This window comes from Klebsiella sp. K-Nf6, from assembly GCF_002806655.1.
GTDB lineage: Bacteria > Pseudomonadota > Gammaproteobacteria > Enterobacterales > Enterobacteriaceae > Klebsiella > Klebsiella variicola.
In genome coordinates, this window is the sequence record NZ_PIBN01000018.1 from 56342 (window position 1) to 111627 (window position 55286).

Annotated in this window: 56 protein-coding genes and 2 pseudogenes (2 of these 58 running past the window's edge); 40 read left to right on the forward strand and 18 right to left on the reverse strand. The window is 57.7% G+C overall.

Annotation, left to right across the window (positions count from 1 at the left end):
• A protein-coding gene (locus tag CWM61_RS23525) for a rhodanese-related sulfurtransferase (protein WP_074386345.1) crosses the window boundary here: on the forward strand, window positions 1-384 show its 3' end. It extends 681 nt beyond the left edge of the window; 384 of the gene's 1065 nt are visible here — the last part of the coding sequence; its start codon lies beyond the left edge, outside the window; its stop codon occupies window positions 382-384.
• Here CWM61_RS23525 and CWM61_RS23530 read toward each other — a convergent pair.
• The 7 genes from CWM61_RS23530 to mdtH all read right to left on the reverse strand — a co-directional run bounded on the left by CWM61_RS23530 (window position 370) and on the right by mdtH (window position 5739).
• The gene (locus CWM61_RS23530; protein ID WP_002898988.1) at window positions 370-483 is read right to left on the reverse strand and encodes a DUF2770 family protein; all 114 of its coding nucleotides are present in this window, start codon (window positions 481-483) and stop codon (window positions 370-372) included. The genes CWM61_RS23525 and CWM61_RS23530 overlap by 15 nt on opposite strands.
• A gap of 71 nt (window positions 484-554) precedes the next feature.
• Complete coding sequence (gene solA, locus CWM61_RS23535) at window positions 555-1673, reverse strand: N-methyl-L-tryptophan oxidase (RefSeq protein ID WP_100632018.1); 1119 nt, start codon at window positions 1671-1673, stop codon at window positions 555-557.
• 126 nt (window positions 1674-1799) lie between these two features.
• A complete protein-coding gene (gene bssS, locus CWM61_RS23540) occupies window positions 1800-2054 on the reverse strand; it encodes a biofilm formation regulator BssS (protein ID WP_008805969.1) in 255 nt (84 codons plus the stop codon).
• 304 nt (window positions 2055-2358) lie between these two features.
• The gene (gene dinI, locus CWM61_RS23550) at window positions 2359-2610 is read right to left on the reverse strand and encodes a DNA damage-inducible protein I (RefSeq protein WP_002898994.1); all 252 of its coding nucleotides are present in this window, start codon (window positions 2608-2610) and stop codon (window positions 2359-2361) included.
• Between the two features lie 73 nt (window positions 2611-2683).
• Window positions 2684-3730 (reverse strand): dihydroorotase, encoded by a 1047-nt coding sequence (gene pyrC, locus CWM61_RS23555; protein WP_100632019.1) that lies wholly within the window; start codon window positions 3728-3730, stop codon window positions 2684-2686.
• A 125-nt stretch (window positions 3731-3855) separates the two neighbouring features.
• Complete coding sequence (locus CWM61_RS23560; RefSeq protein WP_061155089.1) at window positions 3856-4416, reverse strand: lipoprotein; 561 nt, start codon at window positions 4414-4416, stop codon at window positions 3856-3858.
• A 114-nt stretch (window positions 4417-4530) separates the two neighbouring features.
• Window positions 4531-5739, reverse strand: a complete 1209-nt coding sequence (gene mdtH / locus CWM61_RS23565) for a multidrug efflux MFS transporter MdtH (protein ID WP_074386341.1) — start codon at window positions 5737-5739, stop codon at window positions 4531-4533.
• Between the two features lie 228 nt (window positions 5740-5967).
• Between mdtH and rimJ the strand changes: the two genes are divergently transcribed.
• The 4 genes from rimJ to murJ all read left to right on the forward strand — a co-directional run bounded on the left by rimJ (window position 5968) and on the right by murJ (window position 9788).
• Window positions 5968-6552 (forward strand): ribosomal protein S5-alanine N-acetyltransferase, encoded by a 585-nt coding sequence (rimJ, locus tag CWM61_RS23570; protein WP_008805973.1) that lies wholly within the window; start codon window positions 5968-5970, stop codon window positions 6550-6552.
• Window positions 6553-6561: 9 nt separating this feature from the next.
• Window positions 6562-7215: a YceH family protein gene (locus CWM61_RS23575; RefSeq protein ID WP_074386340.1), complete on the forward strand. Its 654-nt coding sequence runs from the start codon at window positions 6562-6564 to the stop codon at window positions 7213-7215.
• A 14-nt stretch (window positions 7216-7229) separates the two neighbouring features.
• The gene (locus CWM61_RS23580) at window positions 7230-8141 is read left to right on the forward strand and encodes a Gfo/Idh/MocA family protein (RefSeq protein ID WP_165785302.1); all 912 of its coding nucleotides are present in this window, start codon (window positions 7230-7232) and stop codon (window positions 8139-8141) included.
• Window positions 8142-8252: 111 nt separating this feature from the next.
• Complete coding sequence (gene murJ, locus CWM61_RS23585) at window positions 8253-9788, forward strand: murein biosynthesis integral membrane protein MurJ (RefSeq protein WP_061155086.1); 1536 nt, start codon at window positions 8253-8255, stop codon at window positions 9786-9788.
• A gap of 53 nt (window positions 9789-9841) precedes the next feature.
• On the opposite strand, the gene CWM61_RS23590 is transcribed toward murJ, so the two are convergent.
• Window positions 9842-11056, reverse strand: a complete 1215-nt coding sequence (locus tag CWM61_RS23590) for an MFS transporter (protein ID WP_074386337.1) — start codon at window positions 11054-11056, stop codon at window positions 9842-9844.
• A gap of 16 nt (window positions 11057-11072) precedes the next feature.
• Between CWM61_RS23590 and CWM61_RS23595 the strand changes: the two genes are divergently transcribed.
• Complete coding sequence (locus CWM61_RS23595; RefSeq protein ID WP_165785016.1) at window positions 11073-12101, forward strand: LysR family transcriptional regulator; 1029 nt, start codon at window positions 11073-11075, stop codon at window positions 12099-12101.
• 38 nt (window positions 12102-12139) lie between these two features.
• Here the strand turns inward: CWM61_RS23595 and CWM61_RS29980 are convergent, their stop codons facing one another.
• Window positions 12140-12298 (reverse strand): hypothetical protein, encoded by a 159-nt coding sequence (locus CWM61_RS29980; RefSeq protein WP_207779821.1) that lies wholly within the window; start codon window positions 12296-12298, stop codon window positions 12140-12142.
• Between the two features lie 143 nt (window positions 12299-12441).
• Window positions 12442-15436, reverse strand: a pseudogene (rne, locus tag CWM61_RS23600) (ribonuclease E).
• Window positions 15437-16135: 699 nt separating this feature from the next.
• On the opposite strand from rne, the gene rluC reads away from it, so the two are divergent.
• Window positions 16136-17089 (forward strand): 23S rRNA pseudouridine(955/2504/2580) synthase RluC, encoded by a 954-nt coding sequence (gene rluC, locus CWM61_RS23610; protein ID WP_074386607.1) that lies wholly within the window; start codon window positions 16136-16138, stop codon window positions 17087-17089.
• A gap of 36 nt (window positions 17090-17125) precedes the next feature.
• Here rluC and CWM61_RS23615 read toward each other — a convergent pair whose 3' ends face one another.
• Window positions 17126-17710: a Maf family protein gene (locus tag CWM61_RS23615; RefSeq protein ID WP_074386334.1), complete on the reverse strand. Its 585-nt coding sequence runs from the start codon at window positions 17708-17710 to the stop codon at window positions 17126-17128.
• A 141-nt stretch (window positions 17711-17851) separates the two neighbouring features.
• Between CWM61_RS23615 and yceD the strand changes: the two genes are divergently transcribed.
• The 22 genes from yceD to CWM61_RS23730 all read left to right on the forward strand — a co-directional run bounded on the left by yceD (window position 17852) and on the right by CWM61_RS23730 (window position 36829).
• Window positions 17852-18373 carry a 23S rRNA accumulation protein YceD gene (gene yceD / locus CWM61_RS23620; RefSeq protein ID WP_008805983.1) on the forward strand — a complete coding sequence of 174 codons (522 nt, stop codon included), beginning with the start codon at window positions 17852-17854 and terminating at the stop codon, window positions 18371-18373.
• Between the two features lie 16 nt (window positions 18374-18389).
• Window positions 18390-18563: a 50S ribosomal protein L32 gene (gene rpmF, locus CWM61_RS23625; protein WP_000290724.1), complete on the forward strand. Its 174-nt coding sequence runs from the start codon at window positions 18390-18392 to the stop codon at window positions 18561-18563.
• Window positions 18564-18766: 203 nt separating this feature from the next.
• Window positions 18767-19864 carry a phosphate acyltransferase PlsX gene (plsX, locus tag CWM61_RS23630; RefSeq protein WP_206052723.1) on the forward strand — a complete coding sequence of 366 codons (1098 nt, stop codon included), beginning with the start codon at window positions 18767-18769 and terminating at the stop codon, window positions 19862-19864.
• A gap of 54 nt (window positions 19865-19918) precedes the next feature.
• Complete coding sequence (locus CWM61_RS23635; protein WP_002899288.1) at window positions 19919-20872, forward strand: beta-ketoacyl-ACP synthase III; 954 nt, start codon at window positions 19919-19921, stop codon at window positions 20870-20872.
• Window positions 20873-20887: 15 nt separating this feature from the next.
• On the forward strand, window positions 20888-21817 hold the full coding sequence (gene fabD, locus CWM61_RS23640) for an ACP S-malonyltransferase (protein ID WP_061155079.1): 930 nt from the start codon (window positions 20888-20890) through the stop codon (window positions 21815-21817).
• A gap of 12 nt (window positions 21818-21829) precedes the next feature.
• A complete protein-coding gene (gene fabG / locus CWM61_RS23645; RefSeq protein WP_002899294.1) occupies window positions 21830-22564 on the forward strand; it encodes a 3-oxoacyl-ACP reductase FabG in 735 nt (244 codons plus the stop codon).
• 210 nt (window positions 22565-22774) lie between these two features.
• Complete coding sequence (gene acpP, locus CWM61_RS23650; protein WP_000103754.1) at window positions 22775-23011, forward strand: acyl carrier protein; 237 nt, start codon at window positions 22775-22777, stop codon at window positions 23009-23011.
• An 89-nt stretch (window positions 23012-23100) separates the two neighbouring features.
• On the forward strand, window positions 23101-24342 hold the full coding sequence (fabF, locus tag CWM61_RS23655; protein WP_100632022.1) for a beta-ketoacyl-ACP synthase II: 1242 nt from the start codon (window positions 23101-23103) through the stop codon (window positions 24340-24342).
• 126 nt (window positions 24343-24468) lie between these two features.
• Window positions 24469-25278, forward strand: a complete 810-nt coding sequence (pabC, locus tag CWM61_RS23660) for an aminodeoxychorismate lyase (protein WP_100632023.1) — start codon at window positions 24469-24471, stop codon at window positions 25276-25278.
• A gap of 1 nt (window position 25279) precedes the next feature.
• Window positions 25280-26302, forward strand: a complete 1023-nt coding sequence (gene yceG, locus CWM61_RS23665; protein ID WP_100632024.1) for a cell division protein YceG — start codon at window positions 25280-25282, stop codon at window positions 26300-26302.
• Window positions 26292-26933, forward strand: coding sequence for a dTMP kinase (gene tmk / locus CWM61_RS23670; protein WP_008805990.1), 642 nt, complete (start codon window positions 26292-26294; stop codon window positions 26931-26933). Before yceG ends, tmk begins: the two co-directional genes overlap by 11 nt.
• Window positions 26930-27934, forward strand: a complete 1005-nt coding sequence (gene holB / locus CWM61_RS23675) for a DNA polymerase III subunit delta' (RefSeq protein WP_074386330.1) — start codon at window positions 26930-26932, stop codon at window positions 27932-27934. The genes tmk and holB overlap by 4 nt, the downstream gene beginning before the upstream one ends.
• A 10-nt stretch (window positions 27935-27944) precedes the next feature.
• A complete protein-coding gene (locus CWM61_RS23680; protein WP_074386329.1) occupies window positions 27945-28739 on the forward strand; it encodes a metal-dependent hydrolase in 795 nt (264 codons plus the stop codon).
• A 296-nt stretch (window positions 28740-29035) separates the two neighbouring features.
• The gene (gene ptsG / locus CWM61_RS23685; RefSeq protein ID WP_008805993.1) at window positions 29036-30469 is read left to right on the forward strand and encodes a PTS glucose transporter subunit IIBC; all 1434 of its coding nucleotides are present in this window, start codon (window positions 29036-29038) and stop codon (window positions 30467-30469) included.
• Between the two features lie 261 nt (window positions 30470-30730).
• Window positions 30731-31087 carry a purine nucleoside phosphoramidase gene (gene hinT, locus CWM61_RS23695; RefSeq protein WP_004204571.1) on the forward strand — a complete coding sequence of 119 codons (357 nt, stop codon included), beginning with the start codon at window positions 30731-30733 and terminating at the stop codon, window positions 31085-31087.
• Between the two features lie 4 nt (window positions 31088-31091).
• Window positions 31092-31466 (forward strand): YcfL family protein, encoded by a 375-nt coding sequence (locus CWM61_RS23700; protein WP_002900683.1) that lies wholly within the window; start codon window positions 31092-31094, stop codon window positions 31464-31466.
• A 21-nt stretch (window positions 31467-31487) separates the two neighbouring features.
• Window positions 31488-32126, forward strand: coding sequence for a penicillin-binding protein activator LpoB (gene lpoB / locus CWM61_RS23705; protein ID WP_162678317.1), 639 nt, complete (start codon window positions 31488-31490; stop codon window positions 32124-32126).
• The gene (gene thiK / locus CWM61_RS23710; protein WP_074386328.1) at window positions 32107-32934 is read left to right on the forward strand and encodes a thiamine kinase; all 828 of its coding nucleotides are present in this window, start codon (window positions 32107-32109) and stop codon (window positions 32932-32934) included. The genes lpoB and thiK overlap by 20 nt, the downstream gene beginning before the upstream one ends.
• Window positions 32935-32957: 23 nt before the next feature.
• The gene (nagZ, locus tag CWM61_RS23715) at window positions 32958-33968 is read left to right on the forward strand and encodes a beta-N-acetylhexosaminidase (RefSeq protein WP_162494430.1); all 1011 of its coding nucleotides are present in this window, start codon (window positions 32958-32960) and stop codon (window positions 33966-33968) included.
• Window positions 33969-34003: 35 nt separating this feature from the next.
• Window positions 34004-34546 carry an alpha/beta hydrolase YcfP gene (gene ycfP, locus CWM61_RS23720; protein WP_002900775.1) on the forward strand — a complete coding sequence of 181 codons (543 nt, stop codon included), beginning with the start codon at window positions 34004-34006 and terminating at the stop codon, window positions 34544-34546.
• A gap of 245 nt (window positions 34547-34791) precedes the next feature.
• Window positions 34792-36096 carry an NAD(P)/FAD-dependent oxidoreductase gene (locus tag CWM61_RS23725; RefSeq protein ID WP_008805997.1) on the forward strand — a complete coding sequence of 435 codons (1305 nt, stop codon included), beginning with the start codon at window positions 34792-34794 and terminating at the stop codon, window positions 36094-36096.
• Between the two features lie 193 nt (window positions 36097-36289).
• The gene (locus CWM61_RS23730) at window positions 36290-36829 is read left to right on the forward strand and encodes a glycine zipper 2TM domain-containing protein (protein WP_008805999.1); all 540 of its coding nucleotides are present in this window, start codon (window positions 36290-36292) and stop codon (window positions 36827-36829) included.
• 57 nt (window positions 36830-36886) lie between these two features.
• Here CWM61_RS23730 and CWM61_RS23735 read toward each other — a convergent pair whose 3' ends face one another.
• Entirely contained in the window at window positions 36887-39076 is a 2190-nt protein-coding gene (locus CWM61_RS23735) for a TonB-dependent siderophore receptor (RefSeq protein WP_061155070.1), read from the reverse strand.
• Window positions 39077-39145: 69 nt separating this feature from the next.
• Here CWM61_RS23735 and CWM61_RS29485 point away from each other — a divergent pair, with 69 nt between their 5' ends.
• The gene (locus CWM61_RS29485; protein WP_162677766.1) at window positions 39146-39268 is read left to right on the forward strand and encodes a hypothetical protein; all 123 of its coding nucleotides are present in this window, start codon (window positions 39146-39148) and stop codon (window positions 39266-39268) included.
• Between the two features lie 51 nt (window positions 39269-39319).
• Here the strand turns inward: CWM61_RS29485 and CWM61_RS23740 are convergent, their stop codons facing one another.
• Window positions 39320-39955 (reverse strand): TetR/AcrR family transcriptional regulator, encoded by a 636-nt coding sequence (locus CWM61_RS23740; RefSeq protein WP_074386326.1) that lies wholly within the window; start codon window positions 39953-39955, stop codon window positions 39320-39322.
• Window positions 39952-40071, reverse strand: coding sequence for a hypothetical protein (locus CWM61_RS29490; RefSeq protein WP_165451836.1), 120 nt, complete (start codon window positions 40069-40071; stop codon window positions 39952-39954). The genes CWM61_RS23740 and CWM61_RS29490 overlap by 4 nt, the downstream gene beginning before the upstream one ends.
• A 133-nt stretch (window positions 40072-40204) precedes the next feature.
• Between CWM61_RS29490 and bhsA the strand changes: the two genes are divergently transcribed.
• Window positions 40205-40462, forward strand: coding sequence for a multiple stress resistance protein BhsA (bhsA, locus tag CWM61_RS23745; RefSeq protein ID WP_022065354.1), 258 nt, complete (start codon window positions 40205-40207; stop codon window positions 40460-40462).
• A gap of 128 nt (window positions 40463-40590) precedes the next feature.
• Here bhsA and ldtC read toward each other — a convergent pair whose 3' ends face one another.
• The gene (gene ldtC, locus CWM61_RS23750; protein ID WP_074386325.1) at window positions 40591-41550 is read right to left on the reverse strand and encodes a L,D-transpeptidase LdtC; all 960 of its coding nucleotides are present in this window, start codon (window positions 41548-41550) and stop codon (window positions 40591-40593) included.
• 163 nt (window positions 41551-41713) lie between these two features.
• Window positions 41714-45160, reverse strand: a complete 3447-nt coding sequence (gene mfd, locus CWM61_RS23755) for a transcription-repair coupling factor (RefSeq protein ID WP_100632025.1) — start codon at window positions 45158-45160, stop codon at window positions 41714-41716.
• A 39-nt stretch (window positions 45161-45199) separates the two neighbouring features.
• Between mfd and CWM61_RS29495 the strand changes: the two are divergent.
• From CWM61_RS29495 to CWM61_RS23790, 7 genes and pseudogenes are all read left to right on the forward strand, one after another.
• A pseudogene (locus tag CWM61_RS29495) lies at window positions 45200-45322 on the forward strand (hypothetical protein); the annotation flags it as partial.
• A gap of 142 nt (window positions 45323-45464) precedes the next feature.
• Window positions 45465-46664: a lipoprotein-releasing ABC transporter permease subunit LolC gene (gene lolC, locus CWM61_RS23765; protein ID WP_012542228.1), complete on the forward strand. Its 1200-nt coding sequence runs from the start codon at window positions 45465-45467 to the stop codon at window positions 46662-46664.
• A complete protein-coding gene (gene lolD, locus CWM61_RS23770) occupies window positions 46657-47358 on the forward strand; it encodes a lipoprotein-releasing ABC transporter ATP-binding protein LolD (protein ID WP_002900798.1) in 702 nt (233 codons plus the stop codon). The genes lolC and lolD overlap by 8 nt, the downstream gene beginning before the upstream one ends.
• The gene (gene lolE, locus CWM61_RS23775; protein WP_012542227.1) at window positions 47358-48602 is read left to right on the forward strand and encodes a lipoprotein-releasing ABC transporter permease subunit LolE; all 1245 of its coding nucleotides are present in this window, start codon (window positions 47358-47360) and stop codon (window positions 48600-48602) included. The genes lolD and lolE overlap by 1 nt, the downstream gene beginning before the upstream one ends.
• A gap of 48 nt (window positions 48603-48650) precedes the next feature.
• On the forward strand, window positions 48651-49562 hold the full coding sequence (gene nagK / locus CWM61_RS23780) for an N-acetylglucosamine kinase (protein WP_038422335.1): 912 nt from the start codon (window positions 48651-48653) through the stop codon (window positions 49560-49562).
• 14 nt (window positions 49563-49576) lie between these two features.
• Entirely contained in the window at window positions 49577-50407 is an 831-nt protein-coding gene (cobB, locus tag CWM61_RS23785) for a Sir2 family NAD+-dependent deacetylase (RefSeq protein WP_008806007.1), read from the forward strand.
• Between the two features lie 90 nt (window positions 50408-50497).
• On the forward strand, window positions 50498-50842 hold the full coding sequence (locus CWM61_RS23790) for a hypothetical protein (RefSeq protein ID WP_074386321.1): 345 nt from the start codon (window positions 50498-50500) through the stop codon (window positions 50840-50842).
• 24 nt (window positions 50843-50866) lie between these two features.
• Here CWM61_RS23790 and CWM61_RS23795 read toward each other — a convergent pair whose 3' ends face one another.
• On the reverse strand, window positions 50867-51829 hold the full coding sequence (locus CWM61_RS23795; RefSeq protein ID WP_004140612.1) for a sugar-binding transcriptional regulator: 963 nt from the start codon (window positions 51827-51829) through the stop codon (window positions 50867-50869).
• Window positions 51830-51864: 35 nt separating this feature from the next.
• Window positions 51865-52659 carry a triose-phosphate isomerase gene (locus tag CWM61_RS23800; protein ID WP_074386320.1) on the reverse strand — a complete coding sequence of 265 codons (795 nt, stop codon included), beginning with the start codon at window positions 52657-52659 and terminating at the stop codon, window positions 51865-51867.
• Window positions 52660-52901: 242 nt separating this feature from the next.
• Between CWM61_RS23800 and pdxA the strand changes: the two genes are divergently transcribed.
• The gene (gene pdxA, locus CWM61_RS23805) at window positions 52902-53909 is read left to right on the forward strand and encodes a 4-hydroxythreonine-4-phosphate dehydrogenase PdxA (protein WP_008806010.1); all 1008 of its coding nucleotides are present in this window, start codon (window positions 52902-52904) and stop codon (window positions 53907-53909) included.
• A gap of 35 nt (window positions 53910-53944) precedes the next feature.
• Window positions 53945-55286 carry the 5' portion of a four-carbon acid sugar kinase family protein gene (locus CWM61_RS23810; RefSeq protein ID WP_100632026.1) on the forward strand. The gene runs 377 nt beyond the window's last position, so the window shows 1342 of its 1719 coding nt (coding positions 1-1342); it begins with the start codon at window positions 53945-53947; its stop codon lies beyond the right edge, outside the window.

Sequence of the window (55286 nt, forward strand, 5' to 3'; positions counted from 1 at the left end):
ATTATTGAGTACGCCCGCCGCGCCCGTGAGCAGGGGCTGCCGGTCCGTTTTATTGGCAAAAACTTTGTCTTTGATGAGCGGATGGGCGAGCGGATCTCCGATGACGTCATCGCGCACTGTCACCAGTGTGGCGTGCCGTGCGACACCCATACCAATTGTCTGAATGATGGCTGCCATCTGCTGTTTATTCAGTGCCCGAGCTGCGCTGAGAAGTTTGCCGGTTGCTGTAGCGAAGCCTGCATGGAAGAGCATAAGCTTCCGGAAGAAGAGCAGCGCCAGCTGCGCGCCGGACGCGAAAACGGCAATAAAATCTTTAACAAATCGCGTGGCCGACTGAATACCAAACTCGGGATCCCCGAGCCTGAGTCGTCAGAAAAACCATAACCAGACGAGATCGATGATCGCCAGCAGCAGCCAGAGCGCAAGGTAGATCATAAAGTGCTCGCGCACGTTGTTGACCAGCATATTAAACAGGCGACGCATAACCATTCTCAATGACTAACGGCCTCGACAGAGGCCGTTTTTTTCCCCGGCGGCAAGCGTGCCGCATTCCATTATGAGCTAAAGCGCGCCAGTGAGAAGGGCGTCAGGTTAAAGGTCGACGTCTGTCCCTGAGCAAACTGACTGGCAATTTCTCCCAGCACCGGCGCAAACTTAAAGCCGTGGCCGCTCAAACCGGTGATCAGCAATGTGTCAGGTCTGCCTGGGAGCGTATCGATGATAAAATCCTCATCGACCGTGTTGTCATAGGTGCAGGAGGCGCCGTGCAGACAGCCGCCGATCCCGGGCAGGACGTTACGTAAAAACGGAAAGGATTCGGAACCATCGCTGCCGACGGTGCCAAACGCCGATCGCTCCTGCGGCGTGGCGATAGGCTGGCCGCCGTTATGCTTGCCGATCTTCAGCTCATTATCTTCCGCCGGAAAACCGTAGTATTGATCGCCGTTGGGCAACTCGCCGGTGAACGCCGGAAAATGATTCTTGCTGCTGTAACGGCCATCGGCCTGGAACCAGGCGAAGACCTTGCGTACCGGCTGAACAGGAAGCTCCGGAAGCAGGCGGGTGACCCAGGTGCCGGCGCTGATCAGCAATTTCTTTCCGTGATATTCACCGTCAAGGGTATCAATGGTGACTCCGTCTGCATGGTGATGAATGGCCGAGACCGGGCAGTTGAATAGCTGCGCGCAGCCTGCTTCCCGTGCCAGACGGATCCAGGTCTCGACAGCCAGCTCACTGCGCAGTACGCCGGAAGCCGGTTCGAAAATCGCCCGATAGTCGTCGGGAAGGCGTATCTCCGGCCAGCGCTGCATGACGGCCTGAGCATCTAACTCTTCAACCTCAAGTTTGAACGCCCTGGCGCTGGCGGCGACGTTGGCCAGGAAAGGAGAGCTGGCGGGGCCGAGGTTAATGACGCCGGTGCGTTCAAAAACCGCTTCGCCACTGATTTCAGCCAGTTCATCCCACAGCTGCTGGGCGCGCAGCACTAGCGGAACATATTTTTCACCTTCGCCATAAGCGTGACGGATAAGACGGCTACTGCCATGATGGCTGCCCTCCTGATGGGGAGGCTGGTGGGCATCGGTCATCAGAACATTGAGTCCGGCACGACGCGCATAATAGCCAGCGGCGGCGCCGACCGATCCGCTGCCGATAATGATAAGATCGTATTGCATGGTGAGTTCCGGGTAATTGCCTTATTAGCAGGGTAATTAACTCCCTTCGCTTATACAAGCCCGAAAATAATTCAGGCACCCGCAGGTGCCTGTTAAGACTATTGTTAAGTCATTCCATGTATCGCGTTAATGTCTGCGGTACTCGTTTTCCTGGTATTCGCCAGATTCAATCTTCGCAATGCCTGCTTCCAGGATTGAAATAAATTGACGTGCGACGTCCGTCGTTAGCCATAGCGTCTGGCCAATTTCAGCATCATGACTGTTTTCTTGAGTGGGGTTCTGGTAGTGCAGGCGCAACATCAGCGCATCGTAGCTATCAACGGTGCTGATGTCCCATCCAACGAGGGGATGGGTCTGAATGACTTCATTATTTTTTTCCATCATAACCCCTTATTCATATGTTAAAAGACAACAATTCTCGAGGTTTAATGCATGTTTTTTGAAGCAAGTTAATTATATCAGGGATCAAGAATAAACTCGAGAAATTAAATGAAAGGCAGCATGATTTTCTTGTTTTCGCCGCTTTTTTACGCAAGATAAGCGTGAGAAATGGCCATTTTAGTCGATATTAAGCAGAATAATCAGGAATATTCTGAACATGAGGCGGGGATAAAAAAGCCGGGGCGACCCGGCAAAGAAAAGCACAATGAGGGAGCAAACCAGAGTAACTGGATCCCGCCATGCTTCAGGAGAGATCGTGGACAAACCAGTCGTCCGCGCTTTCCCAGGTTTCCTGCAGGATTTCGCTTATCCGGTCTTTGTCTTCTTTCAGGGCGCCGAACACCGAGAGCTGGTTGCCGGTCGCGTAGCGCACGCTCACCTGACTGTCGATGGCCGGGAATTGCTCGGCGATACGCCGGGAGAGTTCGTTATTCAGCGCTTCCAGCGCGCCGTTGGGTAAGGCGGTCGTTTTGGCGATAGACACTTCGATGCGCATAATTGCCCCCTGTGTTTAATGCTGGTTATTTATACAGTATCTGGTGAGCATTGACAACAGGGGGCTACGTTTTTTATCGCTTCATCGTCCAGCGAACGGTTTCACCCGCCAGGAACGGGACCAGGCTGTCATTGGGCAGCGCAATGCTGTCAACGACCGTGGTCTCTTCACGCACCAGCTCAACATAGCTTTCATTGAGCGGCAGACCGTAGAAGCGCGGGCCGTTCAGCGAGCAGAAGGCTTCAAAGTGCTGCAGAGCGTTCATTTCTTCAAAAACGGTGGCGTAGCTGCCGAGGGCGGTCGGGGCGTTGAAGCAACCGGCACAGCCGCAGCTGGCTTCCTTACGATGGCGGGCGTGCGGCGCGGAGTCGGTGCCAAGGAAGGCGCGGCTAAAGCCACTGGCGACCAGTTCGCGCAGCGCCTGCTGATGAATATTGCGCTTGAGCACCGGCAGGCAGTACAGGTGAGGACGAATACCGCCGACCAGCATATGGTTGCGGTTAAACATCAGATGCTGCGGGGTGATGGTGGCCGCTAATAACTCATTGCCGTCACGTACATACTCGGCGGCATCTTTAGTGGTGATATGTTCAAAAACCACCTTCAGGCCGGGCAGGCGCTGACGCAGGGGTTCCATTACCGTCTCAATAAAGCGCGCTTCACGATCGAAAATATCAATCTCGGCGTGGGTCACTTCGCCGTGAACCAGCAGCGGCATGCCCAGTTTTTCCATCCGCTCCAGCACCGGCATAATGGCATCGGTGCTGGTGACACCGTGGCTGGAGTTGGTGGTGGCGTTGGCCGGGTAGAGTTTGGCGGCGGTGAACACGCCTTCGTTAAAGCCGCGCTCCAGCTCCGCCGGGTCGAGAGAGTCTGTCAGATAGCAGGTCATCAACGGGGTAAAATCGTGCCCGGCCGGGACGGCGTCCATAATGCGCTGGCGATAGGCGATAGCCGCCGCGACGGTGGTGACAGGCGGCACCAGATTCGGCATCACGATCGCCCGGCCATAAAACTCACTGGTGTAAGGCACGACGGTTTTCAGCATATCGTCATCACGCAGATGGATATGCCAGTCGTCTGGGCGGCGGATTTTCAATACCTGGGGTTGTGCTGTCATGGAAGGCTCCGGCTAATAGGTTCAGTCATCAGGGCTGTTTTTTGCCGGGCACTAAGGATAAGCGTAAACGTTTTCCTTTGCACTCATTTCCGTAAAAAATTCAGGGCGCCGTAGCGCCCTGGAGATTAATTGGTAAAGGGGATGACAATTTCGCCCGGTTTCACCTCTATGCCCTTGGCATATTTCTTCGCCAGCGCTTCGCCGGTGCTGGCGTCTTCACGCAGGACATAGGCCGGTTGCTGGCTGAAGTAGCTGCGCAGCGACTGATTCAGATAGGGGAGCAGAGCCTGAATCACCGACTGCAGTTTCTCAGGTGCCACTTTGGCATCGACCACCTCCATTTCCTGCAGGAAGATAGCGCCTTTGTCTCTGTCAAAGGTTGGTAGCGCTTTGAGCTTCAGATCGATCGTCGCTTTCTGCGTCCCGAAGAGGGAGTTCAGATCGACGTTGGCGACCCCGGTCAGCGTGACTTTGCCCGGCTCTTCACGGCCAATAGCGCTGGTCAGGTTCTGCAGTTCAATATGGGCGTCGGCAACGCCTTTCAGACCAATATCTTTGGCGAAATGGTTACGCTTCTGCAGCGCCTGGTTTATCTCCTGCTCGCTTACCGTGTATTGGGTCAACTGGTTACAGCCGCTCAGCAGACCGCTGACAATCAGCGCAGCGGCGATCAATATCTTTTTCATAGGGCTCCTCAAGCTCGTACCATCATTCATCCTGACACAAAGCATCATGACCTGTCAGCACCCTTCATGCCAGCAGAATAGGCTGAAAGGCAGGAGAAACCGCGGACGTACGGTCTAGGTACGCGGCTCCAGCATGCCGGAGGCAGAGCGTTTCGGACTGAATTGCCACCACAGGGCAAGGAAGGTGATAAAGCCGATGGCGCCGAGCATCAGCCACGGCAGCTCGGGTTGGCCCGCGGCTTTCCCTGCATCAAATAGCCAGCCGCCGCCCGCGTAACCCAGCGCGCCGCCGAAGGCGAGTCCCAGGCGGCTGAACCCCATATAGCTGCCGCGTGCCCGGGCGTCCGCCAGCGAGGCGCCCAGCGTCTCCCTGGCCGGTTCAGCAATGATCGAACCGATGTAAAACAGGCAGATCAGGGTAAATAACTGCTGCAAACTGCTGGTCATGCCAATCGGCAGCATCGCCAGCGTCATCACCAGCAGACCAGCCATCAGCCGGTGCTCAAGGCGGTAGCGTTTCTCGCTCCAGCGGGCAATGGGATAGAGCAGGGTCAGCGAAATGGTGGCTTCGATGGCGTACATCCACTTCACGGCGGCCGGCGAACCGGCGATGTCGTTTACCATGATCGGCAGCATCAGCATCACCTGCACCGCCAGCATGTAATAGCCCGTCAGCGTCAGGACATAGGTGACGAAGCGTTTGTCCCGCAGCACCCTGCCCAGCCCCTCACGGACTGGCGTTTTCACCGTGGACAGTTTCCATGCTGGCAGATACCAGGCGTTAAACGCCGCGCAGGCGATAAACAGCGCAGCCCCGGCGCTGCACACAAGGCGGAAGTCATACTGTAGCAGCCAACTGCCAAGCAAGGCGCCAATCACCGCGCCGGCGCTGTCCTGCATCATCAAAAGGGAGAAAAAGCGGCCGCGCTGATGCGGGCGCACTAGTTTGACCACCAGCGCGGCCCGCGGCGGATCGAACAGCGTCCCGCCGAGTCCGGAGAGAATGCACGATAACCACAACACCCATGGCTCATGGGCGACAGCCATCGCCGCGAAGCCGCCGGCGCGCATCAGCATGCCGGTGACAATCATGGGTTTGGCGCCGAAGCGGTCGGCGATGGCGCCGCCAAAGATACCTAATCCCTGCTGCACCAGCTGGCGCAGGCCGAGCGCAATGCCGACCATTAGCGCTGCCCAGCCCATCTGATCGACAAAGCGGATGGAGATCAGCGGAAAGACGACAAAAAAGCCCAGCACGACCAGCATGTTATCGACTAACAGGAAATATTTACCCAGGCTCCTTGCCTGCGAGACGCGGGACATTTCCCCTCCAGGGAAAAATAGAGATAAGCGAGGATATTCTGCGGGCAATCTGCTGCTTTTCCCAGCACCCTTGCGACAATATTTTTTTATCAAAAAGCAAGATCGATTGAGCCTATTCATCGAAAAGAGGAGATGGCGCAGAAAATGGTATGTTGCTGTTTTCACACTATCGTGCAGGACAGGTATAGTGATGAGAGCAAGATTGAAGTCAGGGGGACTGAAAAGGAAATGTTTGGCTATCGCAGTAACGTGCCGAAGGTGCGTTTGACGACGGACCGGCTGGTGGTGCGCCTGGTCCACGATCGTGACGCCTGGCGTCTGGCCGATTATTACGCCGAGAATAAAGTATTCTTAAAACCCTGGGAGCCGGTACGTGACGACAGCCACTGCTACCCCTCCGGGTGGCAGGCGCGCCTGTCGATGATCGGCGAGTTTCATAAGCAGGGGTCAGCCTTTTATTTCGCGCTGCTCGATGCGGAGGAAAAAGAGATCGTTGGCGTGGCGAATTTCTCCAACGTGGTTCGCGGATCATTCCATGCCTGTTATCTCGGCTACTCCATTGGCGAAAAGTGGCAAGGGCAGGGGCTGATGTTTGAAGCGCTGACCGCCGCGATTCGCTATATGCAGCGCACGCAGCATATTCATCGCATTATGGCCAACTATATGCCGCATAATCAGCGCAGCGGCGCATTGCTGGCACGGTTGGGGTTCGAAAAAGAGGGTTACGCCAAAGATTATCTTCTGATTGACGGGCAGTGGCGTGACCATGTACTGACGGCGCTAACGACGCCGGACTGGTCAGCAGGGCGCTAAGGAGAGAGGATGAAATATCAGTTAACCGCGCACGAAGCGCGCGTCATTGGCTGTCTGCTGGAAAAGCAGGTCACCACGCCCGAGCAGTACCCGCTGTCGGTGAACGCCGTGGTGACCGCCTGCAATCAGAAAACCAACCGCGAGCCTGTGATGTCGCTGAGCGAAGGCGAGGTCCAGACGCTGCTGGATACCCTGGTGAAGCGCCACTATCTGCGCACGGTCAGCGGGTTTGGCAATCGGGTCACCAAATATGAGCAGCGTTTTTGCAACTCCGAATTTGGCGATCTGAAACTCAACGCCGGCGAGGTGGCGGTGGTGACGACGCTGCTGCTGCGCGGCGCCCAGACGCCGGGTGAATTACGCAGCCGGGCGCAGCGGATGCATGAGTTCAGCGATATGGCGGAAGTGGAAAGCGTGCTGGAAGGGCTGGCGACACGCGAAGATGGCCCCTTTGTCGCTCGTCTGCCCCGGGAGCCGGGGAAACGGGAAAGCCGCTATATGCATCTGTTTTGCGATGACATGGACACGCTGATCACCACGGTGGAAGCACTCTCGCCGCTGGAAGACGATGACGATCTGCGCGCCCGGGTTGAAGCACTGGAAGGCGAGGTGGCAGAGTTGAAAGCGCGCCTTGACTCGCTGTTACACCATCTGGGGGACTAAACGTGGGGACAAGACTGCGCATTGGGGTGGTTGGCTTAGGGGGCATCGCGCAGAAAGCGTGGTTGCCGGTGTTAGGCGCTGCGGAAAGCTGGACGCTGCAGGCGGCCTGGTCGCCAGGAAAAGAGAAGGCATTGCGCATCTGCGAAACCTGGCGGATCCCGTATGCTGATTCGCTGGATGCCCTGGCGGCGCAGTGTGATGCGGTCTTTGTCCATACGTCGACGGCTTCACATCATGAAGTGGTGAATCACTTGCTGAATGCCGGGGTTCATGTTTGTGTGGATAAACCGCTGGCGGACAAACTGAGCGAGGCGGAAGCGCTGGTCGAGCTGGCTGCCCGGCGTCATCTGACGCTGATGGTCGGTTTCAATCGCCGCTTTGCACCACTCTATCGTGAACTGAAGGGGCGGCTGGGCGAGGCGGCCTCGCTGCGAATGGATAAGCACCGTAGCGATAGCGTAGGCAACGATCTGCGCTTTACCCTTCTCGATGATTATCTGCATGTGGTAGATACCGCGTTGTGGCTGGCTGACGGCCAGGCGCGCCTGCGCGGCGGCGCGCTGCAGATCACCCCGCAGGGCGAAATGCTCTATGCCGAACACCTGTTCAGTTCATCCAGGCTGCAGGTCACCACCAGCATGCACCGCCGTGCCGGAAGCCAGCGTGAGTGGGTGCAGGCGGTCACCGATGGCGGGTTATATGCGGTGAGCGAGATGCGCGAGTGGCAGGAGGAGTGTGGTCTTGGCGTGGTCCAGCGCCCGGTGGCAGGCTGGCAAACCACGCTCGAGCAGCGCGGTTTTGTCGGCTGTGCGCGTCATTTCATCGAATGCGTGCAAAATCAGACGGTTCCGGAAACCGCAGGCGAACAGGCGCTGCTGGCTCAGCGGGTGGTCGATAAGCTCTGGCGTGACGCCATCAGCGAATAATCCGTTGTAACAACTGACTGTAGTAATTCATATTGAACCCGGTAGACTATCGCCACTTTCCAGCGCCCGCATTTGCGGGCGTTTTACTCCAGGGTTTGGAATAATAACGTAATGAATCTTTTAAAATCACTGGCGGCCGTCAGTTCGATGACCATGTTTTCGCGCGTGCTGGGCTTTGCCCGCGATGCGATTGTCGCGCGCATTTTTGGCGCCGGGATGGCGACCGATGCCTTTTTTGTCGCCTTCAAGCTGCCTAATCTGCTGCGGCGTATTTTTGCCGAAGGCGCCTTCTCGCAGGCATTTGTACCGATCCTTGCCGAATATAAAAGCAAACAGGGCGAAGATGCCACCCGGGTATTTGTCTCTTACGTCTCCGGATTGCTGACCCTGGCCCTGGCGATCGTCACCGTTATCGGGATGCTGGCGGCGCCGTGGGTGATCACCATTACAGCGCCCGGATTTGCCGATACCGCCGATAAATTTGCGCTGACCACCCAGCTGCTGCGCATTACCTTCCCCTATATTTTGCTGATCTCCCTGGCTTCACTGGTGGGCGCTATCCTCAATACCTGGAACCGCTTCTCGGTGCCGGCCTTTGCACCGACATTCCTCAACGTCAGCATGATTGGCTTTGCGCTGTTTGCCGCGCCGTACTTCCATCCGCCGGTGCTGGCGCTGGCCTGGGCGGTGACGGTCGGCGGCGTGCTGCAGCTGGCCTATCAGCTGCCGCATCTGAAGAAGATTGGCATGCTGGTTCTGCCCAGAATTAATTTGAAAGATGCTGGTGCAATGCGGGTTGTGAAGCAGATGGGGCCGGCAATCCTTGGCGTGTCGGTGAGCCAGATCTCCCTTATCATCAATACCATCTTCGCTTCGTTTCTCGTGTCGGGGTCGGTGTCGTGGATGTACTATGCCGACCGTCTGATGGAGTTTCCGTCAGGTGTCCTGGGCGTGGCGCTCGGCACCATTCTGCTGCCGTCATTGTCGAAAAGCTTCGCCAGCGGTAACCATGACGAGTATTGCCGCCTGATGGACTGGGGGCTGCGACTTTGCTTCCTGCTGGCGTTGCCGAGCGCGGTGGCGCTGGGGATCCTCGCCAAGCCGCTGACCGTGGCCCTGTTCCAGTACGGTAAATTCAGCGCCTTTGATGCGGCGATGACCCAGCGTGCGCTGGTGGCCTATTCCGTGGGGTTGATGGGTCTTATCGTGGTGAAAGTACTGGCGCCTGGCTTCTATTCTCGTCAGAACATCAAAACGCCGGTCAAGATTGCCATTGTCACCCTGATTATGACCCAGGTGATGAACCTGGCGTTTATCGGCCCACTCAAGCATGCGGGTTTGTCGCTGTCCATCGGCCTGGCGGCTTGTCTCAATGCCGCGCTGCTGTACTGGCAACTGCGTAAACAGAAAATTTTCACTCCACAGCCCGGCTGGCTAGCCTTCCTGTTGCGCTTGATCGCGGCGGTGGTGGTGATGGCCGCCGCGCTGCTGGGCGTCATGCATCTCATGCCGGAGTGGTCTCAGGGGACGATGCCGTTCCGTCTGATGCGCCTGCTGGTGGTGGTGGTCGCCGGAGTGGTGGCTTATTTCGCCACGCTGCTGGTGTTGGGTTTCCGCGTAAAAGAGTTTGCCCGTCGCACAGCGTAAGCCATTGCGAGGGTAAGAGGAAACCCGCTTCGCCTCAGGCGAAGCGGGTTTTTTTATGATGTGCGGCGTTCGGCTGCGATGATGCGCGCATTCTCCAGCAGGCGGATCGCCAGGGCGATTGCCCCGCTGACGACGGCCAGCGTGACCACTCCGTTCCAGCCGGCCAGCACGTACAGCTTGCTGCCCAGCACTGACCCCAGCGACATCCCAATAAAAACGACGGTGAACAGCAGGGCGTTAAGGCGGCCACGGGCCTGCGGCTCCAGGCTGTAAACCAGGTTCTGATGCGCCACCAGACTTGACTGCAGGCCGAGATCGAAGCCAATAGCCGAGAGAGCAATCAGCGCCAGCTGGCCGTGCAGAGGGAGCAGCGGCAGCATAAACATCAGGGCGAAGGAGAGGGTGACCAGCGCTGCGCCCATCTGAGTCACTTTGCCGGCGCCAAACTTATCGGCCAGTCCGCCCGCCAGTGGTGCCGCCAGCGCCCCGGCGGCACCGGCGATACCAAAGCCACCCGCTACTGCGCTCCCCATGTGATAGTGTTCTGAGAGCATCACCGCCAGCGTCGACCAGAAAGCGCTGAAGGCGACAGAGAGCGCCCCCTGAGCCAGCGCGGCGCGGCGTAACGCCGGATAGCGCTGCCACAGATGGGCCATTGAGGCCATCAGCTGCGGATAGCTCAGCGTCGAGTGAATGGCGAAGCGTGGCAGGACCCGCCACATCACCAGGCCAATCAGCGCAACGCTGACTGCAGCCGCCTGATACATCACCCGCCAGCCGAATACGGCGCCCACTACACCGCTGACTGTCCTGGAGAGCAGGATCCCCAGCAGCAGTCCGGTCATCACCGTGCCCACCATTTTTCCCTGCTTACCTGCCGGGGCGAGGATCGCCGCCGCAGGAACGATATCCTGCGCCATGGTGGCCGCCATGCCGATCAGCAGACTGGCCACCAGCAGTGAGGTGAGCTGGCCGGTAAGGCTGCACAGGAACAGCAGGATCGCCAGCATTGCGCTCTTCAGCAGGATCAGCCGGCGGCGATCGTGACGGTCGCCGAGCGGGAGCAGGAACAGAATGCCGAGCGCGTAGCCAGCCTGCGTCAGGGTAGGGACCAGCCCCATTCCTTCTACCGACAGGTGGAGATTAGCGCCCATCAGCGGCAGCAGCGGCTGCGCATAATAGATAGAGGCAACGCTAAAGCCGGCGCCGAGCGCGAGAATGAAGATAATCCAACCTGCGTCGCGGGTGGAAAGGGAAGTCGGTGTCATGATCAGTACCTCATAGATGCGATGGCGCTATTTTTCCCTGAATGCAGCTGGCGCGGTAGCCGGGCTGGTGGTAAAACGGTTATACGTAGCACGTATAGGCAAAAGAAAAATGAAAAGACAGGAGCGTATAGACCGCATTGAGCTGATGCGCACCTATATTCGTATTATAGAGGCCGGCTCACTCTCCGCCGCCGCGGGGCAGATGGATACCACCCAGGCGACCGTCAGCCGCCGCCTGCAGTCCCTTGAAGGACTGCTGGGGGTGAAGTTGATCCTGCGCACGACCCATGCGATGAAGCTCACTGACGATGGCGAACGCTGTTATCGCCATGCCCGTCAGGTCGTGGACGCCTGGCTGGCGCTGGAGGATGACCTGCGTATTGCCGACGATCAGCCCGTGGGGGTGCTGCGGGTACGGGCGCCCCATGCTTTTGGTCAGCAACAGCTGTTGGCGCCGCTGGTCGCATTTCTGCAGCGTTATCCGCAACTGTCGGTCGAGTGGATGCTGAATGATAATACCGTCGACTTTCTCAGCGATAATATCGACTGCGCCATCCGCGTTGGCGCGGAGGTGGATCCAGCCACGGTATCCGTGTTGCTGGCGGAAGTGCCGCGCTGTGTGGTGGCCTCCCCTGAACTCCTGGCGAAGTACCCGCCGTTAACCTCGCTGGAGGCGCTATCCGGCCTGCCGTGGATCGCCATTAATACCTTTTATCAGCATGAGGTACGGCTCCGGCATCTGGAAAGTGGGCAAATCGTCTCGACGGCCATCACCCCCTGCCTGAGCACTGACAGCCTGTACGTCGCGCGAAATACCGCGCTGGCGGGGCTGGGGGTGGCGATGGTGTCCAGCTGGACGGTCGTGGAGGATATTGCCGCCGGACGGCTGATTGAGCTGTTCCCGCAGTGGCGCCCCGCCTCGCTGCCGGTTCATCTGGTTTATCCCTGGGCGCGCTATTATCCGACACGCTTGCGTAAGTTCCTTGACCTGATGCGGGAGATCATGCCGGATCTGGCCGGGATGCAGCGTCCGCAAAGCGCATAAAAAAACCGGCCAGAGGCCGGTTTTTTTATTAAGCACGCTTACTCGACGGGCTGTGGGCGGGTCGGTTCTGCGGTGGCTTTATGGGTCGCACTATGACCACCGGCGGCGCCTTTACCTTCAAAAGCGAACGGCGGGCGCACCCAGGTGCTGTGGCGCGGCGCTTCCGGGACATAGTCCGGAGCAGGCGCACGGGTCATCGGCGCGGTAGCATGGCGATCGCCAGCCACAACCAAAGGTTGACTTACCGGCGTTTCAGCTTTGACCGGTTCGACAGGGGCCGTAGGGGCGGCTTCGGTCACCGGTGCTTCCACCTCGGTTTCTGCAGCCGGCGCAATGGTTTCTACTGGCGCTTCAACGACAGACGCCGTTTCCACCACTTCAGGTTCAACCGTGACCGGCTCGGCGTCGATCGTCACTGACGCAATGGCCTGAGGCGCTTCGACAGCTGGCGCTTCGGCCGGGACTGGCTCGACAGCTGCTGGCTCGACAACTTCCGGAGTATCAACGATCACCGGCTCGGCGGCGACGACGGGTTCGACGACCACCGGCTCAGCGGTAACCGGCTCCATGGTAGCTGGTTCGACGGTAACCGGCGCGGCAGTGACGGGTTCAACCACGGCAACCGGCGCCGCTACAGCTTCGACGGCTTCAATGGCGCTGGTGTCCTGAACCGGAACCTGAACCTCTTCCGGCAGTTGGTCCTGCGGACGAACGACCGGGTAGCGGATCCAGACTTTACCGGAAGCCATCTCCGGCGAGGCGCAGGCGACGGTCAGCGGCATTGGCGACTGGGTCGGATAGCGTTCATCACGATAGCGACGACGACGCTGCCCACTGACGCGCAGATGACGCGGGGAACGACGTGAGCGGCGCGGCATGCCGTTAGCTTCACGGGATTCGCCGTTTTCGTCGTGGTCCACCACGCTTTCCACTACCGCTGGCAGTTCGGCGTTCACCGGCTCGCTGCGCGGGGCGGCGACTTCAGCCACAACGGCCTCAGGCGCGATCTCGGCAGTTTGCTCAGCGACGGTAGACTCAAAGCGCACTTTCTGGGAAAGCTGACGCGGTTTACGACGCGGCAGAGTTTGCACACGCTCTTCCTGCTCAGTCTCCTGCACTTCCGGCTCTTCACGCGTTTGCGCTTTGGTTTCCTGCTGCGCCTGACGTTTGTCGTCATTGCGGCGGCGGGAGCGTTCACGGCGCGGCTGCTGCTCGTCACGGGATTTGGTCTTGTCCGCATCATCGCCGACGGTCTGACGAACGTCACGCGCTTCTGCGTTTTGCGGCTGCTTCTCGCGACGGTTGCGACGGTTTTCTTCACGCGATTCACGCGGCTCGCGGCCCTCGGCATTGTCCGCACGGGCGTCGCGATTGTCACGGTTATCGCGGTTGTCACGATTGTCGCGGTTATCACGATTGTCACGATTGTCGCGGTTATCACGATTGTCGCGGTTATCACGGCGATCGTTGCGGTCGTTGCGATCGCGGCGGTTGTTGCTCCGCGGTTTACGGCGCTCCTGCTGACGCTCCGGTTTTTCTTCCGCTTTCTTCTCGACCTGAACTTCAGCAGGTTTGGCTTCTTCTTCGGTGCCAGAGAAGATATTTTTCAGTGCGCTGAAGAAGCGCGAGAGCAGTCCTGGCTGCGCCGGTGCAGCGGCCACGGCCGGTGTCGCTGCGACGACGACAGGGGCGGCAACAGGCTCTTCCAGCATCGGTGCTGGCGGTGCGTCAGGCATCACAAAGGTGGCCAGTGCAGGCTGTTCAGGGCGTTTACGCTCTGCCGGCTCTTCGTCACCAGGCAGCGCCATCTCTTCTTCATGCAGCTTCGGCAGCAGATAGCTCAGCGTTGAGGTCTCTTCACCTTTGCGCACGCGCAGGACGGAGTAGTGCGGCGTTTGCATTTCGTCGTTTGGCACGATAATGACGCGGACATCACCCTGACGGGATTCGATAGCGCTCACTGCGGCACGTTTCTCGTTCAGCAGATAAGAGGCGATCGGTACCGGAACGATAGCGTGGACTTCTTTGGTGTTCTCTTTCAGCGCTTCTTCTTCAATCAGACGCAGAATAGAGAGCGACAGCGATTCGTTATCACGCACGGTACCGGTGCCGGAGCAGCGCGGGCAGACGTGATGGCTGGACTCGCCCAGCGACGGGCTCAGGCGCTGGCGAGACATCTCCAGCAGGCCGAAGCGCGAAATATGGCTGATCTGAATGCGCGCGCGGTCCTGACGGACGGCTTCACGCAGACGGTTTTCCACTGCGCGCTGGTGGCGAACCGGGGTCATATCGATGAAGTCGATAACGATCAAGCCGCCAAGGTCGCGCAGACGGAGCTGGCGGGCAATCTCGTCAGCCGCTTCGAGGTTGGTATTGAAGGCCGTCTCTTCGATATCGCCGCCGCGGGTGGCGCGGGCGGAGTTGATATCGATCGCGGTCAGCGCTTCGGTGCTATCGATAACGATTGACCCGCCGGAAGGCAGGCGCACTTCACGCTGGAAGGCGGACTCAATTTGCGATTCGATCTGGTAATGGCTGAACAGCGGGATTTCACCGGTGTACAGTTTGATTTTGCTGCTGAAATCCGGGCGACCCAGCGCGGCGATATGCTGGCGCGCCAGCTCGAGCACTTTCGGGTTATCGATCAGGATTTCGCCGATGTCCTGGCGCAGATAGTCGCGGAAGGCGCGGACAATCACGTTGCTTTCCTGGTGGATCAGGAACGGCGCCGGACGGCTTTCCGCGGCTTTCTGAATCGCTTCCCAGTGTTTCAGACGGAAGCTCAGGTCCCACTGCAGGGCTTCGGCAGATTTGCCGACGCCAGCGGTGCGAACGATAAGGCCCATGCCATCCGGAAGCTCCAGGCTCGCCAGCGCTTCTTTCAGTTCGGTACGATCGTCACCCTCGATACGGCGGGAAATTCCCCCCGCGCGCGGGTTGTTCGGCATCAGGACCAGATAGCTGCCTGCCAGGCTGATAAAGGTGGTGAGCGCAGCGCCTTTGTTGCCGCGTTCCTCTTTATCAATCTGCACGATAACTTCCTGACCTTCACGCAGCACGTCTTTGATATTAGGACGACCGTGCGCATTGTAGTTAGCGGGGAAGTATTCGCGGGCGATTTCTTTGAGGGGGAGGAAACCATGACGCTCAGCGCCGTAATCGACAAACGCGGCTTCAAGGCTAGGTTCAATGCGGGTGATTTTGCCTTTGTAGATGTTCGCTTTTTTCTGTTCGTGCCCGGGGCTTTCGATATCCAGGTCGTACAGGCGCTGCCCATCAACAAGGGCGACGCGCAACTCTTCCTGCTGAGTTGCGTTGATTAACATTCTTTTCATCGTAACTTACTCATTATTCTTACATTGACGACTAAGCTGCGGGCAGAGTAATGCCTTTCCGGGGGAAAACCGATGGCCTCGTGTCTGGTTCACGTCGCCAACCTCACGGTTGTCGCGCGCTTAAGAGGCGCAGAGTGTCGGTCGCCTGTGTTTCAAACGGAAACACAGCGCAATTATTCAGGGGAACAGCCTGGGATGTATCACCAGAGAATATTCCATTTATACTCGTCGTCTTTCGCGTTGCAGGCATGGTGGCTTAACCTGCTCACCTCGATCAAAGGATCCAGATGAGCTCCCGGGAGTCCCGGAGTTGACGCCTTCCTGCGACTTGAAATCCATAGAGCCTGTACCGGTAAGGACTGCAACCCGCAGCCCGCTAACTGTCTGAAAGATCACAACGTCTTACGCCATTGCTGCGTGGGCGATCGGTCAGACAAAATTGGTCATTCCGCTAATGTCTTGTTCTAACAAGATGCAATACGGAAAACGGTCTCATTATTCCATTGCTAACCTTGTTATAGCAAGTTGACTTTCACCTTTTATCACCCGGTTACTCACAGTTTTATCACCTGCCCATACAGATTGTTCTAATAACAAACAAAATGGCGGACAGGTAAACCGTGAAAACAGGATAATGATAAATATAAGCATATAAAAATGAGTGGCGCTAATGCGTCCGGCTATTTAGAATCGCGCACCATGAAAACTGAGACCCCAACCGTAAAAATGATTGCCATCGCTGCTGATGAAGCGGGGCAACGTATCGACAACTTTTTGCGTACCCAATTGAAAGGCGTACCGAAGAGCATGATTTATCGCATCCTGCGTAAAGGCGAGGTGCGGGTAAACAAAAAGCGTGTGAAGCCGGAGTATAAGCTGGAAGCGGGCGATGAAGTCCGTATCCCGCCGGTGCGCGTGGCAGAGCGTGAAGAAGAGGCGGTATCGCCACATCTGCAGAAAGTAGCGGCGCTCTCTGAAGTGATCCTCTATGAAGACGACCATATTCTGGTGCTCAACAAACCTTCCGGTACTGCGGTACATGGCGGCAGCGGCCTGAGCTTTGGCGTGATTGAAGGGCTGCGCGCCCTGCGCCCGGAGGCTCGTTTCCTTGAGCTGGTGCATCGTCTCGACCGCGATACCTCCGGCGTGCTGCTGGTGGCAAAAAAACGCTCAGCGCTGCGTTCGCTGCACGAGCAACTGCGCGATAAAGGCATGCAGAAAGATTACCTGGCGCTGGTGCGCGGTCAGTGGCAGTCGCATACCAAAGTGGTGCAGGCCCCGCTGTTGAAGAACATTCTGCAGAGCGGAGAGCGTATCGTTCGCGTGAGTCAGGAAGGCAAACCGTCGGAGACGCGCTTTAAAGTGGAAGAGCGTTACGAATTCGCCACGCTGGTGCGCTGCAGCCCGGTCACCGGGCGCACGCATCAGATCCGCGTTCATACCCAGTATGCCGGCCATCCTATCGCTTTTGACGATCGCTATGGCGACCGCGAGTTCGACAAGCAGCTGTCCGCTACCGGCTTAAACCGTCTGTTCCTGCACGCGGCGGCGCTGAAGTTTACCCACCCGGGCAGCGGGGAGGTGATGCGCGTTGAAGCGCCGCTGGATAACCAGCTGAAGCACTGTTTACAGGTGCTACGTAAAAGCAAATAAGCATAACGGCGGAATCAGTTCCGCCGTTTTTTTCCTTTAGTCTAACAGCGGATTGTTATTCTCTCGGCGCAGCATCTGACACAGCGCAATTAAGGGTAAACCGACCAGGGTATTCGGGTCGCGGCCTTCCAGCCTTTCAAATAGCGTAATTCCTAACCCCTCACTCTTGAAACTCCCGGCGCATTGCAGCGGGTTCTCTTTGCGGACGTAGCCTTCAATCTCTTTATCGCTGAGATGGCGAAAGTGAACGTCAAAGGGCTCGCATTCGGTTTGCAGATGGCCGCTGGCGGAGTTGTATAGCGCCAGACCGGTATAAAAGGTGACGATGGTCCCGCTGGCCTTTCTCAACTGCTGGCGGGCTTTTTCCTCGGTGTGCGGTTTGCCGGTGATCTCACCATCTAATACGCAAACCTGATCGGAGCCTATAATAAGGTGGTGCGGGTAGCGGGTGGCCAGGCTTTGCGCTTTGGCTTGTGCCAGCCGGGTGACAAGCTGACGCGCGGATTCTTCCGGCAGCGGCGTTTCGTCAACGTCAGGCGCGGCACATTCAAACGGTAAGCCCAGTTTTTCCAGCAGCATGCGCCGCCAGGGAGAGGTTGACGCGAGGATAAGTTCAGACATATTTTTTCATCCACATATAGCGCTTCGCAGAGCATCATCTTAAACTATGCGCCGCAATGTGTGCGAATAAATGGCAAAAGGCAACCTGAGGCTGCCTTTTTCTTTGACTCTATGACATTACAAAGTTAATATGCGCGCCCTATGCAAAAGGTAAAATTACCCCTGACTCTTGATCCGGTCCGCACGGCTCAAAAACGCCTTGATTACGAAGGCATCTATGCCCGCGATCAGGTTGAACGTGTAGCCGATTCTGTAGTCAGCGTGGACAGCGATGTGGAATGCAGCATGTCGTTCGCTATCGATAACCAGCGTCTCGCCGTCATCACTGGCGATGCAAAGGTGACGGTAACCCTCGAATGCCAGCGTTGCGGGAAACCGTTCCCTCATCACGTCCACACCACGTATTGTTTTAGCCCCGTCAGAAATGACGAACAGGCCGAAGCACTACCGGAAGCGTATGAGCCGATTGAGGTTAACGAATTCGGTGAAATCGACCTGCAGGCAATGGTCGAGGATGAAATTATCCTCTCCCTGCCCGTAGTTCCGGTGCATGATTCTGAACACTGTGAAGTGTCCGACGCGGACATGGTCTTTGGCGAATTGCCTGAAGAGGCACAAAAACCAAATCCATTTGCCGTATTAGCCAGCTTAAAGCGTAAGTAATTGAGGAGTAAGGTCCATGGCCGTACAACAGAATAAACCAACCCGTTCCAAACGTGGCATGCGTCGTTCCCATGACGCGCTGACCGCAGTCACCAGCCTGTCTGTAGACAAAACTTCTGGTGAGAAACACCTGCGTCACCACATCACTGCCGACGGTTTCTACCGCGGTCGCAAGGTTATCGCTAAGTAATCACGCGATACTCGCAGGATTTCCCGTTGCAGGCCATGGCGGGCGTGTGCGTCCCTGGAAACTCGGTTAACCCGGTCACCAGGGGCATCAATGCCCGAATTGTTGCGTCTGCAGCGTGAATATTCGCGAGTGCCAGCGTGATGAAGCTTAGTGAGGACTCCCCGGGCAACTGGGGAATCACCGAACCGGGCAGCGACGATACCTTGACACGTCTAACCCTGGCGTTAGATGTCATGGGGGGCGATTTTGGCCCATCCGTGACGGTGCCTGCAGCACTGCAGGCACTGAACTCTAATTCGCAACTCACACTTCTTTTAGTCGGCGACCCCGACGCCATCACGCCATTACTCGCCAAAGCTGACTTTGAACAACGTTCGCGTCTGCAGGTTATTCCTGCGCAGTCAGTTATTGCCAGTGATGCGCGACCCGCACAGGCTATCCGCAGCAGTCGCGGAAGCTCAATGCGCGTGGCGCTGGAGCTTGTGAAAGAAGGGCGGGCGGAAGCCTGCGTCAGCGCCGGCAACACCGGCGCGCTGATGGGGCTGGCGAAACTGCTGCTCAAACCGATCGAAGGTATTGAGCGGCCGGCGCTGGTGACGGTTCTGCCGCACCAGCAGAAGGGCAAAACCGTGGTGCTGGATCTCGGCGCCAACGTCGATTGCGACAGCACGATGCTGGTGCAGTTCGCCGTCATGGGCGCGGTGCTGGCGGAGGAAGTGGTTGGCATTACCAACCCGCGCGTCGCCTTGCTGAATATCGGCGAAGAAGAGATGAAAGGCCTCAGCAGCATTCGCGATGCTGCCGCAGTGCTGAAAACGCTGCCTTCCCTCAACTACATCGGCTATCTTGAAGCCAATGAATTGTTGACCGGAAAAACCGATGTGCTGGTTTGTGATGGATTCACGGGCAACGTCACATTAAAAACCATGGAAGGTGTTGTCAGAATGTTCCTTTCGCTGCTGAAATCTCAGGGAGAGGGCAAAAAACGGTCGTGGTGGCTGCTGTTATTAAAACGTTGGTTACAAAAAAGCCTGGCGAGGCGATTCAGTCACCTCAACCCCGACCAGTATAATGGCGCCTGTCTGTTAGGATTGCGCGGTTCCGTGATCAAGAGTCATGGTGCTGCCAATCAACGCGCCTTTAGCGTCGCGATAGAGCAGGCAGTGCAGGCGGTGCAGCGGCAAATTCCTCAACGGATCGCCGCGCGCCTGGAATCTTTATACCCAGCTGGTTTCGCGCTGCCGGAAAGCGACAGTGACGTGAACTCCCGACAGCAAAGCGGGACGAATGGCCACGATTGACGCCGCGGCAGGTTGAAAGAGGCGGGTATATTACCCAAGAGTGACTGAGCGTACATGTATACGAAGATTATTGGTACCGGCAGCTATCTGCCCGAGCAAGTGCGTACAAACGCCGACCTGGAAAAAATGGTAGAGACCTCTGACGAGTGGATTGTCACCCGCACAGGTATCCGTGAGCGTCGTATTGCCGCAGCGCATGAAACAGTTGCTACGATGGGCTTTGAAGCCGCAAAGCAGGCGCTGGCGATGGCGGGCGTGTCCGCGGAGCAAATTGGTCTGATTATCGTTGCGACCACCTCCGGCACGCATGCGTTTCCGAGTTCGGCATGCCAGATTCAGTCTATGCTGGGCGTCAAGGGCTGTCCGGCGTTTGACGTCGCCGCCGCCTGCGCCGGTTTCACCTATGCGCTGAGCGTCGCCGATCAGTACGTGAAAAACGGCGCGGTGGATTATGCGCTGGTGGTGGGGGCCGATGTGCTGGCGCGCACCTGTGACCCGGCCGATCGCGGAACGATTATTATTTTCGGCGACGGCGCCGGCGCCGTGGTGCTGGGCGCGTCTGAAGAGCCAGGCATTATCTCGACGCACCTGCATGCCGACGGTAGCTATGGTGAACTGCTGACCCTGCCGAACGCTGATCGCGTCGATCCGGAAAACCCGATCTATCTGACGATGGCCGGCAATGAAGTCTTTAAAGTAGCGGTCACCGAACTGGCGCATATCGTTGACGAGACGCTGGCAGCCAACAATCTTGAGCGCTCGGCGCTGGACTGGCTGGTGCCGCATCAGGCTAACCTGCGTATCATTAGCGCGACAGCGAAGAAACTGGGCATGTCGATGGATAACGTCGTCGTGACGCTTGACCGCCATGGCAACACCTCCGCGGCGTCAGTTCCTTGCGCGCTGGATGAGGCTGTCCGCGATGGCCGCATTCAACGCGGTCAGCTGATTTTGCTGGAAGCCTTTGGTGGCGGTTTCACCTGGGGTTCCGCGCTGGTTCGTTTTTAGTATAAGGATTTAAACATGACGCAATTTGCTTTTGTGTTCCCGGGACAGGGTTCTCAGGCCGTAGGTATGCTGGCCGATATGGCTGCCACCTGGCCGGTGATTGAAGAGACCTTCGGTGAAGCTTCCGCAGCGTTGGGTTACGATCTGTGGGCGCTGGCTCAACAGGGCCCGGCAGAAGAACTGAATAAAACCTGGCAGACCCAGCCGGCGCTGCTGACCGCCTCCGTGGCGCTGTACCGCGTCTGGCAGCAGCAGGGCGGCAAAGCGCCGACGCTGCTGGCGGGTCACAGCCTCGGCGAATACTCCGCGCTGGTCTGTGCCGGCGTTATTGATTTCGCGGATGCCGTTCGTCTGGTTGAACTGCGCGGGAAATTCATGCAGGAAGCCGTACCGGCAGGTACTGGCGCGATGTCTGCGATTATCGGTCTCGATGACGCTTCTATCGCCAAAGCGTGTGAAGAGTCCGCCGAAGGGCAGGTGGTTTCGCCGGTGAACTACAATTCGCCGGGCCAGGTGGTTATCGCCGGGCACAAAGAGGCCGTTGAACGTGCTGGCGCTGCATGTAAAGCTGCAGGCGCCAAACGTGCGCTGCCGCTGCCGGTGAGCGTGCCGTCCCACTGCGCGCTGATGAAGCCAGCTGCAGAAAAACTGGCGCTGGAGTTGCAGAAAATCACCTTCAACGCGCCGACGATTCCGGTGGTGAATAACGTCGACGTGAAATGCGAAACCACGCCAGACGCCATTCGCGACGCGCTGGTGCGCCAGCTGTACAGTCCGGTTCAGTGGACCAAAACCGTTGAGTTTATGGCTGCTCAGGGCGTAACGCATCTGTATGAGGTTGGCCCGGGTAAAGTCCTCACCGGTCTGACCAAACGTATTGTTGACACCCTGACCGCTTCCGCGCTTAACGAGCCGGCGGCGATGTCTGCGGCGCTTGAGCAATAAAAGAGGAAAACCATGAGTTTTGAAGGAAAAATCGCGCTGGTTACCGGTGCAAGCCGCGGTATTGGCCGTGCAATCGCTGAAACGCTCGTCGCTCGTGGCGCGAAAGTTATCGGTACTGCGACCAGCGAAAGCGGCGCGCAGGCCATCAGCGACTACTTAGGTGCCAACGGTAAAGGTCTGATGTTGAATGTGACCGACCCGGCATCTATTGAATCTGTTCTGGAAAATGTGCGCGCAGAGTTTGGCGAAGTGGATATCCTGGTGAATAATGCCGGGATCACTCGCGACAACCTGTTAATGCGCATGAAAGATGATGAGTGGAACGATATTATCGAAACCAACCTGTCATCGGTTTTCCGTCTGTCAAAAGCGGTAATGCGCGCTATGATGAAAAAGCGTCATGGACGTATTATCACTATCGGTTCTGTGGTTGGTACCATGGGAAATGCGGGTCAGGCCAACTACGCTGCGGCGAAAGCGGGTCTGATTGGCTTCAGTAAATCACTGGCGCGTGAAGTTGCGTCACGCGGTATTACTGTAAACGTTGTTGCTCCGGGCTTTATTGAAACGGACATGACGCGTGCGCTGACCGATGAGCAGCGTGCGGGTACGCTGGCGGCAGTTCCTGCGGGGCGCCTTGGCACCCCAAATGAAATCGCCAGCGCGGTTGCATTTTTAGCCTCTGACGAAGCAAGTTACATCACTGGTGAAACGCTGCACGTTAACGGCGGAATGTACATGGTCTGACCGAGATTTGTGCAAAACGTTCAGGAACCGCGCACTTCGCACGGTTCCCTGTGCGGTTTTGTGCGAAAAGATTTGCGTTCTTAGGGCAAACGGCCTCAAAATAGCGCAAAATCGTGGTAAGACCTGCCGGGATTTAGTTGCAAATTTTTCAACATTTTATACACTACGAAAACCATCGCGAAAGCGAGTTTTGATAGGAAATTTAAGAGTATGAGCACTATCGAAGAACGCGTTAAGAAAATTATCGGCGAGCAGCTGGGCGTTAAGCAGGAAGAAGTTACCAACAATGCTTCCTTCGTTGAAGACCTGGGCGCTGATTCTCTTGACACCGTTGAGCTGGTAATGGCTCTGGAAGAAGAGTTTGATACTGAGATTCCGGACGAAGAAGCTGAGAAAATCACCACCGTTCAGGCTGCCATTGATTACATCAACGGCCACCAGGCGTAAGTGAACATCTCCAGGCGGTCATTCGACCGCCTGAGTTTTATCTTTTTTTTGTCCCACAAGAATCTATTTTCCCTCCCTGGAGGACAAACGTGTCTAAGCGTCGTGTAGTTGTGACCGGACTGGGCATGTTGTCTCCTGTCGGCAATACCGTAGAGTCTACCTGGAAAGCTCTCCTTGCCGGTCAGAGTGGCATCAGCCTGATCGACCATTTCGATACTAGCGCCTATGCAACGAAATTTGCTGGCTTAGTAAAGGATTTTAACTGTGAGGACATCATCTCGCGCAAAGAACAGCGCAAGATGGATGCCTTCATTCAATATGGAATTGTCGCTGGCGTTCAGGCCATGCAGGATTCTGGCCTTGAAGTGACGGAAGAGAATGCAACCCGTATTGGCGCCGCTATCGGCTCCGGTATTGGCGGTCTCGGCTTGATCGAAGAAAACCACAGTTCGCTGGTCAACGGCGGACCGCGTAAGATCAGCCCATTCTTCGTTCCTTCCACAATTGTTAACATGGTGGCCGGGCATCTGACCATTATGTTTGGTCTGCGTGGACCAAGTATCTCTATCGCGACTGCGTGTACTTCAGGCGTGCACAACATTGGCCAGGCCGCGCGCATTATCGCCTATGGCGATGCCGATGCGATGGTGGCAGGCGGTGCGGAAAAAGCCAGTACCCCGCTTGGCGTGGGTGGCTTCGGCGCGGCGCGTGCGCTCTCCACGCGCAATGACAACCCGCAGGCGGCGAGCCGTCCGTGGGATAAAGATCGCGACGGCTTTGTGCTGGGCGACGGCGCGGGCATGGTGGTGCTGGAAGAGTACGAGCATGCCAAAAAACGCGGCGCGAAAATCTATGCCGAGATCGTTGGCTTTGGGATGAGCAGCGATGCTTATCATATGACGTCACCGCCGGAAGATGGCGCGGGTGCCGCGCTGGCGATGGTGAATGCCATTCGCGATGCGGGCATCGAACCTGGTCAGATTGGCTACGTCAACGCCCACGGCACCTCGACGCCGGCTGGCGATAAAGCGGAAGCGCAGGCGGTTAAGTCTGTCTTCGGCGATGCGTCGAGCCGCGTCATGGTGAGCTCCACCAAATCCATGACCGGGCATCTTCTGGGCGCGGCAGGGGCGGTAGAGTCGATCTACTCTATTCTGGCGCTGCGCGATCAGGCGGTTCCGCCGACGATCAACCTCGATAACCCGGATGACGGCTGCGACCTCGACTTCGTTCCGCACGAAGCGCGTCAGGTTTCCGGTTTGGAGTACACCCTGTGCAACTCCTTCGGCTTTGGCGGCACTAACGGTTCGTTGATCTTCAAAAAAGTGTGACAGGGCTTGCCCCGGTACTGCTTTAACAAAAGGCCCGTTTGTCGGGCCTTTTTTTATTCAGTTTTCTCCGCTTGTCCTCTGCTCTGGGTCCTGAGACACTGACCGACCAGTGAAAAGGAGTCCTTTATGTTCTTGATAAATGGCGTTGCACAGGACACGCTGGCGGCGAACGATCGCGCCACCCAGTTTGGCGACGGCTGTTTTACTACCGCCCGCATTCAGCAGGGGCAGGTTGCGCTGCTGACGGCTCATCTGGCGCGTTTGCAGACAACCTGTGAAAAATTACGTATCCCGTTTCACGACTGGTTGACGCTGAGCGAAGAGATGCAGCGTCTGGCGCGGCCGCACGCGCAGGGCGTGTTGAAGGTGATCCTCACCCGCGGTGTTGGCGGAAGGGGATACAGTACGGCGGGCTGCGTGTCGCCCACCCGCATTCTCAGTGTCTCTCCATTCCCGGCGCATTATGCGCGCTGGCGGGAGGAGGGCATTACCCTGACCCAGAGCCCGGTGCCCCTGGGTCGCAACCCCTGGCTTGCCGGCCTGAAGCATCTTAATCGTCTTGAGCAGGTGCTGATCCGCTCTCATCTTGAGCAGACGGACGCTGATGAGGCGCTGGTCCTTGACAGTGACGGGTGGCTTACGGAATGCTGTGCCGCGAATTTATTCTGGCGTCAGGGACGGGATGTATTTACTCCGCGACTCGATTACGCCGGGGTCAACGGCATTATGCGGCAGCGCTGTATCGCGCAGCTGGCACCATCGACATTTCGTGTTGTCGAAGTGACAGCGCGTCCTGAGGCATTGCGGGAAGCCGATGAAGTGCTTATCTGCAATGCGCTGATGCCGCTGGTGCCGGTTCGTCGCTGGGAGGAGACCGTCTGGTCCTCGCGCGAGCTTTACCATTTTTTAGCCCCTTTGTGTGAGCTGTCTGGTTAGTATGAAGAAAATGTTACGTTTTATTCTGCTGTTGGTGGTGGTGCTGGGCATCGCTGCAGCGGCAGGCATGTGGAAGGTACGCCAGCTGGCGGACAGCAAGCTGCTGATTAAAGAAGAGACCGTCTTCACCCTGGAGACCGGTACCGGCCGTCAGGCGTTGGGTCAGGCTCTTTATCGCGAAAAGGTAATCAATCGCCCCCGCGTTTTCCAGTGGCTGCTGCGGGTGGAACCTGAGCTGTCTCACTTCAAAGCCGGGACCTATCGCTTCACGCCGCAGATGACGGTACGCGAGATGCTGCAGCTGCTGGCCAGCGGTAAAGAGGCGCAGTTTCCGCTGCGCTTTGTCGAAGGCATGCGCGTCAGCGACTACCTGCGCCAGCTGCGCGATGCCCCGTACGTGAAGCACACTCTTGATGATGATAGCTACGCGACGGTGGCTAAGGCGTTAGGTCTTGAGCATGCCGACTGGGTGGAGGGCTGGTTCTGGCCGGATACCTGGATGTACACCGCCAATACCAGCGATATCGCCATCCTCAAGCGTGCGCATCAGAAAATGGTCGCGGAAGTGGCGAAGATCTGGGAAGGACGGATGGAGAATCTGCCCTATGCCGATCAGAACCAGCTGTTGACCATGGCCTCGATTATTGAGAAAGAGACCGCGGTGGCGGAAGAGCGCGACCGCGTCGCGTCGGTATTTATCAACCGTCTGCGCATCGGTATGCGCTTACAGACCGATCCGACCGTGATCTACGGGATGGGCGAGGGGTATACTGGTAAACTAACGCGTAAGGATCTCGAGACGCCGACCGCATACAATACCTATACCATCAGCGGCCTGCCGCCTGGTCCTATCGCGGTGCCGGGCGAGGCATCGCTGAAGGCGGCCGCCCATCCGGCGAAAACGTCATATCTCTATTTTGTCGCCGACGGGAAAGGGGGCCATACGTTTACCACAAACCTGGTCAGTCATAACCGTGCGGTGCAGGACTATTTGAAAGTACTTAAGGAAAAAAATGCGCAGTAACTATATCGTCATCGAGGGGCTGGAGGGCGCCGGGAAGACCACCGCACGTCAACTGGTGGTGGAGACGCTGCAGTCGGCAGGTATTCACGATATGGTGTTTACCCGCGAGCCGGGGGGCACTGTCCTTGCCGAAAAACTGCGTAGCCTGGTGCTGGATATCCAGTCCACGGGTGATGAAGTCATTAATGATAAAGCGGAAGTGCTGATGTTTTACGCGGCGCGCGTCCAGCTGGTGGAGACCGTGATTAAGCCTGCGCTGGCCCGCGGCCAGTGGGTGATCGGCGATCGTCACGATCTGTCGACTCAGGCTTATCAGGGCGGCGGCCGGGGAATCGACCGTACGATGCTGGCGACGCTGCGCGATGCGGTACTCGGCGATTTCCGCCCCAATCTGACGTTGTACCTCGACGTCACGCCGGAGGTGGGGCTGCAGCGCGCCCGGGCCCGCGGCGAGCTTGATCGCATTGAGCAGGAGTCCATGAACTTCTTCAATCGCACCCGCGCGCGCTACCTTGAGCTGGCCGCTGCAGACCCGTCGATCCGCACGGTTGACGCGACCCAGCCGCTCGACGCCGTCGCTCGCGACATTCGCGCCACGATCGCCCAGTGGATGGCGGAGCAACCGGCATGAAATGGTATCCGTGGTTGCGTCCGTCGTTCGAGCAACTGGTCGGTAGCTATCAGGCCGGACGAGGCCACCACGCCTTACTGTTACAGTCTCTGAGCGGAATGGGCGGTGAGGCGTTGATTTACGCGCTGTGCCGCTTCCTGATGTGCCGCCAGCCCGAAGGGCATAAAAGCTGCGGCCACTGCCACAGCTGCCAGCTCATGCAGGCCGGCACGCATCCTGATTACTATCCGCTGGCCCCTGAAAAGGGTAAGAGTGCGCTGGGCATTGATGCGGTGCGCGATGTCAACGAAAAGCTCTATGAGCGCGCGCGCCTTGGCGGGGCGAAAGTGGTGTGGATTAGCGATGCCGCTTTACTGACAGATGCCGCCGCCAACGCGTTGCTGAAGACGCTGGAAGAGCCGCCGGAAAATACCTGGTTCTTCCTCGCGTGCCAGGAGCCGGCGCGTCTGCTGACGACCCTGCGCAGCCGCTGTCGTCTGCACCACCTGTCGCCGCCGACGGAATCTTATGCTCTGGCCTGGCTGGAGCGTGAGGTGAGCCTGCCGCAGGAGGCGCTACTGACGGCGTTGCGTCTGTGCGCCAGCGCGCCAGCCGCGGCGCTCGAACTGTTACAGGAGCCGCAGTGGACGGCGCGTCAGCAGCTGTGTCAGGCGCTGGCAAGCACCCTGGCGAGCGGTGACTGGCTGGCGTTGCTGCCGATACTCAATCATGAACAGGCGGCGGTTCGCCTGCACTGGCTGGCATCGCTGCTGGTCGATGCGCAAAAACGACAGCAGGGGATTGCCCTGGTAAGTAACCCGGATGTCTGGCCGCTGCTGGAGCAACTGGCGCACAGCCTGCCCGCCGCCCGGCTGCAGGCGATCGCCTATGACGTCTGTACCTGCCGCGAGCAATTGCTGAACGTCGTCGGCGTCAACCGCGAACTGCTGCTCACCGAGCGCTTGCTGCGCTGGGAACATTACCTGCAACCCGGGACGGTTTTACCCGTATCCCACCTCTGAGTGAGACATTATGTTTTTAGTCGACTCCCACTGCCATCTTGATGGTCTGGATTATCAAACCCTGCACAAAAACGTCGACGACGTTCTGGCAAAAGCGGCCGCGCGTGATGTGAAATTCTGCCTGGCGGTCGCCACGACGTTGCCCGGCTACCGCAGTATGCGTGAGCTGGTGGGGACGCGTGATAACGTCGTCTTCTCCTGCGGCGTGCACCCGTTAAACCAGGACGAACCCTACGATGTGGAGATGCTGCGCACGCTGGCGGCGGAAGAGGGCGTTGTGGCGATGGGGGAGACCGGTCTGGATTATTTTTATACCCCGGAAACCAAAGCCCAGCAGCAAACCTCATTTCGCGACCACATTCGCATTGGCCGCGAGCTGAATAAGCCGGTGATCGTCCACACTCGCGACGCGCGCGCCGATACCCTGGCCATTTTACGCGAAGAAAAGGTGACGGATTGCGGTGGCGTACTACACTGTTTCACTGAGGACAGGGAGACAGCGGGTAAATTGCTCGACATGGGGTTCTATATCTCGTTTTCCGGCATCGTCACTTTTCGTAACGCCGAGCAGCTGCGCGATGCGGCGCGCTATGTTCCGCTGGATCGTCTGCTGGTGGAGACCGATTCGCCGTACCTGGCGCCAGTCCCCCATCGCGGTAAAGAGAACCAGCCGGCGCTGGTCCGTGACGTTGCGGAATACATGGCGGTGCTGAAAGGTGTGTCGCTGGAGCAACTGGCCCAGCAGACCACTGACAATTTTGCCACCCTGTTCCACATTGACCCCGCCCGCTTGCAACCTGCTTGATCTGCCTATTATTTTAAGGCTCGTAATTAATAACCAAAGCGAGTAAAGTTCACCGCCACAAAAGTGGCGGTGAAGGTTTTTTGGCAACATCCAGATACAACTTATGTAAGCTGATGTAAATTTTTACCGGAAGGCTGATTGAAACGTGATAGCCGTCAAACAATCATCCTGTTAATTATTTTACTCTGTGTAATAAATAAAGGGCGCTTAGATGTCCTGTCCACGGCACGGTTCTCCCCCCGGGCCAATGCGTGAAAACGTAAAAAAGTACCAAATACTCAGGAGCACTCTCAATTATGTTTAAGAATGCATTTGCTAACCTGCAGAAGGTCGGTAAATCGCTGATGCTGCCGGTATCCGTACTGCCTATCGCAGGTATCCTGCTGGGCGTCGGTTCCGCAAACTTCAGCTGGCTGCCAGCCGTGGTCTCCCACGTTATGGCAGAAGCAGGCGGTTCAGTTTTCGCCAACATGCCGCTGATCTTCGCTATCGGTGTGGCCCTCGGCTTCACTAATAACGACGGTGTATCCGCACTGGCTGCAGTCGTGGCTTACGGCATCATGGTGAAAACCATGGCGGTTGTTGCGCCGCTGGTGCTGCATTTACCTGCTGAAGAGATTGCGGCAAAACACCTGGCTGATACCGGCGTGCTTGGCGGTATTATCTCCGGTGCTATCGCCGCGTACATGTTCAACCGCTTCTATCGCATCAAGCTGCCAGAATACTTGGGCTTCTTTGCGGGCAAGCGCTTTGTACCGATTATCTCTGGTCTGGCCGCTATCTTCACCGGCGTGATCCTCTCCTTCATTTGGCCGCCGATCGGTTCCGCGATCCAGACCTTCTCCCAGTGGGCTGCTTATCAGAACCCAGTGGTAGCGTTTGGCATCTACGGTTTCATCGAGCGTTGCCTGGTGCCGTTTGGTCTGCACCACATCTGGAACGTTCCTTTCCAGATGCAGATCGGCGAATACACCAACGCGGCTGGTCAGGTGTTCCACGGCGATATCCCGCGCTACATGGCAGGCGACCCGACCGCGGGCAAACTGTCTGGCGGCTTCCTGTTCAAAATGTACGGTCTGCCGGCAGCGGCTATCGCGATTTGGCACTCTGCTAAACCGGAAAACCGCGCCAAAGTGGGCGGTATCATGATCTCCGCCGCGCTGACCTCGTTCCTGACCGGTATCACCGAGCCGATCGAGTTCTCCTTCATGTTCGTGGCGCCGATCCTGTACGTTATCCATGCCATTCTGGCGGGTCTGGCGTTCCCGATCTGTATCCTGCTGGGTATGCGTGACGGTACCTCGTTCTCCCACGGCCTGATCGACTTTATCGTCCTGTCCGGTAACAGCAGCAAGCTGTGGCTGTTCCCGATTGTCGGTATCTGCTATGCGATCGTGTACTACGTCATTTTCCGCGTGCTGATTAAAGCCCTGGATCTGAAAACACCGGGTCGTGAAGATACCACCGAAGAGAGCAAAGCTGGCGCAACCAGCGAGATGGCTCCGGCTCTGATCGCCGCTTTCGGCGGTAAAGAGAACATCACCAACCTCGACGCATGTATTACTCGTCTGCGTGTTAGCGTGGCGGATGTAGCGAAAGTTGACCAGGCTGGCCTGAAAAAACTGGGCGCCGCTGGCGTGGTAGTGGCAGGTTCTGGCGTACAGGCCATCTTCGGTACCAAGTCCGATAACCTGAAAACTGAAATGGATGAGTACATCCGTAACAGTTAAGACGTAGTATCGGGGAGACTAAGGCAGCCAATTGGCTGCCTTTTTTACGTTACGAGGTGAGGTTTTCTGTGGCGATAACCCTGGAGATTGTCCGGCAAATGCTTAATCCCTCAGCAGCTAAGTCTATAGTTGAATAAGAAAAACGGCTTTCAGGTTGAAAGAGAGGGAGGATGTCGCTCATACTCTTATCTGAACCTGTGCGTCCGCGTTTATCTGCAGAAGCAGGCCAGCGTATGGGATAAAACTAATAAGGAATCAGTCATGGCAGAAGAAACGATTTTCAGCAAAATCATTCGCCGGGAGATCCCGTCGGATATTGTCTATCAGGATGAGCTTGTGACCGCTTTTCGCGACATCTCCCCGCAGGCGCCCACCCACATTCTGATTGTCCCGAATGTTCTGATTCCTACCGTGAATGACGTCACCACCGAACATGAGCTGGCGCTGGGCCGGATGATGACCGTCGCGGCGAAGATCGCCCGCGATGAAGGTCTTGCCGACGATGGCTACCGTTTGATCGTTAATTGCAACCGCCACGGCGGCCAGGAAGTTTACCATATCCACATGCATCTGCTGGGCGGTCGTCCGCTGGGCCCGATGCTGGCGCATAAAGGCTAAGGCCATGCTCAGGACCCTTTTGGGTGCCTGCCTGGCGGCGGGACTGCTGGCCGGATGTAGTTCACATCCGGAGATCCCGGTTTCTGACCAGCAGGCGCTGGTGATGGAATCGAGCGTGCTGGCGGCCGGGATCAGCGCCAGCGAGCCTGCCGTGGTGGCGACGGAGATCCAGGCCACTGCCTCCTCGACGCTGTATAACGAGCGCCAGCAGCCCGTCACCGTGCATTATCGTTTTTTCTGGTATGACGCCCGAGGTCTGGAGATGCACCCGCTGGACGCACCGCGCACCATCGTGGTCCCGGCACGCTCTTCGGTGACATTGTATGGTAGCGCCAATATCCTGGGGGCGCATAAGGCCCGCCTTTATCTTTATCTGTAAGGGGTAATTATAATGATGAAAATGTGTCGCTATGCGTTAATCACAGCACTGGCGATATTCCTCGCAGGTTGTGCGGGGTTACGTGAGAAGCCTGCGCCGGTCGAAGAGGCCAAACCGCAGCCGCAGCAGCCTGCGCAGCCGCAGCCAACGGTGCCGACTGTGCCGGCGGTTCCTGCCGTACCGTCGCAGCCGGGGCCCATTGAGCATCAGGATCAGCAGTCGGGCCAGCCGGCGCCGCGCGTGCGTCATTATGACTGGAACGGCGCGGTCCAGCCGCTGGTGGGGCAGATGCTGCAGGCCAGCGGCGTCAATGCGGGCAGCATTCTGCTGGTTGACAGCGTGAACAACCGCACCAACGGTACGCTGAATGCGGGAGAAGCCACTACCGCGCTGCGTAATGCGCTGGCCGGCAACGGCAAGTTTACGCTGGTCTCGGCGCAGCAGCTGGGGGTCGCCAAACAGCAGCTGGGCCTGTCGCCGCAGGACAGCCTCGGCAGCCGCAGCAAAGCCATGGGTATCGCCCGCAACGTGGGCGCGCAGTATGTGCTTTACTCCAATGCCACCGGCAACGTCAACGCGCCTGAACTGAAGATGCAGTTGATGCTGGTGCAAACCGGCGAGATTATCTGGTCAGGTAAAGGTGCTGTTCAGCAACAATAAGCTGACGCGCGATGAGCTCTTGTCGCGCTTCTTCCCCCGTTATCATCCTGTCGCCTCGCTGAGCCAGAATGGCCTCAGCGGCGGCAGTGTGATTATCAGCGACGGCGACCGGCGGCACGTGCTGCGTCAGCCGCACGACCCGTCAGCCGCTTCCTGTTATTTTCGCCGTCAGTATCGCGCGCTCCGCCAACTGCCTGCCAGGCTGGCGCCAGCCCCGCTGTTTTACTCACCCTGCTGGATGGTGGTGGAATATTGCGCGGGGGAGGTGAAAAGCGAGTTACCGGCCTGCGCGATGCTGTCAGACTTATTGTATGACGTGCATCAGCAACCGCGATTCGGCTGGCGTGTTACCCTCGCACCGCTGCTGGCCCAGTACTGGCAGACGTGCGATCCGGCACGACGCACGCCGCGCTGGCTGCGCTGGCATCAGCGGCTGCGCCGCCAGGGCGAGCCCCGTCCTCTGCGGCTGGCGCCGCTGCATATGGACGTCCATGCCGGCAATATTATCCACAGCGCATCCGGCTTGAGGCTGATCGACTGGGAATATGCCGGCGATGGCGATATCGCGCTGGAGCTGGCCGCGGTGTGGATTTCCCCTCACCAGCGCCGCCAGCTGGTGGCGGCCTATGCCCGGCGGGCGGCTATCGACGCGCAGCAGCTTTGGCGGCAGGTTGCACGCTGGCGCCCGTGGGTCTTGCTGCTGATGGCGGGGTGGTATGAAATGCGCTGGCGGCAGAGCGGCGATCGGCAATTTATCACGCTGGCAGATGAAATATGGTGTCAGTTAGACAACGAACGTAAAGAATAAGAGAGGTCAGTGTGGGCCCAGTCATGTTGGATGTCGAAGGGTATGAACTGGATGCGGAAGAGCGAGAGATTCTGGCGCATCCGCTGGTGGGAGGATTGATCCTCTTTACCCGTAATTATCACGATCCGGCGCAGCTGCGGGAGCTGGTGCGCCAGATCCGCGACGCCTCCCGGAACCATCTGGTGGTGGCGGTGGATCAGGAAGGGGGGCGTGTTCAGCGTTTCCGTGAAGGCTTTACCCGTTTACCGGCGGCCCAGTCTTTTGCCGCGCTGCTGGGGATGGAAGAGGGGGGCAAACTGGCCGCCGAAGCCGGCTGGCTGATGGCCAGCGAAATGATCGCCATGGATATTGATATCAGCTTTGCGCCGGTGCTGGACGTCGGCCATATCAGTGCCGCGATCGGCGAACGTTCTTATCATGAAGATCCGCAGAAAGCGCTGACGATGGCGCGTCACTTTATTGACGGCATGCACGCCGCGGGCATGAAAACCACCGGTAAACACTTCCCGGGGCACGGGGCGGTGACTGCCGATTCGCACAAAGAGACCCCGTTCGATCCGCGTCCGGCATCGGTGATTCGCGACCACGATATGGCGGTGTTCAAAAGCCTCATCGCCGAACAGCGTCTGGATGCCATTATGCCTGCGCATGTGATTTACCCGGAGCTCGACCCGCGCCCGGCCAGCGGCTCAGCGTACTGGTTAAAAACGGTGCTGCGCGGCGAGCTGGGCTTCGACGGAGTGATTTTCTCAGACGATCTGTCGATGGAAGGGGCGGCGATCATGGGCAGCTATGCCGAACGCGGTCAGGCGTCGCTCGACGCCGGTTGCGATATGATACTGGTCTGCAATAATCGTAAAGGCGCGGTCAGTGTGCTGGATAACCTGTCGCCGATCAAAGCAGAGCGTGTTACGAAATTGTATCATAAAGGTTCCTTTTCCCGTCAGGAGTTAAGGGATTCAGCCCGTTGGAAAACGGTGAGTGCCCAGCTGGAGCAGCTTCATGCGCGCTGGCAAGAGGCGAAGTCCGCGTAACGCTCTGTGGGGCGTTGTTGTCAGGTGAGGATGCGATGATTATCTATTTACACGGTTTTGACTCGAACAGCCCCGGTAACCATGAGAAGGTGATGCAGCTGCAGTTTATCGACCCGGACGTGCGGTTGATTAGCTACAGCACGCGTCACCCCAAGCACGACATGCAGCATTTGCTGAAAGAGGTCGATAAAATGCTGCAGCTTACCGCCGATGACCGGCCGCTGATCTGCGGCGTCGGCCTTGGCGGATACTGGGCGGAGCGGATTGGTTTTCTGTGCGATATCCGCCAGGCGGTGTTCAATCCAAACCTGTTTCCGCATGAGAACATGGAAGGCAAAATCGACCGCCCGGAAGAGTATGCTGACATCGCGACCAAGTGTGTGACCAACTTCCGTGAGAAGAATCGCGATCGCTGCCTGGTGGTGCTCTCCCGGCAGGACGAAGCGCTGGACAGCCAGCGTTCCGCCGACCTCCTGCACCACTATTATGAAATTATCTGGGATGAAGAGCAGACCCATAAGTTTAAAAACATCTCGCCGCACCTGCAGCGGCTGAAAGCGTTTAAAACCCTCGGTTAAGCCTTTTCCCCTGTCATCAAACCCGCGCCGTGTTCACCGCGCGGGTTTTTTTCATGTCTACACTTATTGGTTTCGCTGAAAAAATACGCGACAAAACTTGATGCATATCAATTTTGGTATGACCAATGCACCGTTCATGGTATTCTCGACGGTGCTGAATGGTTTCATTGACGTAACTTGTTGTTAAATAAAGGCTATTATCATAACTTTTATTTAACAATTGGTTAATAATTTTAGGGGTACACATGACTACGCCATTGAAAAAAATCGTAATTGTGGGTGGCGGCGCTGGCGGACTGGAACTGGCAACTCAGCTGGGGAAAAAGTTAGGGCGCCATAAAAAAGCGAAAATCACCCTGGTAGACCGTAACCACAGCCATCTGTGGAAGCCGCTGCTGCATGAAGTGGCGACCGGTTCTCTGGATGAAGGTGTCGATGCGCTGAGCTATCTGGCCCATGCCCGCAACCACGGTTTCCAGTTCCAGCTGGGTTCGGTGGTCGATATCAACCGCGAAGGGAAGACCATCACCCTCGGCGAGCTGCGCAATGAAAAAGGCGAGCTGTTGGTGGCTGAGCGTAAACTGCCGTACGACACGCTGGTGATGGCGCTGGGCAGTACCTCTAATGACTTCAATACCCCTGGCGTGAAAGAGAACTGCATTTTCCTCGACAACCCGCATCAGGCGCGTCGTTTCCATCAGGAAATGCTCAACCTGTTCCTCAAATACTCCGCCAATCTGGGTGCCAACGGTAAAGTGAACATCGCCATTGTCGGCGGCGGTGCTACCGGCGTGGAGCTCTCCGCTGAACTGCATAATGCGGTGAAACAGCTGCACAGCTACGGCTACAAAGGGCTGACTAACGAAGCGCTGAACGTCACGCTGGTCGAGGCGGGCGAGCGTATTCTGCCGGCACTGCCGCCGCGCATTTCCGGGGCGGCGCATAATGAGCTGACCAAGCTGGGCGTACGGGTGCTGACGCAGACCATGGTCACCAGCGCGGATGCGGGCGGCCTGCACACCAAAGATGGCGAATATATTGAGGCGGATCTGATGGTCTGGGCGGCCGGGATCAAAGCGCCAGATTTCATGAAAGAGATCGGCGGCCTGGAAACCAACCGTATCAATCAGCTGGTGGTCGAACCGACGCTGCAGACCACCCGCGACGCGGATATTTTCGCCATCGGCGACTGCGCCTCCTGTGCGCGTCCGGAAGGCGGCTTTGTCCCTCCGCGTGCCCAGGCAGCGCACCAGATGGCTACCTGCGCGCTGAACAACATCCTCGCGCAGATGAAAGGCAAACCGCTGAAGGCTTACACCTATAAAGACCATGGCTCGCTGGTGTCGCTGTCTAATTACTCCACCGTCGGCAGCCTGATGGGTAACCTGATGCGCGGCTCGATGATGGTGGAAGGGCGCATTGCGCGCTTCGTGTACATTTCCCTGTACCGTATGCACCAGATCGCCCTGCACGGCTACTTTAAGACCGGCCTGATGATGCTGGTCGGGCGCATCAACCGCATCATTCGCCCGCGCCTTAAGCTGCACTAATTGTTGTCTCTACCCGGAGCGCACCCTGGCGGTGCCTCCGGGCTCGTCTGCTGAAACGGCGGCGATCCCGCTCAGAATCCTCTGAATCCCTTTGATTTGCTGCGAATTCTCGCACTTTTCATCCGCTATCTGATTTGCGCCTTCCCGGGTCCGGTTGCAAAATTGTATCAACAGCAACAAAGGAGGATCTCCCGTGAATAAATCTATGTTGGCGGGTATAGGGATAGGCGTGGCTGCCGCGCTGGGCGTTGCAGCTGTCGCTGGTCTCAACGTGTTAGATCGCGGCCCGCAGTATGCGCAAGTGGTCTCCAGTACACCGATTAAAGAAACCGTGAAAACGCCGCGTCAGGAATGCCGCAATGTCACGGTGACCCATCGTCGTCCGGTCCAGGATGAAAACCGCATCGCCGGTTCGGTACTGGGCGCGGTGGCGGGTGGGGTGATTGGCCACCAGTTTGGTGGCGGTCGCGGACGTAGTGTAGCGACGGTCGTGGGTGCGCTGGGCGGCGGCTATGCCGGCAACCAGCTGCAGGGGGCGATGCAGGACAACGATACCTACACCACCACCCAGCAGCGCTGTAAAACGGTGTATGACAAATCCGATAAAATGCTGGGCTACGATGTGACCTATAAGATAGGCGATCAGCAGGGGAAAATCCGTATGGATCACAATCCTGGCAGCCAGATCCCGCTGGACAACAACGGCCAGCTGGTACTGAACAACAAAATCTAAAAACAGATTTGTGTAGTGATTAGCCCCTCAATCGCTCAGGCTGAGGGGCTTTTTTTATCAGAAGGTTAACGCGTAATTCAGACCAAAGGTACGGCCACGGCCTTTGTATTCGTACAGCGATGAACTGCCGTAGGTCGGGCTGTAGAGCAGCGGCGCCCGCTGGCCCCAGATGGTGACATAGTCTTCATTAAGCAGGTTTTCGATACTGAAGGTCAGTTTCCCCACCGGCAGCGCGTAACTGCCAATAAAATCAACGGTGTTATAGCCTTCCAGCTTGTTGCCGGCGGCGTCGCTGAGGTCAAACACCTGCTGGCTCTGCACGCGCAGGCTCCACGGATCCGGCGCCCAACCCACCCAGGCGGTGGCTTTGGACGGCGAGGCGAGGGTGACATCCCATTTTTGCCAGCGACCGTCGGTTTGCACCTGTGATTTCAGCACGTTGAAGTTGCCGCCGACGCTCCAGTCGCTGTCCGGAATAAAGTAATCGACCGCCCCCTCAACGCCATAAATACGCCGTTTGTCGGACTGAACGTCAATGGTCATGTCGGTGCGGTTGACGACGATGGTCTTATCTGACGTCGAGTAATACGCCGCCAGCTGGGTGCGCAGGTTATCGCCGGTGTATCGCCAGCCCAGCTCATACGAATTAACTTTGATCCCCTGCAGCGGCGAGTCACCGACATTGACGCTGGAAATCAGTGGCAGATGACCATTGACCGCCGCGCCGTATTTACCGATACCGTAGTATTTGCCAGGATCCGGTAGCTCGACGCCCTGCGAGAAGTTAAACCAGGTCTGCTGACGCTCGGTCAGATGCGCCACGATCCCGGCGTTAAACAGGAAGTTATCGTAGTCGGTTTTGCCGCCTTTGATGGCGTCGGCGGAGCGCGCTTTCCCGTTGGCGATATCCTGTTGCTGGGCGTAGCCGACAAAGTCGTCAACCCGATTTTCGGTCCACTGGTAGCGAACCCCGCCGCTGAGAGTAAAGATATCGTTCAGATCGTAGCTAGACTGCAGGAACGGCGCGACGTTGGAGATGCTGTATCCCGGGTAGCGGCCGGTGGTGTAGATCGATTCGTTGTGCAGCCCGCCGGACGCCAGCGATTGCTGCAGATCGAAGAACATCTGGTTGGCATTGAAGGTCTCATGATCGGCGTCGAGACCCCAGGTGAGATCCCATCCTGCCAGCGGCTGACTGTTGAGGGTCAGCTTTGCCCCATACTGATCGGTATCCTGCTGCGACGAGGAGAAGCTACTGACCTGGCCTTTCGTGAGCGTCGGGAACGGATAGAAGGTGAGGGACTCATCGCGATAGTACACCTGACTCACCAGATTCTGGCCGAAGAAGTCGGCATCGGAGTACTGGAGGCTGATCAGGTGGCGTTCGGTGCCGGGGATACGGTCGGAGTTGAGCCCGTCGGTGGTGTACGCTTTGCCGCCGCTGGTGACCGCGGACATGTTCTTCCCGAGCCACAGGCCGTAGTCATCATCGCCCTGGCTTTTATAATACTGGGTGACAAGCTGTAGCTGGCGGTTGTCATCGATCTCAATCGTCCCCGTCCCCATGACGTCGAGGCGGTCAGAGTGCTGGAGCCCCGTTTGCGTGTTATCGAGGATCAGCGCATCATTATTGCCATCGTACCAGCCGCCGAAACGCTGATAGGCCACCGATAAGCGCCCGGATGCATGGTCTGTCCCGCCGCTGACGGCTGCCGCGATGCGCTCATCATGATCGTTACTGTTCGCAAACCCGCTCTTGCTGCCCACCTCGAGATCGACCTGGCGATCCTGTTGCCCTTTCTTGGTGACGATGTTGATAAGCCCGCCGGTACTGCCTCCGCCATACAGCGAGGTCGCCCCGGAGATTACTTCGATATGTTCGATGTTGAATGGGTCGATGGCGTCGAGCTGGCGACTGTCGGTGCGTGAGGAATTGAGCCGGACGCCATCGATCAGCACGACGATGGCGCGCCCGCGCATGTTCATCCCGTAATTGGTGCGCCCCTGGCTGCTCACATCGATGCCTGGGATCAACTGCGCCAGAACGTCTTTGAACTCTTTCCCGCCCTGGACCTGCTGCTCAATCTCCTGGCCCTCAATGACCCAGGTGGTTTGGGCCATTTCGGCCACGGTGCGATGGGTGCGGTTTGCGCTAACGATGATGCTGTCTTCATCAGACTGAGCCGCCAGCGCAGGCAGCGTGCTGACCAGCAGCAGAGGGTGGAGCACCCAGAGGCGCTTTTTCATATCCATTCCTTTTATGAGCAAGTTGCTTTGTCGTTGTTATAGGCCGACGCCGGGTCGGCATTAGTTACAATGCGAAACATCTGGAAAAACTCAAAAAAGGATTTTGCACATAATGAATATCGCAATCAATATCATTTGCGTTTATCTTTTGCGGGGAAAGACAATAGAAATCAATCTATTTTGTGTGGGTAAAGCGAACTGGAGAGCGGATCCGGCGGCAGAATACCGCCGGAAGCGGGCGCATCAGGACTCGAGGAGCTGCGGCCAGAGACGGAAGGTGGTATCGGTGATTTGCATCAGCTTATCGAAATCCGCGCCTTCCCGTGCGCTAATCGACATGCCCTGCAGTACACAGTTTAAAAACTGCGCCAGCTGCGCGACATCGCGGCCTGCGGGCAGTTCGCCCTGCGCTTGCCGCTGCTGCAGAAACTGGGTCAGCGCCTGCTCCTGCATCGCATGGCGTGACTTGATGGTATTGGCGATATCCGTCGAGGAGGCGGCCAGCGCGGCGGAGGTATTAATGATAAAACAGCCAGCCGGCGTCTCTTTGCTGGTAAAGCAGGTGGCGACCGCCGTGAAGTAATCCCGCAACGCACCGTCGACGGGTTTCCCCTCGGCAAACAGCACCGCTTCATGCTTCGCGGCAAAGCGCGAAATGTAACGATCCAACACTGCGCGGAACAGTCCTTCTTTATTCACAAATTCCGCATACAGGGTGGGGGCTTTTGCTCCTGTCGCCTCGACCAGATCGGCGAGCGAGGTCGCCTCATAGCCGTGCTGCCAGAAGAGTGTCATGGCTTTGTCCAGCGCCGCATCCCTGTCGAACACCTTCGGTCGGCCACGGCTTTTTTTGGCGCAACTTTGAACGTCAGTTGTCATGATGCCGTTGTACCTATGTTGGTTTGGTGAAAGGTCATTATAAAAATAAACGATCGCCGGGGCCAGCGCTGTTGGTTTAAAAATAAATAATTCATATGAGTATGAAATTTAAGCATTTTATAAATAGTTAAACGATCGTTATAAAAATGCGTTGACGTGTGATGTAGATCACATTACTATTTACCTATCGATCGTTAAGTTAATACTTACGACCCTACTAAAAAATTCATCTGCACAGGTATAATAATCATGAAAACCGTTAATACTCTGGCTATTGCCGCCGTTCTTAGCTCACTCTCTTTCGCCAGCTTTGCCGCTGTTGAGGTGCAGTCCACCCCAGCGGGTCAGCATAAAGTAGGCACCATCTCTGCTTCTGCCGGGACCAACCTGGGTTCGCTGGAAGACCAGCTGGCGCAGAAAGCAGAAGAGATGGGCGCCACCTCATTCCGTATTACTTCGGTAACCGGTCCGAACACCCTTCACGGTACCGCCGTTATCTACAAGTAAGCCCGATGCGTCGCTGCCCGGCCCCCTTCACCGGACAGCGATGAGTAAGACCCTGTTGTACCCCTGTTTGACCCTTGCCAACAAAAAACCCGCCATCAGGCGGGTTTTTTGTTTTCTGCAACATGAGACTACATCGACTGCGGGCCTGGCGCGAAATGACGGGTGACGTCAATGGGCATGCCCGAGCGGTAATTCATCGCACGCTCCATCACCGTCCCGTCGGTCTGCGGTGCCTGTTTGAACTCCGTCATGGCCGCGTTAAGCGTAATGGGCAGGGTCTGCGGGTCGTCATCGATATGCTCAGACAGCGGCTGATGGACCTCAACCAGACGGCGACCATCCGGCTCTACCGATACCTTGATCGGCGTGTTGATGATATTCACCTTAGTGCCTGGCGAGATGGCGTTGTACAGCGCCTTAATATCATTGTCGCGCAGACGAATGCAGCCGGAGCTGACGCGCATGCCGATGCCGAAATCGGCATTGGTGCCGTGCAGGAGATAGACTCCGCCATAGGCGGCGAGGCGGATGGCGTGATGGCCCATCGGGTTGTCAGGACCGGCTGGCACCACCGCCGGCAGCTCAATCCCCATTGCCTTGTAGCGGGCGCGAATGTTAGCGGTTGGCGTCCAGGTCGGATTGGCCCGCTTGTCGGACACGGTCGTGACCATCGTCGGTGTGATGGTGGTTCCACCCAGTTGGCCGATGCCGATCGGGTAGACGGTCACTTCATTCTTGCCCGGCGGGTAATAGTAAAGACGCAGTTCGGCGAGGTTAATCACCAGCCCTTCGCGCGGCGCATCGGGCAGCAGCGTCTGCAGGGGGATGGTCAGCACGCTGCCGGCGCGGGGAACATAGGGGTCAACCCCGGGATTGGCCTGCAGCAGGGCCAGAAAGCCGACATTGTACTTTTTGGCAATCGCCTCCAGCGAACCGCCGTTATCCTGCACCACATGGAACGTATTCTGACCTACCAGCCGGCTGCCCGGCGGGGGAAGGGGCCAGGTGTTGGCGCGCGCGGGCAGTGCCAGCGCGGCGACCAGCGCGACCAGCGCCAGCCAGAGCGTAACGGGGAAACGGTTTCTCATTACCATAACTCCAAAATATATAAGTGGTTATTTTTATATGAAAAGCAGATGAGATTATGGCGTGAGTCTGTGTGGGGAAATCCAGGCGGATTGCAAAATGTTTGTAAAGATTGCCAGGTATGTAGGAAGGGAGATACGGCTCGGGGGCCGTATCTCCTGCCAGTCAGGCGACGGCGTTCTCTTCCAGCTGACGCATAAACTGGCGAACCCAGTCCATCCGCGTTTTACGCTCTTCCAGATCCTGCATGAATTTCAGGCGCGTCGGCCCGTCCAGCCGGAAGTGCTGCGGCTGCTTCTGCAGCAGGCCGATCAACCACACCGGATTGACGTTGTTTTTCTCGTTGAACTCGACCACGCCGCCTTTTTCGTTGCTTTCCAGTTTGCGGATCCCCAGTTTCTGCGCCTGCTGACGCAGCCGGGCAATATCCAGCAGGTTGCGGGCGGCATCGGGCAGGCGGCCAAAACGATCGATCAGCTCGACTTTGATCTCCTCCAGATCGAGTTCGTTTTTGGCGCTGGCAATGCGCTTATAGAACGACAGGCGCGTATTGACGTCGGGGATGAAATCGTCAGGCAGCAGGGAAGGCATGCGCAGTTCAACTTCCGTTTGCTGGCTGGTGAGATCTTCCAGCGAGGGCTCGCGTCCGGCTTTCAGCGCATCGACTGCGTTCTCCAGCAGCTCCATATACAGAGAGAAACCGATGGTTTCCATCTGGCCGCTCTGATCTTCGCCGAGCAGTTCCCCGGCCCCGCGAATCTCCAGATCGTGGGTCGCCAGCGCAAAGCCGGCGCCAAGATCTTCCAGCGACGCAATGGCTTCAAGGCGCTTTTGCGCATCGGTGGTCATTGCTTTCGGATGCGGCGTCAGCAGCCAGGCATAGGCCTGATGATGCGAACGGCCAACGCGGCCGCGCAGCTGGTGCAGCTGGGCGAGGCCAAAATGGTCGGCGCGTTCGATGATGATGGTGTTGGCGGTGGGAATGTCGATCCCGGTTTCGATGATGGTGGTGCACACCAGCACATTGAAGCGCTGGTGATGGAAATCATTCATCACCCGCTCCAGTTCGCGCTCCCGCATCTGACCGTGACCGATGGCGATCCGCGCCTCAGGCACCAGCTCCGCCAGCTTGTCGGCGGCTTTCTGGATGTTTTCGACGTCATTAAACAGATAGTAGACCTGGCCGCCGCGCAGCGTTTCGCGCAGGATCGCCTCGCGCACGACCAGGGCGTCGTATTCGCGAACGAAGGTCTTCACCGCCAGACGACGGGCCGGCGGCGTGGCGATGATCGACAGATCCCGCATCCCGCTCATCGCCATGTTCAGCGTCCGCGGGATCGGCGTGGCGGTGAGGGTCAGGATATCGACATCGGCGCGCATCGCTTTGATGCGTTCTTTGTGACGAACGCCAAAGCGGTGCTCTTCGTCGACGATCAGCAGCCCCAGATCGCGTAGCTTCACTTCGCTCTGCAACAGTTTGTGGGTGCCGATTAAGATATCGATTTTGCCTTCCGCGGCCTGTTCGAGGATCTGCGCCTGCTCTTTAGCGCTGCGGAAGCGGGAGAGCATTTCGATGCGTATCGGCCAGTTGGCGAAGCGATCGCGGAAGTTATCATAGTGCTGCTGAGCCAGCAGGGTGGTCGGCACCAGCACCGCCACCTGCTTGTGGTTTTCCACGGCGAGGAAGGCGGCGCGCATAGCCACTTCGGTCTTACCGAAGCCCACATCGCCGCACACCAGGCGGTCCATGGCCAGCGGCTGGCACATATCGCTGAGGACGGCGTTAATCGCCTGCGCCTGATCCGGCGTGGTTTCAAACGGGAAGCCGTCGCAGAACAGCTGATACTGTTCGCGGTCGTGTTTAAAGGCAAAGCCTGCCTTCGCCGCGCGCTGGGCGTAGATATCCAGCAGCTCTGCCGCTACGTCGCGTACTTTCTCAGCCGCTTTTTGTCGCGCCCGGGTCCAGGCATCGCCGCCCAGCTTGTGCAGGGGCGCGTTCTCTTCCGCCCCGCCGGCGTAACGGCTGATAAGATGCAGGGAGGATACCGGAACGTATAGCTTGGCATCGTTGGCGTAGGTCAGCATCAGGTATTCGCCGGTGATGCCGCCGGCTTCCAGGGTGGTCATTCCCGCATAGCGGCCCACGCCGTGCTCCAGATGGACAACCGGCTGGCCGATATGCAGTTCGGCAAGGTTGCGAATGAGGATGTCAGGGTTGATGGTGCGGCGTGAATCCTGCCGACGGCGCGCCACGCGCTCGCCGAGCAGGTCGCTTTCGCAAATCAGCGCCAGGTCGCGCTGGCTGTCAATAAACCCGTGCTCGGCGGCGCCAATCATCAGATAGCGGCCATTGTCGGTGGCTTCTTCCAGACGCAGCAGGTGTTTTGGCGCAATTTTAATCCGCGCCAGCATTTCGCTCAGCGCTTCACGGCGACCCTCGCTTTCCACCGAGAAAATCACCGGGCCGCTAAAGGACTCGAGGAAGCGGCGCAGATTATCCAGCGGCGCTTTGTTTTGTGCCTGCACGGCGAGGTCCGGCAGCGTCTGGTAGCCCAGATTGGTATTCGCCGCTTTGTCCGCCAGGCGCTCGGTTTTCAGCTGTACGCGCGGCCATTTTTTCAGTTCGCCGAACAGCTCATCGCTGCGCAGCCACAGCAGTTCCGGCGGCAGGAGCGGGCGCATCGGATCGACGCCGCGGTTTTCAAAGCGAGCGCGGGCTTCATTCTGGAAACGTTCCGCGCTGGCCTCGAGATCGCCGGTGTTGACGATCAGCGTGCTGGCCGGGAAATAGCTAAATAACGGCGGCAGCGGCTCGCTGAAGAACAGCGGCTGCCAGTATTCGATACCGGCAGGCAGTGTCCCTTTACTGACCTGCTGATAGATATGCTCGGCATCGCGCTTCACCTCAAAACGGTCGCGCCACTGGCTGCGGAACAGCTCGATGGCGGTCTGGTCGGTGGGAAACTCATGCGCTGGCAGCAGGTTAATGGCCGCCACTTCCTCCAGCGTGCGCTGGCTGTCGACGTCGAACAGACGCAGGCTGTCGATTTCATCGTCAAAGAAATCGAGGCGGTAGGGCTGGTCGCTGCCCATCGGGAACAGGTCGAGCAGCGCGCCGCGGGTGGCATATTCGCCGTGCTCCATCACCTGATCGACATGGCGATAGCCGGCGCCCTCCAGCTGATCGCGCAGCGCATCGCGTGACAGGCGCTGACCCTTTTTCATCACCAGCGCGTGCCCGTGAAGGAAGCTGTGCGGACAGACGCGCTGCATCAGGGTGCTGACCGGGACGATCAGTACGCCGCGCTGCATGGTGGGTAACTGGTAAAGGGTGGCAAGACGGGAGGAGATGATGTCCTGGTGCGGCGAGAAGCTGTCGTAGGGGAGCGTTTCCCAGTCAGCCAGCCCCATCACCATGCTGTCGGTAAACTGCCTGATCTCGTCGTTCAGACGCAGCGCGTTTTGCATGTCAGGTGCCACCAGCACCACCGGGCCTTTGTGGCGTTCAGCCATCTCTGCCACCAGGGTAGCGCAGGCCGCGCCGGTCAACTCGCCAAGCTGGCGCAGATCACCGGCTTTGGCCGGCAATGAGTATCGATATTGTTCAGGCATAGACGGTTTCATGGTCTCTTGGGGATTCGCTCTGCCGATATGGAGGGCAACTCGCTGATATTCAATAGTGAGATTATCCGCGATTGGTCTGGATTCGCCAACCCGAATTGCCATCAGGTGTTGGTTCAACAAACATCCGGGTTGCGGATAAGCGTAAAGATATATCAGCAAGGTCTTATCTATCCGATTGTATTTGCTTGGTTTTTAGGATTATTGCTAATAAAGTCGTCAGGTATCAGTCATTTACGCTGCTCGTATTCGCTTATATACTCGGGCATCGGCTATCAGCAACCAGATGGATGACATGTACCAACCTGCCGCACTCTTTATCGGCCTGCGCTATATGCGCGGGCGCGCAGCCGACCGCTTCGGTCGATTCGTCTCCTGGCTCTCAACCATCGGCATTACGCTTGGCGTAATGGCGCTGGTGACGGTCCTGTCGGTGATGAACGGCTTTGAACGCGAGCTGCAAAACAATATCCTGGGGCTGATGCCGCAGGCCATTCTTAGCGCCAAACAGGGCTCGGTGAACCCTCAGCAACTGCCGGAGCGCGAGGCGAAACTCCAGGGGGTGACCCGCGTGGCGCCGATCACCACCGGTGACGTCGTCCTGCAGAGCGCGCGCAGCGTGGCGGTCGGGGTCATGCTGGGCATTGATCCGGCGCAGAACGATCCCCTGACTCCGTACCTGGTGAACGTCAAACAGAGCGATCTGCAGGCGGGCAAATATAACGTTATTCTCGGCGAACAGCTGGCGGGCCAACTGGGGGTTAATCGTGGCGATCAAATTCGTGTGATGGTTCCTTCCGCCAGTCAGTTTACGCCAATGGGCCGCGTGCCGAGCCAGCGTCTGTTCACGGTTATCGGCACCTTCGCCGCCAACAGCGAAGTCGATGGTTATCAGATGCTGACCAACATCGACGACGCCTCTCGTTTAATGCGTTATCCGCTGGGGAATATCACCGGCTGGCGCCTGTGGCTGGATAAACCGCTGCAAGTGGATACCCTGAGTCAGCAGACGCTGCCGCCAGGTACCCAGTGGCAGGACTGGCGCGAGCGCAAGGGCGAACTGTTCCAGGCGGTGCGCATGGAGAAAAACATGATGGGCCTGCTGCTGAGCCTGATCGTCGCCGTCGCGGCCTTCAACATTATTACCTCGCTGGGGATGATGGTGATGGAGAAGCAGGGCGAAGTGGCTATCCTGCAAACTCAAGGGCTGACGCCGCGGCAGATCATGGCCGTCTTTATGGTGCAGGGCGCCAGCGCCGGGATCGTCGGCGCGCTGTTGGGAGCCGTGCTTGGCGCGCTGCTCGCCAGCCAGTTGAATAATTTAATGCCAATTATCGGCGCCTTCCTTGACGGCGCGGCGCTGCCGGTGGCGATTGAGCCGCTGCAGGTTATTGTTATCGCCCTGGTGGCGATGGTGCTGGCCTTGTTGTCTACGTTGTACCCTTCCTGGCGCGCTGCCGCCACCCAACCCGCTGAGGCTTTACGTTATGAATAAGATCCTGCTGCAATGCGACAACCTGTGCAAACGCTATCAGGAAGGCAATGTGCAAACCGATGTCCTGCACAATGTCAGCTTCAGCATTGGTGAAGGCGAGATGATGGCCATTGTCGGCACCTCCGGCTCTGGCAAAAGTACGTTGCTGCATCTGCTCGGCGGCCTGGATACGCCCACCTCTGGCGACGTGATTTTCTCCGGCCAGCCGATGAGTAAACTCTCCACCGCCGCGCGCGCCGACCTGCGTAACCGCGAGCTGGGCTTTATCTATCAGTTCCACCATCTGCTGCCGGACTTTAGCGCGCTGGAAAACGTGGCGATGCCGCTGCTGATTGGCAAAAAGAAGCCAGCGGATATTGAACGCCAGGCGAAAGCGATGCTGCAGGCAGTCGGGCTTGAACACCGCAGCCATCACCGTCCGTCGGAGCTCTCCGGCGGTGAACGCCAGCGGGTGGCGATTGCCCGCGCGCTGGTGAATAAACCGCGGCTGGTGCTGGCGGATGAACCGACCGGTAACCTCGACGCTCGCAACGCCGACAGCATCTTCCAGTTGCTGGGCGAACTGAACGTCGCGCAGCGCACCGCGTTTCTGGTGGTGACCCACGACCTGCAGCTGGCGAAACGGATGAGCCGCCAGCTGGAGATGCGCGATGGCCGTCTGACCGCCGACCTGACCCTGATGGGGGCCGAGTAATGGCGTCTCCGTTATCGTTACTGATTGCATTACGTTTCAGCCGCGGACGGCGGCGCGGCGGCATGGTGTCGCTGATCTCGGTGATCTCCACCATCGGCATTGCGCTGGGGGTGGCGGTGCTGATCGTCGGCCTCAGCGCGATGAACGGTTTTGAACGCGAGCTGAATAACCGCGTGCTGGCGGTGGTGCCGCACGGTGAAATCGAACCCGTGAACCAGCCGTGGAATAACTGGCAGGAGGCGCTGGCGAAGGTGCAGAAGGTGAAGGGAATTGTCGCGGCGGCGCCCTATATTAACTTCACCGGCCTGGTGGAGAGCGGCAGTAATATGCGCGCCATCCAGGTGAAAGGCGTTGATCCGCAGCAGGAAACCCGGCTCAGCGCGCTGCCTACCTTCGTGCAGAATAACGCGTGGGCCGGATTCAAGGCTGGTGAACAGCAGGTGATTCTGGGTAAAGGGGTCGCCGATGCGCTGCACGTGAAGCAGGGGGACTGGGTGTCGATCATGATCCCTAATGCCGACGCCGACCATCAACTGCTGCAGCCAAAACGCGTCAGGCTGCATGTGACCGGAATTTTACAGCTGAGCGGCCAGCTCGATCATAGTTTTGCCATGATCCCGATGCAGGATGCGCAGCAGTATCTGGAGATGGGCAGCAGCGTGACCGGCATCGCCATCAAGGTCACCGACGTTTTCCACGCGAACAAGCTGGTACGCGATGCGGGAGAAGTGACCAACAGCTACGTCTACATCAAGAGCTGGATCGGCACCTATGGCTATATGTATCGCGATATCCAGATGATCCGCGCCATTATGTACCTGGCGATGGTGCTGGTGATCGGCGTGGCCTGCTTTAACATCGTCTCGACGCTGGTGATGGCGGTCAAAGACAAAAGCGGCGATATTGCGGTGCTGCGCACGCTTGGCGCAAAAGACGGCTTAATTCGCGCGATTTTCGTGTGGTATGGTTTATTAGCCGGATCGGTAGGCAGCCTGTTCGGGGTAGTGATCGGCGTGATCTGCGCGTTGAACCTGACGTCAATCATCAACGGCATCGAATACCTGATTGGGCATAAATTCCTCTCCGGCGACATCTATTTTATTGACTTCCTGCCGTCAGAACTGCACTGGCTGGACGTCTTTTATGTGCTGGTGACAGCACTGTTGCTGAGTTTGCTGGCCAGCTGGTATCCCGCCCGCCGCGCCAGCCGCATCGACCCGGCGAGGGTGCTGAGTGGCCAGTAATTTATCGTCATCGTCGGCTTTGCTGACGACACAAGAGGAATTGCTGAAATGTATTATGGATTTGACATTGGCGGCAGCAAGATAGCGCTGGGCGTATTTAATCAGGAGCGGCGACTGCAGTGGGAAAAACGCGTCGCCACGCCGAAAAGCAGTTATGAGGATTTTCTCCAGGCGGTGGAGGCGCTGGTCCGCGAGGCCGATGAGCGCTTCGACCAGCAGGGGTCGGTCGGGATTGGTATCCCGGGGATGCCGGAAACGGCAGACGGCACGCTGTATGCCGCTAACGTGCCAGCCGCCAGCGGCCGGCCGCTGCGCGCCGACCTTAGCGCGCGGCTGGGGCGCGATGTGCGCCTCGATAATGACGCTAACTGTTTTGCGCTGTCTGAAGCGTGGGACGATGAGTTTACGCAATACCCGCTGGTGATGGGGCTGATCCTCGGCACCGGCGTGGGCGGCGGCCTGGTATTGAACGGTAAATCGATTACCGGACATAGCTATATCACCGGCGAGTTCGGCCATATTCGCCTGCCGGTGGATGCCCTGGAGGTGGTCGGGCGCGATTTTCCGCTGCTGCGCTGCGGCTGCGGCCAGCTGGGCTGCATTGAAAATTATCTCTCCGGCCGCGGTTTCGCCTGGCTGTACGAACATTTTTACCAACACCCGCTCTCCTCGCCGGAGATTGTGGCGCAGTGGCAGCAGCACGATCCGCGCGCCCAGGCGCACGTTGAGCGCTATCTCGATCTGCTGGCGGTGTGTCTGGGGAATATACTGACCATTGTCGACCCGGATTTACTGGTGCTCGGCGGTGGATTATCTAACTTTACGGCCATTAGCGAAGGGCTGGCGCAACGATTGCCGCGCCATCTTCTGCCGGTCGCCAGGGTTCCGCGCATTGAGCGCGCGCGCCACGGCGATGCCGGGGGAATGCGCGGTGCGGCCTTCCTTCATCTGACCCATTAATCACAGAGGTAGCTATGCAGTCGCGCCGTTTACATCGATTGAGCCGTTTTCGTCGCAATAAACGTCGGTTGCGTGACCGTCTGCGTCAGCGGATTTTCTTTAGGGAGGACAGGATGAAACCTGAAGCGATGGCAAAACCGAGAGTGGTGGTGTTAACCGGCGCGGGCATATCGGCGGAGTCGGGGATCAAAACCTTCCGCGCGGCCGATGGCCTGTGGGAAGAGCATCGGGTGGAAGATGTGGCGACGCCGGAAGGCTTCGCCCGCGATCCGGCGCTGGTGCAGGCGTTCTACAACGCCCGTCGTCGTCAGCTGCAGAGTCCGGAAATCGCGCCGAACGCGGCGCATCTGGCGCTGGCGCGTCTGGAAGATCTACTGGGCGACCATTTCCTGCTGGTCACCCAGAATATCGATAATCTGCACGAGCGCGCCGGCAACCGCCGGGTGATCCATATGCACGGCGAGCTGTTGAAGGTGCGCTGTTCGTGGAGCGGCCAGGTACTGGAGTGGACCGGCGACGTCACCGCTGAGGACAAATGCCACTGTTGCCAGTTCCCGGCGGCGCTGCGTCCGCACGTAGTCTGGTTTGGCGAAATGCCGCTGGGGATGGACGAGATCTACAGCGCGCTGGCCGACGCGGATATTTTTATCGCCATCGGTACCTCCGGCCATGTCTATCCGGCGGCTGGCTTTGTGCACGAGGCGCGGCTGCACGGCGCCCATACGGTAGAGCTGAACCTGGAGCCCAGCCAGGTGGGCAGCGAGTTTGCCGAGAAGCACTACGGGCTGGCAAGCGAAGTGGTGCCGGCCTTTATCGATAAGCTGCTGCAGGAAAACCCGCTATAAACTGAAGCCGCCTGCCGGTAGCCAGGGCCCTGGCCACTGATTCCGGCAGCGCTGCTGACAAGGATGAAACGTCATGACAGGAGTCAGACCATGCACAATCCGCTGGTTATCGAAGCGATCATGTTGATCGCGGCCATTCTCGTTGGCGTCTGGAGCCAGCGTGCTTTACCACTACACGCCGATAGCCGACCGATCCTCTTCCTGCTGTGTCTGTTCGTCGGCACTGGCAGCGCGTTGTGCCTGCTGCTGGATATCTTAGCCCTGCTGTTCACTGGTCAGGTCGCGACAGGTAGTGTGCGGATATACGGCCCCATGCTGCTGCTGGTGGTGTTGTGGAAACCTCTCAACTGGGTTGTCGGCATCATTGAAGATTTTGTGCAGCGGCGAGCCGAAAAAGGGAAGGGCAAAGGCCAGCGTGACGGTGGACGACGCTGATCCGCCGCCTGCGCTGTGGCTTATTTATAGCGCCTTTTGCATATTAATGACCGAACGGGCGTTCGAGGCGCTGGTAGCCAGCACATCGATAACCCCGGTGCGTAATGCCCCCAGGATCGCCGTCGCTTTCGTGCTTTCGGAGGCGATAGCGATGACGCAGGGAATGGCCCGCAGCTGTTCGAGACTTAAGCCAATGACCCGGTCATTCATCACCGTATCGACGGGTTTGCCCTGAATATTGAAAAAGCTGTACCCCGCCAGATCGCCCACCACCCCCTGTTCCTGACGCGCGGTGGCAATTTCCTGCGGCGTAAACCAGCCGAGCTGGACCATAAAACTGTTTTCATTCATATCGCCGAGGCCAATGATCGCCACGTCAGCTTTGCTGGCCTGTTCGAGCGTGGCCTTAATCAGGCGGTTTTGCATAAAGGCGGCGCGCAGCTCCGGGGTTTCCACATAGGCCGGGGCGTAAAGCGTTTCGCTGAAGCCGTTAAATTTGCGCGCCAGATTCCGGCTGATGTGGTCGGCGTCGATCAGCTGATTGTCGCGCTTGGTTCCGCCGATGCCGCAGATAAAGCGGCAGTGGCGCTCAGGAAACACGCCGACGTGATTCGCCACCGCGGCCACATTGCGCCCCTGACCAACGGTGACGGTCATATCGTTTTTTAACACCCCAGCCAGGTAGTTACTGACCAGGGCCGCCACCTGCTGGCGCTGTTCATCTTCATCATGGTGATCCAGGGCAATCAGCGCGCGCTTAATGCCAAAGTGCGAAATAAACTGCTGCTCAATCTGGGAGCTGAAGACCGGATGGTATTTGACGCTGATCTCAACAATCCCTTCCTGGCGCGCTTTTTTCAGCAGGCGCCCGACTTTGATACGCGAAATGCCGAATCGTTTGGCGATCTCTTCCTGCGTTTGTTCCTGATCGTAATAAGCCACCGCAATTTCAGTGAGCAGGGCGTAATCTGAGTCTTGTTCAATCATGGCCTGGAATTTCCATCTCTGGTGTCCCTCTTATATTACTGCGCCTGCAAAATAAATTCCTGTGTAACGCGTTGAACAATGTCGCAATAGCCTTGTGCGTCCCAGGCCGCGCGGCCGATAAACAAGCCATTGATCTCCTGTTGGCGCAGCAGTTCCACCGCGTTTTGCAGCGTAACGCTGCCGCCATAGAGCAGTGGGATACGGATCCCCGTCTCATGACCAAACCGCTCGCAAAGCGCCTCACGCAACGCCTGATGAATGACGCCCGCCTCCTGCGGTGAAGCGGGCGTACCATGTTCGCCAATGGCCCACACCGGTTCATACGCAATCAGGGTCTGCAGCGCTTGCTGGTGGCTCAGGCCATACAGGGCGATCTTCATCTGCCGCACCACGCTTTCACGCGACACCTGCCAGCGTTTCTCCTCGGCGCTATCGCCAATACAGATCAGTGGGCGCAGGCCATGACCTAAGGCGCTATGTACTTTTCGATTAATCGCGGCATCGCTTTCATTAAAGGCGGCGCGTCGTTCTGAATGTCCCAGCTCAACAAGCGTGGCGCCGGTTTCTGCCAACATGGCCGCCGAGATTTCCCCGGTCCAGGCGCCCTGATCCGCTTCATGCATATTCTGCGCGCCGGTCAAAAGTGGTAACTGATGCATTTGCAGAAAATGGCTGACGGGTTGGATAGCGGTGAAGGGGGGAATGACGAAGGGCTGAATAGCAGGGTGACAGCCCTCTGGCATCCGCGCTGCCAGCGTTTCGCACCAGGCCATGGCCTGCGACAGCGGCTTATTCATTTTCCAGCTGGTTCCTAACCATATCGGGGTCATCTTTGCTTCTCCTCTTAATAAAATCAAACACTTGCCAAATGTGGGTGTTATACCCTGTATTGAGATTGAACTTTTTATCAGTACATGAACATATGTTAGATCACATTTTTCGATGAAAAAAATCTATGAATTTTTTTATGTGATCCTCATCACTAATGGCGGCTCATTCATCAGGTAATGTTTTGAGCATATGATTTGACTATGAACATATGAACAATCAACTGAGACAAGAGAGGCGCATGATGTCAGCAGAGAAAAAACCCGTTGTGGCGATTACCATTGGCGATCCGGCAGGGATCGGCCCAGAGATCACCGTGGCCACCATGATGGACAAAAGCGTGTATGACGAGTGCAAACCGTTCCTGATCGGCTCGGTACCGATTATCAGCCGGGCGATGAAAATCATGGGCTGCGATTTTGCTATCCATAAGATTGCCCATCCGCAGGAGGCCCGTTTCAGCTGGGGGACGCTGGATGTCCTGGAAACCGGCGACTACGACTGCGACAGCATCGAATGGGGCAAGGTGCAGAAGCTGGCGGGGCAAATGTCGCTGGATTATGTGATGAAGTCGATTGAACTGGGCAAAGCGGGGCTGATCGACGTGGTCTCTACTGCACCAATTCATAAGGAAGCCATCAAGCTGGCAGGATGTAAGCTCCCGGGCCATACCGAAATCTATCAGGTGGAAACCCAATCTGATTACGGTCTGACCATGTTCCACGTCCACAACCTGCGCGTCTTCTTCGTGAGCCGCCATATGGCGCTAAAAGCTGCCTGTGACTATGCCAATAAAGCGCGGGTGCTGGCCTGCGTTCAGCAGATCCATCATGAATTTACTGCCCTTAACATCAACAATCCGCGCATTGCCGTGGCCGCCCTGAACCCGCATGGTTCCGACAACGGTCTTTTTGGTCACGAAGAGGCAGACAATCTGATCCCGGCGGTGAAAGCGGCCCAGGAGATGGGGATCAACGCTATCGGGCCGGTACCGGCCGATTCCGTGTTCCATCTCGGCAAACAGGGGCGCTACGACGCCATTCTCTCGCTGTATCACGATCAGGGGCATATCGCCTGCAAAACCCTCGACTTTGAACGTTCGATCACTATTACCTTCGGCTTGCCGTTTATGCGCAGCTCCGTTGACCATGGGACGGCGTTTGATATCGCCGGTACCGGTAAGGCGGGTACCGTCAGTATGCTGGAGTCGACGCTGGTGGCGGCCCGTTACTGGAAAATGAAGCATCAATAATCGCTGAGGTTCATGCGAATCACGAGGACAGAGAAATGGAAAAACATCTGTTGATTAGCAAGGGCTGTAAGGGCTGGGGTGGGCCTCTGACTATCACGCTGGGTCAGGGGAAAAAGATTGCGTACATCACCGGGGGGATCCGTCCCCCCGTCGTCGACCGCCTGAGCGAACTGACCGGCTGGCCCTCCATTGATGTATTCAAAAATGGCGAACCGCCGGCAGAAGAGATTGGTTTAATGGTCATCGACTGCGGCGGCACGTTGCGCTGCGGACTCTATCCGAAGCGGGGAATTCCCACCATTAACCTGCATCCCACCGGCAAAAGCGGCCCGCTGGCGGAATTTATACACGAAGGGATCTACGTCTCCGGGGTGACGCCTGCCTGCATTGAGATGGTCTGGCCACAAGGGGAAGGCGGAAAGCTTGGGATCGTGGCTGACGATTTGACCGGGGCGACCACCGTCGGGGTGCTGCTGGCGCGCAGCGGTTTAAAAACCGCCGCGTTTTTCGATACCGAATCCTTCTCCCGCAATGAGGTCGAGTATCCGGCGATGGTCGTCAGCAGCGACAGCCGCCCGTTGCCGAAAGCGGAGGCCCAGCATAAAGTGAGCGCTGCGGTGAAACAGCTGCAGGCTCGCGGCGCGCACTACTTCACCAAGCGGATTGATACCACGCTGCGCGGCGGCATCGGATTTGAAATCGATGCCATGCTGGAACAACTGCCGCAGGAGACGGTGGCGGTTGTGGTGCCGGCGATGCCGCAGTCACGGCGTATTCTCGTTGGCGGTTATTCGGTGATTGATTCGGTAGCCCTGTCGCGGACCGATGTGGCTCGCGATGTACGTACCCCGGTCACCGAGTCGTGGGTGCCGGGACTGTTGGCGGCGCAGACCCATCATCAGGTCGGGCATATCGCGCTGACGTCGGTGATGAAAGGCGAAGGGCAAATCCAGCAGGATTTGCAGGAGCAACAGCAGCGCGGCGTGCGGGTGATAGTGGTCGATGCGATTACCGTCGACGATGTTGATGCCATCGCCGGGGCAGTAGTGGCCCTGAACTGGAACGTGCTGGCCGTCGATCCGGGGCCCTTTACCGAACGGCTGGCGGTTCGTCGCGGCTTGATGCGCGAAGCGCGGAGCAGCGCGCCCACGAGCCTGACCGCGGACAGTCAGCGCGGCTCGGTTCTGATCGTCGCCGGCAGCGCAACGCCAGTAACCAAAAAGCAGCTCCAGTATTTGATCGCCAGGGATGACCGGGTCTGCCATATCCCGGTTGATGCCGAGCTGTTGGTTGACAGGAAAAACGCTGCTGAGATTGAAGTCAATCGCGTGGTACAGCATGCCCGACAGTGCGTTCCGGCGCAGCACAACGCGCTCT

What these genes read in the sequence shown, in the direction of transcription:
- CWM61_RS23530 (WP_002898988.1), bottom strand. Translation starts at nt 483, where the DNA reads ATGCGTCGCCTGTTTAATATGCTGGTCAACAACGTGCGCGAGCACTTT.
- solA (WP_100632018.1), bottom strand. Translation starts at nt 1,673, where the DNA reads ATGCAATACGATCTTATCATTATCGGCAGCGGATCGGTCGGCGCCGCC.
- bssS (WP_008805969.1), bottom strand. Translation starts at nt 2,054, where the DNA reads ATGGAAAAAAATAATGAAGTCATTCAGACCCATCCCCTCGTTGGATGG.
- dinI (WP_002898994.1), bottom strand. Translation starts at nt 2,610, where the DNA reads ATGCGCATCGAAGTGTCTATCGCCAAAACGACCGCCTTACCCAACGGC.
- pyrC (WP_100632019.1), bottom strand. Translation starts at nt 3,730, where the DNA reads ATGACAGCACAACCCCAGGTATTGAAAATCCGCCGCCCAGACGACTGG.
- CWM61_RS23560 (WP_061155089.1), bottom strand. Translation starts at nt 4,416, where the DNA reads ATGAAAAAGATATTGATCGCCGCTGCGCTGATTGTCAGCGGTCTGCTG.
- mdtH (WP_074386341.1), bottom strand. Translation starts at nt 5,739, where the DNA reads ATGTCCCGCGTCTCGCAGGCAAGGAGCCTGGGTAAATATTTCCTGTTA.
- rimJ (WP_008805973.1), top strand. Translation starts at nt 5,968, where the DNA reads ATGTTTGGCTATCGCAGTAACGTGCCGAAGGTGCGTTTGACGACGGAC.
- CWM61_RS23575 (WP_074386340.1), top strand. Translation starts at nt 6,562, where the DNA reads ATGAAATATCAGTTAACCGCGCACGAAGCGCGCGTCATTGGCTGTCTG.
- murJ (WP_061155086.1), top strand. Translation starts at nt 8,253, where the DNA reads ATGAATCTTTTAAAATCACTGGCGGCCGTCAGTTCGATGACCATGTTT.
- CWM61_RS23590 (WP_074386337.1), bottom strand. Translation starts at nt 11,056, where the DNA reads ATGACACCGACTTCCCTTTCCACCCGCGACGCAGGTTGGATTATCTTC.
- CWM61_RS23595 (WP_165785016.1), top strand. Translation starts at nt 11,073, where the DNA reads ATGCGATGGCGCTATTTTTCCCTGAATGCAGCTGGCGCGGTAGCCGGG.
- CWM61_RS29980 (WP_207779821.1), bottom strand. Translation starts at nt 12,298, where the DNA reads ATGACCCGTGCGCCTGCTCCGGACTATGTCCCGGAAGCGCCGCGCCAC.
- rluC (WP_074386607.1), top strand. Translation starts at nt 16,136, where the DNA reads ATGAAAACTGAGACCCCAACCGTAAAAATGATTGCCATCGCTGCTGAT.
- CWM61_RS23615 (WP_074386334.1), bottom strand. Translation starts at nt 17,710, where the DNA reads ATGTCTGAACTTATCCTCGCGTCAACCTCTCCCTGGCGGCGCATGCTG.
- yceD (WP_008805983.1), top strand. Translation starts at nt 17,852, where the DNA reads ATGCAAAAGGTAAAATTACCCCTGACTCTTGATCCGGTCCGCACGGCT.
- rpmF (WP_000290724.1), top strand. Translation starts at nt 18,390, where the DNA reads ATGGCCGTACAACAGAATAAACCAACCCGTTCCAAACGTGGCATGCGT.
- CWM61_RS23635 (WP_002899288.1), top strand. Translation starts at nt 19,919, where the DNA reads ATGTATACGAAGATTATTGGTACCGGCAGCTATCTGCCCGAGCAAGTG.
- fabD (WP_061155079.1), top strand. Translation starts at nt 20,888, where the DNA reads ATGACGCAATTTGCTTTTGTGTTCCCGGGACAGGGTTCTCAGGCCGTA.
- fabG (WP_002899294.1), top strand. Translation starts at nt 21,830, where the DNA reads ATGAGTTTTGAAGGAAAAATCGCGCTGGTTACCGGTGCAAGCCGCGGT.
- acpP (WP_000103754.1), top strand. Translation starts at nt 22,775, where the DNA reads ATGAGCACTATCGAAGAACGCGTTAAGAAAATTATCGGCGAGCAGCTG.
- pabC (WP_100632023.1), top strand. Translation starts at nt 24,469, where the DNA reads ATGTTCTTGATAAATGGCGTTGCACAGGACACGCTGGCGGCGAACGAT.
- yceG (WP_100632024.1), top strand. Translation starts at nt 25,280, where the DNA reads ATGAAGAAAATGTTACGTTTTATTCTGCTGTTGGTGGTGGTGCTGGGC.
- tmk (WP_008805990.1), top strand. Translation starts at nt 26,292, where the DNA reads ATGCGCAGTAACTATATCGTCATCGAGGGGCTGGAGGGCGCCGGGAAG.
- holB (WP_074386330.1), top strand. Translation starts at nt 26,930, where the DNA reads ATGAAATGGTATCCGTGGTTGCGTCCGTCGTTCGAGCAACTGGTCGGT.
- CWM61_RS23680 (WP_074386329.1), top strand. Translation starts at nt 27,945, where the DNA reads ATGTTTTTAGTCGACTCCCACTGCCATCTTGATGGTCTGGATTATCAA.
- ptsG (WP_008805993.1), top strand. Translation starts at nt 29,036, where the DNA reads ATGTTTAAGAATGCATTTGCTAACCTGCAGAAGGTCGGTAAATCGCTG.
- hinT (WP_004204571.1), top strand. Translation starts at nt 30,731, where the DNA reads ATGGCAGAAGAAACGATTTTCAGCAAAATCATTCGCCGGGAGATCCCG.
- CWM61_RS23700 (WP_002900683.1), top strand. Translation starts at nt 31,092, where the DNA reads ATGCTCAGGACCCTTTTGGGTGCCTGCCTGGCGGCGGGACTGCTGGCC.
- lpoB (WP_162678317.1), top strand. Translation starts at nt 31,488, where the DNA reads ATGTGTCGCTATGCGTTAATCACAGCACTGGCGATATTCCTCGCAGGT.
- nagZ (WP_162494430.1), top strand. Translation starts at nt 32,958, where the DNA reads ATGTTGGATGTCGAAGGGTATGAACTGGATGCGGAAGAGCGAGAGATT.
- ycfP (WP_002900775.1), top strand. Translation starts at nt 34,004, where the DNA reads ATGATTATCTATTTACACGGTTTTGACTCGAACAGCCCCGGTAACCAT.
- CWM61_RS23725 (WP_008805997.1), top strand. Translation starts at nt 34,792, where the DNA reads ATGACTACGCCATTGAAAAAAATCGTAATTGTGGGTGGCGGCGCTGGC.
- CWM61_RS23735 (WP_061155070.1), bottom strand. Translation starts at nt 39,076, where the DNA reads ATGAAAAAGCGCCTCTGGGTGCTCCACCCTCTGCTGCTGGTCAGCACG.
- CWM61_RS29485 (WP_162677766.1), top strand. Translation starts at nt 39,146, where the DNA reads ATGCGAAACATCTGGAAAAACTCAAAAAAGGATTTTGCACATAATGAA.
- CWM61_RS23740 (WP_074386326.1), bottom strand. Translation starts at nt 39,955, where the DNA reads ATGACAACTGACGTTCAAAGTTGCGCCAAAAAAAGCCGTGGCCGACCG.
- CWM61_RS29490 (WP_165451836.1), bottom strand. Translation starts at nt 40,071, where the DNA reads ATGCTTAAATTTCATACTCATATGAATTATTTATTTTTAAACCAACAG.
- bhsA (WP_022065354.1), top strand. Translation starts at nt 40,205, where the DNA reads ATGAAAACCGTTAATACTCTGGCTATTGCCGCCGTTCTTAGCTCACTC.
- ldtC (WP_074386325.1), bottom strand. Translation starts at nt 41,550, where the DNA reads ATGAGAAACCGTTTCCCCGTTACGCTCTGGCTGGCGCTGGTCGCGCTG.
- mfd (WP_100632025.1), bottom strand. Translation starts at nt 45,160, where the DNA reads ATGCCTGAACAATATCGATACTCATTGCCGGCCAAAGCCGGTGATCTG.
- lolC (WP_012542228.1), top strand. Translation starts at nt 45,465, where the DNA reads ATGTACCAACCTGCCGCACTCTTTATCGGCCTGCGCTATATGCGCGGG.
- lolD (WP_002900798.1), top strand. Translation starts at nt 46,657, where the DNA reads ATGAATAAGATCCTGCTGCAATGCGACAACCTGTGCAAACGCTATCAG.
- lolE (WP_012542227.1), top strand. Translation starts at nt 47,358, where the DNA reads ATGGCGTCTCCGTTATCGTTACTGATTGCATTACGTTTCAGCCGCGGA.
- nagK (WP_038422335.1), top strand. Translation starts at nt 48,651, where the DNA reads ATGTATTATGGATTTGACATTGGCGGCAGCAAGATAGCGCTGGGCGTA.
- cobB (WP_008806007.1), top strand. Translation starts at nt 49,577, where the DNA reads ATGCAGTCGCGCCGTTTACATCGATTGAGCCGTTTTCGTCGCAATAAA.
- CWM61_RS23790 (WP_074386321.1), top strand. Translation starts at nt 50,498, where the DNA reads ATGCACAATCCGCTGGTTATCGAAGCGATCATGTTGATCGCGGCCATT.
- CWM61_RS23795 (WP_004140612.1), bottom strand. Translation starts at nt 51,829, where the DNA reads ATGATTGAACAAGACTCAGATTACGCCCTGCTCACTGAAATTGCGGTG.
- CWM61_RS23800 (WP_074386320.1), bottom strand. Translation starts at nt 52,659, where the DNA reads ATGACCCCGATATGGTTAGGAACCAGCTGGAAAATGAATAAGCCGCTG.
- pdxA (WP_008806010.1), top strand. Translation starts at nt 52,902, where the DNA reads ATGTCAGCAGAGAAAAAACCCGTTGTGGCGATTACCATTGGCGATCCG.